The 57,124-nt window shown below is 74.4% G+C and carries 46 protein-coding genes and 2 pseudogenes (1 of these 48 running past the window's edge); 26 read left to right on the plus strand and 22 right to left on the minus strand.

Going from position 1 to position 57,124, the window contains the following annotated elements; genetic code table 11:
* Positions 1-117: 117 nt before the first annotated feature.
* Positions 118-879, minus strand: a complete 762-nt coding sequence (locus AC07FV_RS11545) for a CDP-alcohol phosphatidyltransferase family protein (protein ID WP_479086481.1) — start codon at positions 877-879, stop codon at positions 118-120.
* A gap of 109 nt (positions 880-988) precedes the next feature.
* Here AC07FV_RS11545 and AC07FV_RS11550 point away from each other — a divergent pair, with 109 nt between their 5' ends.
* The 5 genes from AC07FV_RS11550 to AC07FV_RS11570 all read left to right on the plus strand — a co-directional run bounded on the left by AC07FV_RS11550 (position 989) and on the right by AC07FV_RS11570 (position 6,030).
* Entirely contained in the window at positions 989-1,975 is a 987-nt protein-coding gene (locus AC07FV_RS11550; protein WP_479086483.1) for a zinc-dependent alcohol dehydrogenase, read from the plus strand.
* A gap of 137 nt (positions 1,976-2,112) precedes the next feature.
* Positions 2,113-2,511, plus strand: coding sequence for a 6-pyruvoyl trahydropterin synthase family protein (locus AC07FV_RS11555; RefSeq protein WP_479086485.1), 399 nt, complete (start codon positions 2,113-2,115; stop codon positions 2,509-2,511).
* Positions 2,508-3,716 (plus strand): glycosyltransferase family 4 protein, encoded by a 1,209-nt coding sequence (locus AC07FV_RS11560; RefSeq protein ID WP_479086487.1) that lies wholly within the window; start codon positions 2,508-2,510, stop codon positions 3,714-3,716. The genes AC07FV_RS11555 and AC07FV_RS11560 overlap by 4 nt, the downstream gene beginning before the upstream one ends.
* Positions 3,713-4,783 (plus strand): trans-aconitate methyltransferase, encoded by a 1,071-nt coding sequence (locus tag AC07FV_RS11565; RefSeq protein WP_479086489.1) that lies wholly within the window; start codon positions 3,713-3,715, stop codon positions 4,781-4,783. Before AC07FV_RS11560 ends, AC07FV_RS11565 begins: the two co-directional genes overlap by 4 nt.
* The gene (locus AC07FV_RS11570; RefSeq protein ID WP_479086491.1) at positions 4,780-6,030 is read left to right on the plus strand and encodes a lysylphosphatidylglycerol synthase transmembrane domain-containing protein; all 1,251 of its coding nucleotides are present in this window, start codon (positions 4,780-4,782) and stop codon (positions 6,028-6,030) included. Before AC07FV_RS11565 ends, AC07FV_RS11570 begins: the two co-directional genes overlap by 4 nt.
* On the opposite strand, the pseudogene AC07FV_RS11575 reads toward AC07FV_RS11570, so the two are convergent.
* Positions 6,003-6,638 (minus strand): annotated as a pseudogene (locus tag AC07FV_RS11575) (creatininase family protein); the annotation flags it as partial. The gene AC07FV_RS11570 and the pseudogene AC07FV_RS11575 sit on opposite strands and share 28 nt — an antisense overlap.
* 65 nt (positions 6,639-6,703) lie before the next feature.
* On the opposite strand from AC07FV_RS11575, the gene ribA reads away from it, so the two are divergent.
* Complete coding sequence (gene ribA, locus AC07FV_RS11580) at positions 6,704-7,363, plus strand: GTP cyclohydrolase II (RefSeq protein WP_479086493.1); 660 nt, start codon at positions 6,704-6,706, stop codon at positions 7,361-7,363.
* Between the two features lie 31 nt (positions 7,364-7,394).
* Here ribA and AC07FV_RS11585 read toward each other — a convergent pair whose 3' ends face one another.
* The 3 genes from AC07FV_RS11585 to AC07FV_RS11595 form a co-directional block, all read right to left on the minus strand.
* Entirely contained in the window at positions 7,395-8,624 is a 1,230-nt protein-coding gene (locus AC07FV_RS11585; RefSeq protein WP_479086495.1) for a serine hydrolase domain-containing protein, read from the minus strand.
* 249 nt (positions 8,625-8,873) lie between these two features.
* Positions 8,874-10,232 (minus strand): MFS transporter, encoded by a 1,359-nt coding sequence (locus AC07FV_RS11590; protein ID WP_479086497.1) that lies wholly within the window; start codon positions 10,230-10,232, stop codon positions 8,874-8,876.
* A 163-nt stretch (positions 10,233-10,395) separates the two neighbouring features.
* On the minus strand, positions 10,396-11,061 hold the full coding sequence (locus AC07FV_RS11595; protein WP_391972445.1) for a TetR/AcrR family transcriptional regulator: 666 nt from the start codon (positions 11,059-11,061) through the stop codon (positions 10,396-10,398).
* Positions 11,062-11,218: 157 nt separating this feature from the next.
* Between AC07FV_RS11595 and AC07FV_RS11600 the strand changes: the two genes are divergently transcribed.
* Positions 11,219-12,097 carry a shikimate dehydrogenase gene (locus AC07FV_RS11600; protein WP_479086499.1) on the plus strand — a complete coding sequence of 293 codons (879 nt, stop codon included), beginning with the start codon at positions 11,219-11,221 and terminating at the stop codon, positions 12,095-12,097.
* A gap of 26 nt (positions 12,098-12,123) precedes the next feature.
* Positions 12,124-13,965 carry a TIM barrel protein gene (locus AC07FV_RS11605; protein WP_479086501.1) on the plus strand — a complete coding sequence of 614 codons (1,842 nt, stop codon included), beginning with the start codon at positions 12,124-12,126 and terminating at the stop codon, positions 13,963-13,965.
* On the opposite strand, the gene AC07FV_RS11610 is transcribed toward AC07FV_RS11605, so the two are convergent.
* The 7 genes from AC07FV_RS11610 to tkt all read right to left on the minus strand — a co-directional run bounded on the left by AC07FV_RS11610 (position 13,952) and on the right by tkt (position 24,025).
* Positions 13,952-15,412, minus strand: coding sequence for a membrane-associated oxidoreductase (locus AC07FV_RS11610; RefSeq protein ID WP_479086503.1), 1,461 nt, complete (start codon positions 15,410-15,412; stop codon positions 13,952-13,954). The genes AC07FV_RS11605 and AC07FV_RS11610 overlap by 14 nt on opposite strands.
* 56 nt (positions 15,413-15,468) lie before the next feature.
* A complete protein-coding gene (gene gnd, locus AC07FV_RS11615; RefSeq protein WP_479086505.1) occupies positions 15,469-16,350 on the minus strand; it encodes a phosphogluconate dehydrogenase (NAD(+)-dependent, decarboxylating) in 882 nt (293 codons plus the stop codon).
* 1 nt (position 16,351) lies between these two features.
* Positions 16,352-18,004: a glucose-6-phosphate isomerase gene (pgi, locus tag AC07FV_RS11620; protein WP_479086507.1), complete on the minus strand. Its 1,653-nt coding sequence runs from the start codon at positions 18,002-18,004 to the stop codon at positions 16,352-16,354.
* Positions 17,997-18,932 (minus strand): glucose-6-phosphate dehydrogenase assembly protein OpcA, encoded by a 936-nt coding sequence (opcA, locus tag AC07FV_RS11625; protein ID WP_356610911.1) that lies wholly within the window; start codon positions 18,930-18,932, stop codon positions 17,997-17,999. Before opcA ends, pgi begins: the two co-directional genes overlap by 8 nt.
* Positions 18,929-20,707, minus strand: a complete 1,779-nt coding sequence (gene zwf / locus AC07FV_RS11630; protein WP_479086509.1) for a glucose-6-phosphate dehydrogenase — start codon at positions 20,705-20,707, stop codon at positions 18,929-18,931. The genes opcA and zwf overlap by 4 nt, the downstream gene beginning before the upstream one ends.
* Positions 20,704-21,849, minus strand: a complete 1,146-nt coding sequence (gene tal, locus AC07FV_RS11635) for a transaldolase (RefSeq protein WP_479086511.1) — start codon at positions 21,847-21,849, stop codon at positions 20,704-20,706. The genes zwf and tal overlap by 4 nt, the downstream gene beginning before the upstream one ends.
* A 91-nt stretch (positions 21,850-21,940) precedes the next feature.
* A complete protein-coding gene (gene tkt / locus AC07FV_RS11640; RefSeq protein ID WP_479086513.1) occupies positions 21,941-24,025 on the minus strand; it encodes a transketolase in 2,085 nt (694 codons plus the stop codon).
* 157 nt (positions 24,026-24,182) lie between these two features.
* Between tkt and AC07FV_RS11645 the strand changes: the two genes are divergently transcribed.
* Entirely contained in the window at positions 24,183-25,118 is a 936-nt protein-coding gene (locus AC07FV_RS11645) for a helix-turn-helix transcriptional regulator (RefSeq protein WP_479086515.1), read from the plus strand.
* Between the two features lie 111 nt (positions 25,119-25,229).
* Positions 25,230-26,567 carry a 6-phospho-beta-glucosidase gene (locus AC07FV_RS11650; RefSeq protein ID WP_479086517.1) on the plus strand — a complete coding sequence of 446 codons (1,338 nt, stop codon included), beginning with the start codon at positions 25,230-25,232 and terminating at the stop codon, positions 26,565-26,567.
* Between the two features lie 63 nt (positions 26,568-26,630).
* On the opposite strand, the gene AC07FV_RS11655 is transcribed toward AC07FV_RS11650, so the two are convergent.
* Complete coding sequence (locus AC07FV_RS11655) at positions 26,631-27,881, minus strand: ATP-grasp domain-containing protein (protein WP_479086519.1); 1,251 nt, start codon at positions 27,879-27,881, stop codon at positions 26,631-26,633.
* Positions 27,882-28,173: 292 nt separating this feature from the next.
* On the opposite strand from AC07FV_RS11655, the gene AC07FV_RS11660 reads away from it, so the two are divergent.
* Together AC07FV_RS11660 and AC07FV_RS11665 are read left to right on the plus strand one after the other, a co-directional pair.
* Positions 28,174-29,043 carry a metallophosphoesterase family protein gene (locus tag AC07FV_RS11660; protein WP_479086521.1) on the plus strand — a complete coding sequence of 290 codons (870 nt, stop codon included), beginning with the start codon at positions 28,174-28,176 and terminating at the stop codon, positions 29,041-29,043.
* Positions 29,040-29,720, plus strand: a complete 681-nt coding sequence (locus AC07FV_RS11665) for a 4'-phosphopantetheinyl transferase family protein (RefSeq protein WP_479086523.1) — start codon at positions 29,040-29,042, stop codon at positions 29,718-29,720. The genes AC07FV_RS11660 and AC07FV_RS11665 overlap by 4 nt, the downstream gene beginning before the upstream one ends.
* Positions 29,721-29,769: 49 nt before the next feature.
* Here the strand turns inward: AC07FV_RS11665 and AC07FV_RS11670 are convergent, their stop codons facing one another.
* Positions 29,770-30,006 carry a hypothetical protein gene (locus tag AC07FV_RS11670; protein WP_479086525.1) on the minus strand — a complete coding sequence of 79 codons (237 nt, stop codon included), beginning with the start codon at positions 30,004-30,006 and terminating at the stop codon, positions 29,770-29,772.
* Between the two features lie 93 nt (positions 30,007-30,099).
* A complete protein-coding gene (locus AC07FV_RS11675) occupies positions 30,100-30,756 on the minus strand; it encodes a helix-turn-helix domain-containing protein (protein WP_479086527.1) in 657 nt (218 codons plus the stop codon).
* Positions 30,757-30,987: 231 nt separating this feature from the next.
* Between AC07FV_RS11675 and AC07FV_RS11680 the strand changes: the two genes are divergently transcribed.
* The 11 genes and pseudogenes from AC07FV_RS11680 (at position 30,988) to AC07FV_RS11730 (ending at position 44,109) form a co-directional block, all read left to right on the plus strand.
* Entirely contained in the window at positions 30,988-31,647 is a 660-nt protein-coding gene (locus AC07FV_RS11680) for an MmyB family transcriptional regulator (RefSeq protein ID WP_479086529.1), read from the plus strand.
* Positions 31,648-31,717: 70 nt separating this feature from the next.
* Positions 31,718-32,870: pseudogene (locus tag AC07FV_RS11685) on the plus strand (NAD(P)/FAD-dependent oxidoreductase).
* Positions 32,867-33,166, plus strand: a complete 300-nt coding sequence (locus AC07FV_RS11690; RefSeq protein ID WP_479086531.1) for a (2Fe-2S)-binding protein — start codon at positions 32,867-32,869, stop codon at positions 33,164-33,166. Before AC07FV_RS11685 ends, AC07FV_RS11690 begins: the two are co-directional and overlap by 4 nt.
* Positions 33,156-34,679 carry an FAD/NAD(P)-dependent oxidoreductase gene (locus AC07FV_RS11695; protein WP_479086533.1) on the plus strand — a complete coding sequence of 508 codons (1,524 nt, stop codon included), beginning with the start codon at positions 33,156-33,158 and terminating at the stop codon, positions 34,677-34,679. The genes AC07FV_RS11690 and AC07FV_RS11695 overlap by 11 nt, the downstream gene beginning before the upstream one ends.
* A gap of 18 nt (positions 34,680-34,697) precedes the next feature.
* Entirely contained in the window at positions 34,698-35,588 is an 891-nt protein-coding gene (locus tag AC07FV_RS11700; RefSeq protein ID WP_479086535.1) for a dihydrodipicolinate synthase family protein, read from the plus strand.
* A gap of 10 nt (positions 35,589-35,598) precedes the next feature.
* Entirely contained in the window at positions 35,599-36,600 is a 1,002-nt protein-coding gene (locus AC07FV_RS11705) for a proline racemase family protein (protein WP_479086537.1), read from the plus strand.
* Positions 36,597-37,292, plus strand: a complete 696-nt coding sequence (locus AC07FV_RS11710) for a GntR family transcriptional regulator (RefSeq protein ID WP_479086538.1) — start codon at positions 36,597-36,599, stop codon at positions 37,290-37,292. Before AC07FV_RS11705 ends, AC07FV_RS11710 begins: the two co-directional genes overlap by 4 nt.
* Positions 37,293-37,478: 186 nt before the next feature.
* Positions 37,479-40,088, plus strand: coding sequence for a class III lanthionine synthetase LanKC (lanKC, locus tag AC07FV_RS11715; protein ID WP_479086540.1), 2,610 nt, complete (start codon positions 37,479-37,481; stop codon positions 40,086-40,088).
* Between the two features lie 37 nt (positions 40,089-40,125).
* Positions 40,126-40,254, plus strand: a complete 129-nt coding sequence (ramS, locus tag AC07FV_RS11720; protein ID WP_003972313.1) for a mycelium formation morphogenetic lantipeptide SapB — start codon at positions 40,126-40,128, stop codon at positions 40,252-40,254.
* A gap of 160 nt (positions 40,255-40,414) precedes the next feature.
* On the plus strand, positions 40,415-42,187 hold the full coding sequence (locus AC07FV_RS11725; RefSeq protein ID WP_479086542.1) for an ABC transporter ATP-binding protein: 1,773 nt from the start codon (positions 40,415-40,417) through the stop codon (positions 42,185-42,187).
* Positions 42,184-44,109, plus strand: a complete 1,926-nt coding sequence (locus AC07FV_RS11730) for an ABC transporter ATP-binding protein (RefSeq protein WP_479086543.1) — start codon at positions 42,184-42,186, stop codon at positions 44,107-44,109. Before AC07FV_RS11725 ends, AC07FV_RS11730 begins: the two co-directional genes overlap by 4 nt.
* 40 nt (positions 44,110-44,149) lie before the next feature.
* Here the strand turns inward: AC07FV_RS11730 and AC07FV_RS11735 are convergent, their stop codons facing one another.
* Positions 44,150-44,746, minus strand: coding sequence for a LuxR C-terminal-related transcriptional regulator (locus tag AC07FV_RS11735; protein ID WP_479086544.1), 597 nt, complete (start codon positions 44,744-44,746; stop codon positions 44,150-44,152).
* 606 nt (positions 44,747-45,352) lie between these two features.
* Between AC07FV_RS11735 and AC07FV_RS11740 the strand changes: the two genes are divergently transcribed.
* Entirely contained in the window at positions 45,353-47,407 is a 2,055-nt protein-coding gene (locus tag AC07FV_RS11740) for a phosphocholine-specific phospholipase C (RefSeq protein ID WP_479086546.1), read from the plus strand.
* Between the two features lie 17 nt (positions 47,408-47,424).
* On the opposite strand, the gene AC07FV_RS11745 is transcribed toward AC07FV_RS11740, so the two are convergent.
* A complete protein-coding gene (locus tag AC07FV_RS11745) occupies positions 47,425-48,462 on the minus strand; it encodes a DMT family protein (RefSeq protein ID WP_479086547.1) in 1,038 nt (345 codons plus the stop codon).
* Entirely contained in the window at positions 48,459-49,271 is an 813-nt protein-coding gene (locus AC07FV_RS11750) for a phosphatase PAP2 family protein (RefSeq protein ID WP_479086548.1), read from the minus strand. The genes AC07FV_RS11745 and AC07FV_RS11750 overlap by 4 nt, the downstream gene beginning before the upstream one ends.
* 249 nt (positions 49,272-49,520) lie before the next feature.
* Between AC07FV_RS11750 and AC07FV_RS11755 the strand changes: the two genes are divergently transcribed.
* Positions 49,521-50,135 (plus strand): TetR/AcrR family transcriptional regulator, encoded by a 615-nt coding sequence (locus AC07FV_RS11755; RefSeq protein ID WP_383643540.1) that lies wholly within the window; start codon positions 49,521-49,523, stop codon positions 50,133-50,135.
* A 144-nt stretch (positions 50,136-50,279) separates the two neighbouring features.
* Here AC07FV_RS11755 and AC07FV_RS11760 read toward each other — a convergent pair whose 3' ends face one another.
* A complete protein-coding gene (locus tag AC07FV_RS11760; RefSeq protein WP_479086550.1) occupies positions 50,280-51,380 on the minus strand; it encodes a DUF2510 domain-containing protein in 1,101 nt (366 codons plus the stop codon).
* A 254-nt stretch (positions 51,381-51,634) separates the two neighbouring features.
* On the opposite strand from AC07FV_RS11760, the gene AC07FV_RS11765 reads away from it, so the two are divergent.
* Positions 51,635-54,313: an ATP-binding protein gene (locus AC07FV_RS11765; protein WP_479086552.1), complete on the plus strand. Its 2,679-nt coding sequence runs from the start codon at positions 51,635-51,637 to the stop codon at positions 54,311-54,313.
* Between the two features lie 34 nt (positions 54,314-54,347).
* Here the strand turns inward: AC07FV_RS11765 and pcaDC are convergent, their stop codons facing one another.
* The 3 genes in view from pcaDC to pcaG are tightly spaced (each overlapping or abutting the next) and all read right to left on the minus strand, a layout consistent with a single transcriptional unit that may run on beyond the window.
* The gene (pcaDC, locus tag AC07FV_RS11770; protein WP_479086553.1) at positions 54,348-55,469 is read right to left on the minus strand and encodes a bifunctional 3-oxoadipate enol-lactonase/4-carboxymuconolactone decarboxylase PcaDC; all 1,122 of its coding nucleotides are present in this window, start codon (positions 55,467-55,469) and stop codon (positions 54,348-54,350) included.
* Complete coding sequence (gene pcaB / locus AC07FV_RS11775; RefSeq protein WP_479086554.1) at positions 55,466-56,803, minus strand: 3-carboxy-cis,cis-muconate cycloisomerase; 1,338 nt, start codon at positions 56,801-56,803, stop codon at positions 55,466-55,468. Before pcaB ends, pcaDC begins: the two co-directional genes overlap by 4 nt.
* Positions 56,800-57,124, minus strand: the 3' portion of a protein-coding gene (pcaG, locus tag AC07FV_RS11780; protein WP_479086555.1) for a protocatechuate 3,4-dioxygenase subunit alpha. Its footprint extends 281 nt past the window's final position; only the last 325 of its 606 coding nucleotides appear in the window; its start codon lies off the right edge, out of view — the gene reads right to left on this strand; the stop codon is at positions 56,800-56,802. Before pcaG ends, pcaB begins: the two co-directional genes overlap by 4 nt.

The raw sequence follows: 57,124 nt of genomic DNA on the forward strand, positions 1-57,124 counted from the left end.
AGGGAAGGTAGGGGTGTGGCGGGGGGGGAGAGGGGAAAGGTCGCCCCCCCCACCCCCCCCCCCCCCCCCCCCCCCCCCCCCCCCCCCCCCCCCGCTCCGCCGGACGGCCGGAGGACCTCACCGCGCGACGAGTTCGCGCAGCACCTCGGCCCGGGGCCCGCCCCGCACCCGCGAGGTCCGCCACAGCCACCGCACGTCCCGCCCGAACGACCACACCAGCAGACCCAGCGCCAGCAGCACCACCCCGGCGTTCACCGGTTCCGGCAGCAGGCCGGCGCCCGCGAGCAGCAGCAGCACGCCCTGCAACGCGGCCACCGTCTTGCGGGCCGCGCTGGGCGGCAGCGGGGCGGTCAGCCACGGCCACACGCGGGCCGCGGCGACGAACACGTACCGCATGCCGCCGATCAGCAGCACCCAGGGACCCAGGTCCAGCGCGACGTGCACGCTGAGCACCAGGATCAGGAACGCGTCGACCTCCATGTCGAAGCGGGCGCCCAGCGGGGAGCAGGTGCCCGTACGGCGGGCGACCTTGCCGTCGACACCGTCCAGGACCAGGGCCACGGCGGTCAGGCCGACGAGGAGCGAGACGGGCGGTGCGCCGCTGAAGGAGTCGGCGACCAGGGCCGTCACCCCGCCGACCAGGGTGGCCCGGCCGAGGGTCACCCGGTTGGCCGGGCCGAACGAGGCGAGCCGGGAGCGGTGCAGGGCCCGGGAGAGCACCGCCCAGGTCGCGAACGCGAAGGCGAGGCCGGTCAGCCAGCCCGCCGTGCCCATGCCGATCGCGGTACCGAGCAGCGCCAGGAGAAGGACCTGCGCCCCCGCCCCCACCGCCGTCTCCTGCTGTGCGGGCCTCGCGTCGTACGTGTCGTTCAGGGCCACCGAACACCCTCCGGCCGAGTGACAGAGTCGATCAACGCCGCTACCTTGTGCGCGGCCTGTGCATCCCTCGGTACGTGGGCGGCTTCCCGATCGTTCAGGAGGACATCCGATGACCAGCACCGCACGTGCGTTCTGGCTGGACTCGCCCGGCCGGGGCGCCGTCCACGACGTGGAGCTGCCTGTCCGGGGCGCGGACGAGGTCCTCGTGCGCACACTCTTCAGCGGTGTCAGCCGGGGCACGGAGACGCTCGTCTTCGACGGCCGGGTGCCGGAGAACCAGTACGCGGCGATGCGCGCCCCGTTCCAGGACGGCGACTTCCCCGGGCCGGTGAAGTACGGGTACCTCAATGTGGGCGAGGTGGAGGAGGGGCCGCGGGACCTCGTCGGCCGCACCGTCTTCTGCCTGTACCCGCACCAGACCCGGTACGTCGTCCCGGCCGCCGCCGTCACCCCGGTGCCCGCGGCCGTCCCCGCCGGGCGGGCCGTGCTCGCCGGCACCGTGGAGACCGCCGTCAACGCCCTGTGGGACGCGGCGCCCCTGGTCGGCGACCGGATCGCCGTCGTCGGCGGCGGCATGATCGGTTGCTCGGTGGCCGCGCTGCTGGCCCGTTTCCCGGGCGTCCGCGTCCAGTTGGTCGACGCCGACCCGGGCCGGGCCGAGGTCGCCGAGGCGCTCGGTGTCGGCTTCGCCCGTCCCGCCGACGCCCGCGGGGGCCTCGACCTCGTCGTCCACGCCAGCGCGACGGAAGCGGGCCTGAGCCGGTCACTGGAACTGCTGCGGCCCGAGGGCACCGTCCTCGAACTGAGCTGGTACGGCGACCGGCGCGTCGCCCTTCCGCTCGGCGAGGCCTTCCACTCCCGGCGCCTGACCCTGCGCAGCAGCCAGGTCGGCACCGTCTCCCCGGCGCGCGGCGCCACCCGCTCCTACGCCGACCGGCTCGCCCTCGCCCTCGACCTGCTCGCCGACCCGGCGCTGGACGCGCTCGTCACCGGTGAGTCCGCCTTCGCCGAACTGCCCGACGTCATGCCCCGGTTGGCCGCCGGCGACCTACCCGCCCTGTGCCACCGCATCCGGTACGGCGGCGACGACGGCTGAGGCGGGCCGGGCCATCGGCGCCTGACCTTGAGAAAGAGGGACGGGCCGCTGAACAGGGGAGGGCACCGGGCCGTAATGGACGGTACCCGCGCAGCGACCGGCGGGGACCAGACGTGCCACACCTGGAGGGTCGTCCGTTGTTCAGCATCACCGTCCGCGATCACATCATGGTCGCCCACAGCTTCCGCGGCGAGGTCTTCGGGCCGGCGCAGCGCCTGCACGGTGCGACGTTCCTGGTGGACGCCACCTTCCGGCGCGAGCAGCTGGACGACGACAACATCGTCGTCGACATCGGGCTGGCCACCCAGGAGCTGGGCGCCGTCGTCAGCGAGCTCAACTACCGCAACCTCGACAACGAACCGGACTTCGCCGGCGTCAACACCTCGACGGAGTTCCTGGCGAAGGTCATCGCCGACCGGCTCGCCGAACGGGTGCACAAGGGCGCGCTCGGGCAGGGCGCCCAGGGCCTGGCCGGCCTCAGCGTGACGCTGCACGAGTCGCACGTCGCCTGGGCGAGTTACGAGCGTGCGCTGTGACCGACACGTCCACCGAACCGGTGGTCGCCGCGACGACGGGGCGCGCCCGTCTCGGCTACGTGCCGGCGCAGGCCCCGGCCGCCCCGGGAAAGGGCGGGATCATCCCGATGTCCCTGCGCTCCGTGCACTTCGTCGTGCCCGGCGGAGTCGACGACCCGGCCGCACCGAGCGGCGGCAACGCCTACGACCGGCGCATACGGCTCGACCTGCCCGGCTTCGGGTGGCGCGTGCGCGGGCTGCCGGTCGACGGGGCCTGGCCCCGGCCGGACGAGTCCGCCCGTACGGAACTCGCGCGTGTCCTGCGCCGGTTGCCGGACGGTGCCGTGGTGCTGCTCGACGGGCTGGTCGCCTGCGGTGTCCCGGAGATCGTCGTCCCGGAGGCGCGGCGGCTGCGCATGGCCGTCCTGGTCCACCTCCCGCTCGGTGACGAGACGGGCCTCGCCCCCGCCGTCGCCGCGGCACTCGACGCCCGCGAACGGGCGGTGCTGCGCGCCGTCTCCGCGGTCGTCGCCACCAGCGACTGGGCGGTGCGCCGCCTCGTCTCCCATCACGGACTGGACCCGGCCCGGGTCCATGTCGCCGCCCCCGGCGCCGACATCGCGCCCCTGGCACCCGGCACCGACGGCGTCTCCCGGCTGGTGTGCGTCGCCGCCGTCACCCCGCGCAAGGGCCAGCACCGGCTGGTGGAGGCGCTGGCCGCGGTCGCCGACCTGCCGTGGAGCTGCGTGTGCGTCGGCGGGCTCGGACACGACCCGCGGTACGTCGGCCGGCTGCGGGCGCTGATCGCGCGGCACGGTCTGGAGGAGCGGCTGGTACTCGCAGGACCGCGGTCCGGCGCGGAGCTGGACGCCACGTACGCCACCGCCGACCTCATGGTCCTCACCTCGTACGCCGAGACCTACGGCATGGCGGTGACGGAGGCCCTCGCGCGCGGCATCCCCGTACTCGCCACGGACGTGGGCGGCGTCCCGGAGGCGGTGGGGCGCGCGCCCGACGGCGGCGTGCCCGGCATCCTCGTGCCGCCGGAGGACTCCGCCGCACTCGCCGCCGAACTGCGCGGCTGGTTCGGCGAGGCGGACGTACGGCGCCGGCTCAAGGCCGCGGCGCGCGGCCGCCGCGCCGCCCTCGACGGCTGGGCGACCACGGCCAGGAGCCTCGCCGCGGTCCTGCACCGGCTGCCGAGCACCCCCGGGAGGGCGGCATGAGGAGGACCACGTCACCGGCCGCGGGGGCGGTCCCGGCTCGGCCCGGCCCTCCGGAGGCCACCGTGTCCGGGGAGGACCTCGTCCCCGCAGACCCGGCCGGGGGCCCTTCCGGACGGCCCGCGGCCCGGGCCGCCCGAGGCACGGCCGCGCCGTCCGCCGACGGGCGCGCCACCCTGCGCCTCCGGGAAACGGACGGGCCGGGAGGGCCGGGCGAGGAGCCGCCCCACCCTGACGACCCCCCGCGCTTCGCCCCCGAGTGGCTGCGGCTCCGCGAACCCGCCGACGCCGCCGCGCGGGCGCGTGAACTGCTGGACCCGCTCCGCAGCCGCCTCGCCGGCCTGCCGGGCCGGGCGAACGGACTGGTCGTGCACGACCTGGGCTGCGGCACCGGCTCGATGGGGCGGTGGCTCGCCCCGCTGCTCGACGGTGCCCAGCACTGGGTGCTGCACGACCGCGACCCCTACCTCCTGCACTTCGCCGCCGCCGGTGCCCCGCGCTCGGCCGCCGACGGCAGCCGCGTCACGGTCGAGACCCGGCGGGGCGACCTGGCCCGCCTCACCCCGGACGCGCTCGCCGGCGCCGGGCTGGTGACGGCCTCCGCGCTGCTGGACGTGCTCACCGCCGAGGAGGTCGGCGCTCTCGCCGCCGCCTGCGCCGCGGCCGGCTGCCCCGCGCTGCTCACCCTCTCCGTCGCCGGGCGGGTCGAACCGACCCCCGCCCACCCGCTGGACGCCGAGATCACCGAGGCCTTCAACGACCACCAGCGGCGGACCGGCCTGCTCGGGCCGGACGCGGTCACCGTGGCGGCGGAAGCCTTCGCGGCGCACGGTGCCACCGTGCGGACGCACCCCAGCCACTGGCGTCTGGGGCCCGGCGAGTCCGCGCTCACCGCCCAGTGGCTGCGGGGCTGGGTGGGCGCGGCCGTCGAGCAGCGCCCCCGGCTGGGGGAGCGGGCCGGCGGGTACCTGGCGGAGCGTCTGGCCGCCTGCGCCGCCGGGGAGCTGTCCGTCGTCGTGCACCACACCGACCTCCTGGCGCTGTGCCGGCCGACGGGCGGAGCCTCGTGAGCGCATCGGCGGTCCGGGCGGAGACGGACGCCGGCCGCCGTCCCGCGCCCGCCACCCGTCCCCGCACCCGCCCGACCACCCGTCTGCGCACCCACGTGGGCACCCTCGCGGGCGTCGCCCTCCTCGCCGTACTGCTGTGGCGGACCGGGACCGGCGTCCTGTGGGACGGGCTGCGCCGGTTGGACGGGACCGCGCTGTCCGCGGCGCTCGGCATCGGACTGGTCACCACCGTGCTCAGCGCCTGGCGCTGGGCCGTGGTGGCCCGGGGACTGGGCATCCGGCTGTCCCTCGGCCCCGCCGTCGCCGACTACTACCGGGCGTTGTTCCTCAACGCCGCGCTGCCCGGCGGCGTCCTCGGCGACGTGCACCGCGCGGTACGGCACGGGCGGAGCGCCGGCGACCTCGGGCGGGGCGTACGGGCCGTCGTCCTCGAACGGGCCGCCGGACAGCTCGCGTTGATCGGCGTCGGGGCCGCGGTGCTGCTCGTCATGCCGTCCCCGGTCCGCGACGAGGCCCGGCAGCTCGCTCCCTTCCTCGGGCCGGCCCTGCTCGGCGCGCTCGCCGTCGGCCTCGCCCTCCGCATGAACCGGGCACCCACCCGCCGGGGGCGGGCCCTGCGGGCGACGCTCGGCGAGGCGCGTACGGCGCTGCTGTCCCGGCGCGCGCTCCCGGGGATCGCTGTGTCGTCCCTGCTCGTCCTGGCCGGGCACCTCGCGCTGTTCGTGCTCGCCGCCCGGGTGGCCGGCAGCGGTGCCTCCGTCGCCGTCCTCACACCGCTGGCCGTGCTGGCCCTGCTTGCCATGGGCCTGCCCCTGAACGTCGCCGGCTGGGGCCCCCGGGAGGGCGTCACCGCCTGGGCGTTCGGAGCGGCCGGGCTGGGCGCGGGCACCGGGCTGGGTGTGGCCGTGGTGTACGGGGTGCTGAGCTTCGTGGCCGCCCTGCCCGGCATCGCCGTGCTCGTCGTCCGCCGGCACGCGGGGCTGCGCACCGGCCCCGGCCCCGGCAGCGCGGGCGAGGCTCCGGTGAACGCCCCGGAGCGCGCCCGCGTACCGGGCGCGCAGCCGCAGCCGCAGCCGCAGCCGCAGCAGGGCGGGCCCTACCCGCGCTCGCCCACCGGCCCGGGCGCGTCCGCCGCGGTCAGGATCGAGAAGTACGCCCCGAAGGAATCGGCGAGGCTCGCCAGCAGTTCCTTCCCCTTTTCCGCCGAACCGAGTGAAGGACGCCCGATGACACCGGAATCGGTATAGGCGGACATTCCGAGGGAGAGCAGATGACGCCGGTCGTCCGCGACGAAATCGGCGGCCTCGAAACCAGGCCGGACCAATTCGGGATGCGTGTGCAGAAGAATGGAGGTCTCGATTTCCCCCGCGTGCATGTCGGTGAGCAGCGAGGTGGCCACACCCGCCCGCTCCCGCGCCGCCTCCCAGTCCTCCGCGGCCGGGAACAGCGCCATCCGCTCGCCGCGGGCGGACGACTCCTGGACGGCGTTGCCGAGGACGTAGTTCCCGCCGTGCCCGTTGACCACCACCAGGGCGTCGACGCCCGAGCGGCGCAGCGAGTCCGCTATGTCGCGTATCACCGCGTGCAGGGTCACCGAGGAGACGCTGACGGTCCCCGGCCAGTCCGCATGCTCGTGCGAGCAGCCGATCGTCACCGGCGGGAGCGGGTGCACCGGGTACGCGGCGGCGATCTCCCGGGCGATGGCGCAGGCGATCAGCGTGTCGGTGGCCAGCGGCAGGTGCGGCCCGTGCTGTTCGTAGCTCCCGACCGGCAGGACCGCGACCTGCCGGGCCACTGTGCGGCCCCGCCCGCGCACGTCCTCGGTCGTGTCCGCCGGCACCAGTGAAACATCCATTCCCGCACGGCCTTTCGTCTCGGTCGACAAAACTGTTGAGCCATCTGTTGAGGAACGCGAGAATCATGACAGAAAAAATTGGTGTACTCGGCAAGAATGTATCGCAGCGCACGGACGTGGAACGGGTGGTGGTGACTCCGCTGCCCACCGTGTACGGGGAATTCCGGGCGTTCGGGTATCTCGACCACGAGCGCGGGGACGAGCAAGTGGCCCTGGTCCACGGCGATCCGGGGGCGGAGGGCGTGCTCACCCGGCTGCACTCGGAGTGCCTGACCGGCGACGCCTTCGGGTCCCGGCACTGCGAGTGCGGCGACCAACTCGCCTCCGCGCTGGCCGCGGTGGCCGCCGCCGGCAGCGGGGTCGTCGTCTACCTGCGCGGCCACGAGGGGCGCGGCATCGGACTGCTCGCCAAGCTGCGCGCGATGGCGTTGCAGGCGGAGGGCCTGGACACGGTGGAGGCGAACCTCGCCCTGGGGCTGCCGGTGGACGCCCGCGACTACGGGGTGGCCGCCCGCATCCTGGAGGACCTCGGGGTGCGTTCGGTGCGGCTGATGTCCAACAACCCGCGCAAGCGCGAGGCGTTGGTGCGGCACGGCATCCAGGTCGCCGAGCAGGTCCCGCTGCTGATACCGCCCTGCGAGAGCAACATCACCTACCTGCGCACCAAGCGGGAGCGCATGGACCACGTCCTGCCCCACCTGGACGCGGTGGCGCACCTGTCCTGAACGGGGCCGGGCGGAACCGGCCCGGCCCGGGTCAGTCCGTCACGGCCTCGTGGACGAGCCGCTTGAGGTCCCGGAAGACCGTGTGCGAGGACCTGGGCCGCACCTGCGTCATGAACTGCACCGTCAGATCACGCCCCGGGTCGACCCAGAAGGTGGTGGTCGCCACCCCGCTCCAGCCGTACGTGCCCAGCCCGGAGGGCTCCTGGGTGCGGCTCGGGTCGATCACCACCGAGACGCCGAGGCCGAAGCCGACCCCGTCGTTGCCCGGTTCGTCGTGCGCGGGGCGGCTCCCGACGGCGCGCAGGTCGGCGCCGCCGGGCAGGTGGTTGCGGGTCATGAGGTCCACCGTGGCGGGGGCGAGCAGGCGTACGCCGTCGAGTTCGCCCCGGCGCCGCAGCAGTTCCGTGAAGCGGTGCACGTCGTGCGCGGAGGAGACCAGGCCGCCGCTGCCCGACAGGAACCGCGGCCTGCCCCGCACCGGTAGCCCGGGGACCGGGGCGATGCCGCCGCCGTCCGTCTCCCCGTACAGCTCGGCCAGCCGGCCGGCCTGCTCGTCGGTGACGTGGAAGCCGGTGTCCGTCATGCCGAGCGGTCCGAGGACCCGTTCGGCGAGGAACACGTCGAGCGGCTGCCCCGACACCACCTCCACGAGCCGCCCCAGCACGTTGCTGGCCACCGAGTAGTTCCACTGGGTGCCCGGCTCGAACTGCAGCGGCAGACTCGCGTACAGGTCGACGGTCCCGGCCAGGTCCGCGCCCGGCCGCACCGACGACTCCAGACCCGCCGCGCGGTACAGCGCGTCGACCGGGTGGGAGTGGTAGAAGCCGAAGGTCAGCCCGGCGGTGTGGGTCATCAGATGCCGGACCAGGACCGGTCCGGCGGCCGGCCGGGTGACCACCTCGTCCGCGGTCCCCTCCACGTACACGCGGGGCTCGGCGAAGGACGGAAGGTACCGGGCCACCGGGTCGTCGAGCGTCAGCCGGCCCTCCTCCACCAGCATCAGCGCGGCCACGGACGTCACCGGCTTGGTCATGGAGTAGATCCGCCACAGGGTGTCGGCGGTCACGGGCAGCCCGGCCGCGAGGTCACGCCGGCCGTGCACGGTCAGATGGGCCACGCGTCCGCCGCGGGCGAGGGCCACCAGGAACCCGGGCAGCCGCCCCTCGTCGACCTCCCGGGCGAAGTGCCCGTCGAGCCGGTCCAGCGCCCCGGTGTCCAGCCCGGCCGCGCCGGGATCGACCTCCTGCCGCAGCGGTGCCATCCCCATCGCCCTCCTTGGTCGTACGTCGAGGTGCGTGCGGCCTACCCCGCCCGGGCGCCTTCAGACCTCGGACCGGCTGTTTCGCCGGGGCACGGTGCGATCGGCACGCGCCGGGACGCCCCGACGGCACGGGGCACGACCGCGAGGCCTCGCCGCCGTGCCCGGGTGGCCCGTATCCCCCCGGCCGGTGGGCGGTGGGCGGTGGGCGGTGGGCGGTGGGCGGTGGGCGGTGGCCGGAGTGCGGCCGGGTCAGGCCGTCACCGTCTCCGGCCGGGCCGGATCCCGTCGGGCGCGCTCGCCCAGCTCCTCCGTCGGCACCGTGTGCGTCTCGCGGGCCGAGAGCGCGGCGATCACCGGCGGGACGCACAGCGCCGCCGTGAACAGGGCCACCGCGAGCCAGTCGTCACCGTCCGGCCCCGCGATCTGCGCGGCGAAGGTCACCGCGAAGCCGGCCACCGCGAAGCCGATCTGCGTGCCGATCGCCACCCCGGAGAGCCGGACCCGGGTGGAGAACATCTCGCCGTAGAACGCGGGCCACACGCCGTTCGCCGCGCTGTAGACGACGCCGAAGGCGAGGATGCCGGTCAGGAACGTCAGCGGGTAGGACCCGGACGAGATCGCCCACAGGTACAGGAACATCGTGCCCGCGCTGCCGACCGCGCCGACCAGGAACACCGGGCGCCTGCCGATCCGGTCGGACAGCGTCGCCCACAGCGGGATCGCGGCGAGCGCGACGACGTTGGCGAGGGCACCCACCCACAGCATGGCGGTACGGGACATGCCGACCGAGTCGCTGGTGGCGTACGCCAGCGCCCAGACCGTGAAGATGGTGCTGACCGAGGCGATGAGCGCGCCCCCGACCACCCGCAGCACGTCCGCCCAGTGGTCGCGTGCCAGCACCACCAGCGGCATCTTCTCGACCCCCTCCGTGGCGGCCTGCTGGGCGAAGGCCGGCGTCTCGTCGAGCTTGCGGCGGATGACGAAGCCGACGACGGCCACCAGGACGCTCAGCCAGAACGGCACGCGCCAGCCCCAGGACAGCAACTGCTCCTCGGGGAGCGCGGCCACGGGGAGGAACACCAGGGTGGCGAGCAGCTGCCCGCCCTGGGTGCCGCTGAGGGTGAAGCTGGTGAAGAAGCCCCGGCGGCGCGGTGGCGCGTGCTCCAGGGTCATCGAGTTGGCGCTGGCCTGTTCGCCCGCCGCCGATATGCCCTGCAGCACGCGGCAGACCACCAGCAGGACCGGAGCCAGGGTGCCGACCTGGTCGCGGGTGGGCAGACAGCCGATGAGGAACGTCGAGACGCCCATCAGGATCAGCGTGAACACCATGATCTTCTTGCGGCCCAGGCGGTCGCCGACGTGACCGAGGAAGAACGCGCCGACCGGGCGGGCCGCGTAGGCGACCCCGAAGGTGGCCAGCGACAGCAGGGTCGCGGTGGCCGGGTCGGACTCGTCGAAGAAGATCTCGGGGAAGATCAGCGCGGCGGCACTGCCGTAGATGAAGAAGTCGTAGTACTCCAGGGCGCTGCCGATCCAGGCGGCGGTCGCGGCCTTCTTCGGCTGGCCGGGCGGGGCGGCGCCCTGGGACGCGGGGGCGGGGACGGACACGGCGTTGCTCCTTCGGGGGACTCCACGACGGGCGGAGTGAGCGGAGGGGAGAAGTGCCGATCGGCTAATTAACCCACTGGGTAGTTAGTCGCGGTTGGGAAGGGATGTTGCGCGCACGTTTCCCGCCTGTCAAGGGGTGCCGCCGTCCCGCGGTCCCGCCCGGTCAGTGCGCGGCGCGCTCCGCCGTGAGGTAGGCGATCACCATGTCGCCCAGCATGGCCCGGTAGTGCTCGCGCTGCGCCGGGTCCACCAGGTCGCGGCCGAACAGGGCGCCGAAGGTGTGCCGGTTGGCGACCCGGAAGAAGCAGAAGGAGCTGATCATGGCGTGCAGGTCGACGGCGTCCACGTCGGCCGTGAACAGGCCGGAGCGCCGCCCCTCCTCCAGGATGCGGCGGATCACGTCGAGCGCCGGGGAGCCGATGCTGGCGAGCATCTCCGAGGAGGCGATGTGCTCGGCGTCGTGGATGTTCTCGATGCTGACCAGGCGGATGAAGTCGGGATGCCGCTCGTGGTGGTCGAAGGTGACCTCCGCGAGGCGCCGGATGGCCGCCACCGGGTCCAGGTGCTCGACGTCGAGCCGCTGCTCGGCCTCCCGGATCACGCTGTACGCGCGCTCCAGCACGGCCGTGAAGAGCTGTTCCTTGCCGCCGAAGTAGTAGTAGATCATCCGCTTCGTGGTGCGGGTGCGGGCGGCGATCTCGTCCACGCGGGCGCCGTCGTAGCCGGCCCGGGCGAACTCCCGCGTGGCCACGTCGAGGATCTCGGCCTGGGTGCGGGCGGCGTCGCGGGTGCGCGCGCCGGATCGTGCCGGTTCGTCGACGCTGGTCATCGGGATCCTTCGGCTGCGGGGCGACAGGTGCGGGTGGGGTGTGCCGGTGATTGTAGAAGCCTCCCGCTTCCCAGACGCCCCGCCCTCCTGCTATGACTAACGTACTGGTTCGTACATTGCGCTCGGGTGGAGATCCGAGCCGCTCAGGAGGTCCCCGGTGTCCAAGGACTCGTATCTCGTCGGGCTGATCGGCTCCGGCATCGGTCCCTCGCTCAGCCCGGCCCTGCACGAGCGGGAGGCCGACCGGCAGGGCCTGCGCTATCTGTACCGGCTGATCGACATCGACGCCCTCGGTGTCCCGCCGGAGGCGGTGGGCGACCTGCTGCGCGCGGCCCGCGACCTGGGCTTCGACGGTCTGAACATCACCCACCCCTGCAAGCAGCTGGTCATCGAGCACCTGGACGCCCTCGCCCCCCAGGCGGAGGCGCTCGGCGCGGTCAACACCGTCATCTTCGACGACACCGGCCTGGCCACCGGCCACAACACCGACGTCACCGGTTTCGCCGCGTCCTTCGCCCGGGGACTGCCCGACGCGCCGCTGGAGCGGATCGTGCAGCTCGGGGCGGGCGGCGCGGGGGCCGCCGTCGCCCACGCCACGCTCACCCTGGGCGCGGCACGGGTCACCGTCGTCGACGCGGTGCCCGAACGGGCCGCCGCCCTCGCCGCCTCGCTGGACCGGCACTTCGGGGACGGCCGCGCCGCCCACGCCGCGCCGGACGCGCTCCCGGGGCTGCTGACCACCGCCGACGGCATCGTGCACGCCACCCCCACCGGCATGGCCGCCCACCCGGGGCTGCCCCTGCCCGCCGAGCTGCTGCACCCCGCGCTGTGGGTCGCCGAGGTCGTCTACCGCCCGCTGGAGACCGAGCTGCTGCGCACCGCCCGCGCGCTGGGCTGCGCCACCCTCGACGGCGGCGGCATGGCCGTCTTCCAGGCGGCCGACGCGTTCCGGCTGTTCACCGGGCGGGAACCCGACGCGGTGCGGATGCTCGCCGACATCACCGACCTGGCGGGCGCCCTCGGGGCCCCGCAGTAGGCAAACAGGAGAAGAGAGGCAGCCACGTGCGGACGTCCATCGCCACCGTCTCCCTCAGCGGGTCCCTCACCGAGAAGCTCACCGCCGCCTCCCTGGCCGGCTTCGACGGCGTGGAGATCTTCGAGAACGACCTGCTGGCCAGCCCGCTCACCCCCGAGGAGATCCGCGCCCGCTGCGCCGACCTCGGGCTCACCATCGACCTCTACCAGCCCGTGCGGGACATCGAGGCGCTGCCCGAGGAGGAGTTCGCCCGCGCCCTGCGCCGCGCCCGGCACAAGTTCGAGCTGACGCGCAGGCTCGGTGCGGACACCGTCCTGGTCTGCTCCAGCGTGTCCCCGCACGCGCTCGACGACGACGCCCTCGCCGCCGAGCAGCTGAGCCGGCTGGCCGGCCTGGCCGAGGAGCACGGCGTCCGCGTCGCCTACGAGGCGCTCGCCTGGGGCCGGCACATCAGCACCTACGACCACGCCTGGCGTGTCGTCGAGGCGGCCGGGCACCCGGCGCTCGGCACCTGCCTGGACAGCTTCCACATCCTCGCGCGCGGCAGCGACCCGAAGGGCATCGAGGACATTCCCGGGGAGAAGATCTTCTTCCTCCAGCTCGCCGACGCCCCGCTGCTCGCGATGGACGTCCTCCAGTGGAGCCGCCACTACCGCTGCTTCCCGGGCCAGGGCGGCTTCGACGTCGCGGGGCTGGTGCGGCACGTCCTGCGCGCCGGATACGAGGGTTCGCTGTCCCTGGAGGTCTTCAACGACGTCTTCCGGCAGTCCGAGGCCGGCCCCACGGCCGTGGACGCCCGGCGCTCGCTGCTGACGCTCCAGGAGACCGTCGGCCTCGCCGCGCCGCCCGCGTCCCGCCCGCCCACGGGGATCGCCTTCGCCGAGCTGGTCACCCCGGACGCCGCACCGGTCACGGCCGTGCTCGGCGCGCTGGGCTTCGCCCGGACCGCCCGGCACCGCGGGAAACCCGTGGACCTGTGGCAGCGGGGCGAGGCCCGTGTCCTGGTCAACACCGGGCCGGCCGAACGCCGTGACGGCACCCGGCTCGCCGCCGTCGGCCTCCAGTCGCCCGACCCCGCCGGGGCCGCCCGCCGCGCCGAGGCCCTGCTGGCTCCGGTCCTGCCCCGCCGCCGCGCCCCCGGGGACGCCCCGCTGGAGGCGGTCGCCGCGCCCGACGGCACGGAGCTGTTCTTCTGCGCCACCGAGCGCTCCGGACCGCCCGACCGGCAGGCCGCCCGGCAGCCCGACGGCCGGCCCGACTGGCGGTCCGACTTCGAGGACACCGCCGAGAACGCCGAGAACGCCGGGCAGGGCGCGGACTGGCGCGTCGACCACCTCTCCCTCGCCCAGCCCTGGCACCAGTTCGACGAGGCGACCCTGTTCCACCGCGGCGTGCTCGGGCTGCGCCCGCAGGAGAGCGTGGACGTCGCCGACCCCTACGGACTGCTGCGCTCCCGCGCCGTCACCACCGACGACGGCGCCGTCCGCATCGTGCTGACCGTCGGCGCGGCCCCCACCGACGACACGGCGCACGCCCAGCACATCGCCCTGGCCACCGACGACGTGGTCGCCGCCGCCCGCCGCTTCCGCGCCGCCGGAGGGCAGCTGCTGCCGATCCCGGCGAACTACCACGACGATCTCGCTGCCCGCTTCGAGTTCGCCGACGGCGAGCTGGAGACCTACCGGGAACTGGGCATCCTCTACGACCGCGACGCGCACGGCACTTTCCGGCACTGCTACACGCACACCGTCGGACGGGTCTTCTTCGAACTCGTCCAGCGGGACGGCGGCTACCGCGGCTACGGGGCGGCGGGCGCGCCGGTCCGGCTGGCCGCGCAGCACGCGGTGCGCGGCTTCACTGGCGGCTGACGGTGCGGGTCAGACCGGTGATCACCGTCGTGGCCAGGATCCAGCCCGTGATGATCAGGAGGTACGCCAGCGTCTGGTGCCCGCCCTCGGGGGCGAACGCGCTCTCCTGGCCGAAGGAGATCACCGGCAGCAGCAGGTCCAGTGTGTAGAAGACCGGGTCGAAGTCGGGTGCCTCGGCCGGCTTCAGCGGCGCCGGATGGTCCAGCCCGTACGCCACCGAGCCGACCGCGAGCAGCGACAGCAGCCAGCCGCCCGCCCGCAGCGGCCGGAAGCCGTACCCGACGGTCACGTCCTGGAGATGTCCCCACAGGCGGCCGTACCAGGGCAGTGTGCGCCGGCGCCGCCGCTGCTTGGCCAGCTGCACCCGCCGGGCCGCGTCGTCGTCGCCGATCCGGCGGTACGCGGCGGTCAGCTGCTCGTAGGTGAAGGGCAGGTAGCTCTCGCCCAGCTCCAGCATGGGCAGCCGCCGTTCGGCGGGCTCGTGCGGGATGAGCGAGGTGTAGACGAGGTCGTTCAGCTGCACCCAGTCCGGTACCGCCTCCGGCTCCACGAACAGCACGTCCACCTGGGCGCGGCGCAGGTTGAGGGTGCCCTCCACCTTCGGGCACTGGCGCAGCCACAGCTCGCCGATCACGGTACTGCTCGCGCGCAGCGCGGTCCCCCCGGGATGCGACAGGCGCGCCATCGACAGGTCCAGCCGGCCGGGTATCCGAGCGCCCCGGAACTCCAGCCGGCCCCGGACCTCGGCCTGCCGCAGCAGCACGTCGGCCTCGGCGGCGAGCGTCTCGGCGTGCAGGGCGGTGCCGTCGGGCCGGTGGAGGACCGCGTCGGCGAGGTTGACCGTCCCGGCCACCCGAGCGCCGGTCAGCCGCACCTCGCCCCGGGCGCGCAGTCCCGGCGCCCACAGGTCGGCCCCCAGCACCGCCTGGTTCAGCTGGAGCACTGGCCCCTCGGTGTCCGGCGCGTGGACGTCCGCGCTCTCCAGGTACAGGCTGCCGGTGACCTCCGCGCCGCCGAGCCGCACCGTCCCGGAGAACCGGGCGCGGGTCAGGCGCAGCACGCCCTCCACCCGGACCGCGTGGGCGGTCAGACCGGGCATCGCCGACTCGCTCAGGTTCACCTCGCGCAGCCGCGCCGCGTACAGCCGGGGCGTCTCGTCGAAGTGGCAGTGGCGCAGCCGCACGGGGTGCTCGACCGTCGCGTACTGGAGTTCCAGGGCACCGGTGACGCGCGCCCCGGCCAGGCTGAGGGCGGCCACCTCGCCCTCCTGCCGGGGACCGTCCAGGAGCAGCGCCCTCAGCACGCCCGCGCGCACGGTCCGCTCCGGCCCCCAGGAGCCGCCGCCCGCCGGGTCCTCGTCGTCCGCCGTGCGGAAGTCCACGTGGGTGCCGGTGGCGAACGCCCGCCAGACGCGCGCCTCGGCCGGTGTCAGGTCGTTGATCTCCATCAGGGAGGGACTCTGACCCGAACCGGCCGATCACGTCAACGCGCTTTCCGGGCGGCCTACTTCTTGGCGGCCTCCACGGCGTGCCCGCCGAACTGGTTGCGCAGCGCGGCGATCATCTTCATCTGCGGCGAGTCGTCCTGCCGGGACGCGAACCGCGCGAAGAGCGAGGCGGTGATGGCCGGGAGCGGCACCGCGTTGTCGATCGCGGCCTCCACCGTCCAGCGTCCCTCGCCGGAGTCCTCCGCGTAGCCGCGCAGCCCCTCCAGGTGGTGGTCCTCGTCGAGGGCGTTGACGGCCAGGTCCAGCAGCCAGGAGCGGATGACCGTGCCCTCCTGCCAGGAGCGGAAGACCTCGCGGACGTTGTCCACGGAGTCGACCTTCTCCAGCAGCTCCCAGCCCTCGGCGTAGGCCTGCATCATGGCGTACTCGATGCCGTTGTGGACCATCTTGGAGAAGTGGCCCGCGCCGACCTTGCCGGCGTGGACGTACCCGTAGGGGCCGTCGGGCTTGAGCGCGTCGAAGATCGGCTTGAGGTCGTCGACGACCTCCTTCTCACCGCCGACCATCAGGGCGTAGCCGTTCTTCAGGCCCCACACACCGCCCGAGACGCCGGCGTCGACGAAGTTGATGCCGCGCTTGGCCAGCTCCTCGGCGTGCTTCTCGTCGTCCGTCCAGCGGGAGTTGCCGCCGTCGATGACGGTGTCGCCGTGCCGGAGCAGGTTCGCCAGCTGGTCGATGACGCCCTGGGTGGCGGCGCCGGCCGGCACCATCACCCAGACCGCGCGCGGCCGCTCCAACTGCTCGACCAGGTCGACCAGGCTGGTGACGTCGGCCTTCTCCGGATTGGTGTCGTACCCGACGACGGTGTGGCCGGCGTTGCGCAGGCGCTCGCGCATGTTGCCGCCCATCTTGCCGAGACCAACAAGACCGATCTGCATGTCAGTGCCCTTCCTTCAGTTCACGGTAGGCGGCCACCAGCGCGGCCGTGGAGGGGTCGAGGCCGGGCACGTCCGCGCCCTCGGTGAGGGCCGGCTCGACGCGCTTGGCCAGCACCTTGCCCAGTTCGACGCCCCACTGGTCGAAGGAGTCGATGTTCCAGACGGCGCCCTGCACGAACACCTTGTGCTCGTACAGCGCGATCAGCTGGCCGAGGACGGACGGGGTCAGCTCGGCGGCCAGGATCGTGGTCGTGGGGTGGTTGCCCCGGAAGGTGCGGTGCGGCACCTGCTCCTCGGACACCCCCTCGGCGCGGACCTCCTCGGCGGTCTTGCCGAAGGCCAGCGCCTGCCCCTGGGCGAACAGGTTGGCCATCAGCAGGTCGTGCTGGGCCTTCAGCTCGTCGCTCAGCTCGGCCACGGGCCGGGCGAAGCCGATCAGGTCGGCCGGGATGAGCTTGGTGCCCTGGTGGATCAGCTGGTAGTAGGCGTGCTGGCCGTTGGTGCCGGGCGTGCCCCACACCACCGGGCCGGTCTGCCACTCGACGGGGCGTCCCTCGCGGTCCACCGACTTGCCGTTGGACTCCATGTCCAGCTGCTGGAGGTAGGCGGTGAACTTCGACAGGTAGTGGCTGTACGGCAGCACCGCGTGCGACTGGGCGTCCATGAAGTTGCCGTACCAGACGCCCAGCAGACCCAGGATCAGCGGCGCGTTGTCCGGTGCCTCGGCGTTGCGGAAGTGCTCGTCGACGATGCGGAAGCCGTCGAGCATCTCCCGGAAGCGGTCCGGACCGATGGCGATCATGAGGGAGAGCCCGATCGCCGAGTCGTACGAGTAGCGGCCGCCGACCCAGTCCCAGAACTCGAACATGTTGGCCGTGTCGATGCCGAAGTCGGCGACCTTCTCCTCGTTGGTCGACAGGGCCACGAAGTGCCGGGCGACCGCCTTGTCGTCGCCGTCCAGCCCCGCCAGCAGCCAGGAGCGCGCCGAGGTCGCGTTCGTGATCGTCTCGATCGTGGTGAAGGTCTTGGACGCCACGATGAACAGCGTCTCGGCCGGGTCCAGGTCCCGGACCGCCTCGTGCAGGTCGGCGCCGTCCACGTTGGACACGAACCGGAAGGTGAGCGAGCGGTCGGTGAAGGCCCGCAGCGCCTCGTACGCCATCGCCGGGCCGAGGTCCGAGCCGCCGATGCCGATGTTGACGACGTTGCGGATGCGCTTGCCGGTGTGGCCGGTCCACTCGCCGGAGCGGACCCGGTCCGCGAAGGCGGCCATCCTGTCCAGCACGGCGTGCACCTTCGGCACGACGTTCTCGCCGTCGACCTCGATCACCGCGTCCCGGGGCGCCCGCAGCGCGGTGTGCAGCACCGCCCGGTCCTCGGTGATGTTGATCCGCTCACCGCGGAACATGGCGTCCCGCAGCTCGGCCACGCCCGTCGCCTCGGCGAGTTCCCGCAGCAGGGCCAGCGTGTCGTCGGTGACCAGGTTCTTGGAGTAGTCGATGCGCAGGTCGCCGACGCGCACGACGTACCGCTCGGCGCGTCCGGGGTCGTCGGCGAACAGCTCGCGCAGGTCCGGCCGCGGCAGCGCGTCCTTGCGGTGGTCCGCCAGCGCGGTCCACTCGGGGCGCCGGTCGAGCTTCGGGGTGTCAGACATGGACAGGGGTCTCCTTGCCGGCCGCGCCGCGCAGGGCGATGGCGTACATCTCGTCGGCGTCGAGGCGCCTGAGCTCCTCGGCGATGAGTTCGGAGGTGGAGCGGACCTTCAGCGCGAGGGACCGCGGGGGCTGGTCGGGCAGGGTCATCGTGGCGAGCGGGCCCTCCGGCCGGTCGATGAGGATCTCGCCGTTCGCGGTGCCCAGGCGGACGGCCGTGACGACCGGACCGTCGGTGACCACCCGGTCGACCCGTACGTCCAGCCGGGCCTCCAGCCAGCGGGCCAGCAGCTCGGCCGCCGGGTTGTCGGCCTCGGCCTCCACGGTCGCCGAGGTCACCGGTACCCGGGCCTGGTCGAGCGCGGCGGCCAGCATGGAGCGCCACAGCGTCAGCCGGGTCCAGGCGAGGTCGGTGTCACCGGGCGCGTAGGTGCGGACCCGGCGCTCCAGGACCTCCATCGGCCGCTCGACCGCGTAGAGGTCGGTGATCCGGCGCTGGGCCAGCGCCCCCAGCGGGTCCTTCGCGGGGTCGTCCGGTGCCTCCACCGGCCACCACACGACGACCGGGGCGTCCGGCAGCAGCAGCGGCAGCACGACCGAGTCGGCGTGCTCGGACACCTCGCCGTACATGCGCAGCACCACCGTCTCGCCGGTGCCGGCCTCGGAGCCCACCCGGACCTCGGCGTCCAGGTGCGAGCGGGTGCGGTCGCGCAGGTTGCGGGCGTGCCGCTTGATGACGACCAGGGTGCGCGAGGGGTGCTCGTGCGAGGCCTCCTCGGCCGCCTTGATGGCGTCGTAGGCGTTCTCCTCGTCCGTGACGATCACCATCGTCAGGACCATGCCCACGGCCGGCGTGCCGATGGCCCGGCGGCCCTGCACCAGCGCCTTGTTGATCTTGCTTGCCGTGGTGTCGGTCAGGTCGATCCTCATGGCCTGCGCCAGCTCCGTCCGTCTCGTGCGAGCATCTCGTCGGCTTCCCGCGGTCCCCAGCCGCCGGAGGCGTACTGTGCGGGCCGCTCGTGCGTGGCCCAGTACTCCTCGATCGGGTCCAGGATGCGCCAGGACTCCTCCACCTCCTGGTGGCGGGGGAAGAGGTTGGCGTCGCCCAGGAGGACGTCCAGGATCAGCCGTTCGTACGCCTCCGGGCTGGACTCCGTGAACGACTCGCCGTACGCGAAGTCCATCGACACGTCCCGGATCTCCATCGAGGTGCCGGGCACCTTGGAGCCGAACCGCACCGTCATGCCCTCGTCCGGCTGGACGCGGATGACGATGGCGTTCTCGCCCAGCTCCTCCGTGGCGGTGGAGTCGAAGGGGGAGTGCGGGGCCCGCTGGAAGACCACCGCGATCTCGGTGACCCGGCGGCCCAGCCGCTTGCCGGTGCGCAGGTAGAAGGGGACGCCCGCCCAGCGGCGGTTGTCGATGCCCAGCTTGATCGCGGCGTAGGTGTCGGTCGTGGAGGCCGGGTCGATGCCCTCCTCCTCCAGGTAGCCGGGCACCTGCGCGCCGCCCTGCCAGCCGCCCGCGTACTGCCCGCGCACGGTGTGCTCGCCGAGGTCGTCCGGCAGCCGCACGGCCTTCAGCACCTTCAGCTTCTCGGTGAGCAGCGAGGGGGCGTCGAAGGAGGCGGGCTCCTCCATGGCGGTGAGGGCCATCAGCTGGAGCAGGTGGTTCTGGATGACGTCGCGGGCGGCGCCGATGCCGTCGTAGTAGCCGGCCCGGCCGCCGATGCCGATGTCCTCGGCCATGGTGATCTGCACGTGGTCCACGTAGGACCGGTTCCAGATCGGCTCGTACATCTGGTTGGCGAAGCGCAGCGCCAGGATGTTCTGGACGGTCTCCTTGCCCAGGTAGTGGTCGATCCGGAACACCTGCTCCGGGTCGAACACCTCGTGCACCAGGGCGTTCAGGTCGCGGGCGCTGTCCAGGTCGTGCCCGAAGGGCTTCTCGATGACCGCGCGGCGCCAGGAACCCTCGGGGGCGTCGGTCAGCCCGTGCTTCTTGAGCTGCTGGACGACCTTGGGGAAGAACTTCGGCGGCACCGAGAGGTAGAAGGCGTAGTTGCCGCTGGTCCCGCGGGAGGCGTCCAGCTCCTCCACGGCATCGCGCAGCTGTTCGAACGCGTCGTCGTCGTCGAAGTCGCCCGGGATGAAGCGCATGCCCTCGGCCAGCTGCTGCCAGACCTCCTCGCGGAACGGCGTGCGCGCGTGCTCCTTGACGGCGTCGTGCACGACCTGCGCGAAGTCCTGGTCCTCCCAGTCCCGACGCGCGAAGCCGACCAGGGAGAAGCCCGGCGGCAGCAGGCCGCGGTTGGCCAGGTCGTACACGGCCGGCATCAGCTTGCGCCGCGACAGGTCGCCGGTGACGCCGAAGATGACCAGCCCGGACGGGCCGGCGATACGGGGGAGGCGGCGGTCCTGGGGATCGCGCAGCGGGTTGCTCCAGTCGAGCGGTGCGGCGGGCGCCGTGCTCCGCCCGGCCGCGCTCTCCTTCTTCGCGTCCCTGGCGGCGCGGGCCGTCCCGGCCTTCTTGGCGGCCCGGGCGGGCCTGCCCTTCCTGGCCGCCTTCGGTGCCCCGGCGGCCGCGGCCCGTTCGGCCTCCTCGGCGTGCAGCGGCCCCGCGGCCTCCTGCGCGGCCTCGGCCTCCTTGGCCTCCTTCGTCGCCTTGGTCTCGTGGACCGTCGTAGCGGGAAGGTCCTCGCTCATTCCCCGTCAACTCCCTTGCTGTCGAGGGACTTCGTCACGGCGTCGAGCAGGTCCTGCCAGGCCGCCTCGAACTTGGCCACGCCTTCCTGCTCCAGCTGCTGCACCACCTCGTCGTACGCGATGCCGAGCCGCTCCACGGCCTCCAGGTCCGCCCGGGCCTGGGCGTAACCACCGGTGACCGTGTCGCCCCGGACGTCGCCGTGATCCGCGGCGGCGGCCAGGGTGGCCTCCGGCATCGTGTTCACGGTGCCGGGAGCGACCAGCTCCTCCACGTACAGGGTGTCCCGGAATGCCGGGTCCTTCACCCCGGTCGACGCCCACAGGGGGCGCTGGGGGTGGGCGCCGGCGCCGGCGAGGGCGGCGAAGCGGTCGCCGGCGACGACACCCTCGTACGCCTCGTAGGCCAGCCGTGCGTTGGCCAGGGCCGCCCTGCCGCGCAGGGCGAGGGCCTCGTCCGTGCCCAGCAGGGACAGCCGCTTGTCGATCTCGCTGTCGACGCGGGAGACGAAGAAGGAGGCGACGGAGTGGATGTCCGCCAGGTCGAGCCCGGCCGCCCGCGCCTTCTCCAGGCCGGCGAGGTAGGCGTCCATGACCTCGCGGTAGCGCTCCAGGGAGAAGATCAGCGTGACGTTGACGCTGATGCCGGCGCCGATGACCTCGGTGATCGCCGGGAGACCGGCCTTCGTCGCCGGGATCTTGATCATCACGTTGGGGCGGTCCACCAGCCACGCCAGCTGGCGGGCCTCGGCGATCGTGGCCCGCGTGTCGTGGGCGAGCCGCGGGTCGACCTCGATGGAGACCCGGCCGTCCCGGCCGCCGGTGGCGTCGTACACCTCGCGCAGCACGTCGGCGGCGGCGCGGACGTCGGCGGTGGTCATCATGCGGACCGCCTCGTCGACGGTCACGCCCCGGGTCGCGAGGTCGGCGAGCTGCTCCTCGTAGCCCTCCCCGGAGCCGATCGCGGCCTGGAAGATCGAGGGGTTGGTGGTGACGCCGACGACGTTCCTCGTCGCGATCAGCTCGGCGAGGTTGCCGGACTCGATCCGCCGCCGCGACAGGTCGTCCAGCCATACGGAGACGCCCGCCTCGGACAGGCGTCGCAGTGCTCCCGCGGTCGCGGTTGCTTCGGTCACAGTGATCATCTTCTCTTTCTGCGGTTCCTCGTGGTTTCTTCCCGCTGCCGGACCGGCCCGACCGGTGCGGTCGGACGCGGTCCGGTGCGATCCGACCGGGTCAGCCGCGCACGGCGGCCAGGGACTCCCGGGCGGCGGCGGCGACGTGCCCGGCGGTGAAGCCGAACTCGGTGAACAGGGTCTCGGCGTCGGCGGAGGCGCCGAAGTGCTCCAGGGAGACGATGCGCCCCGCGTCCCCGACGAACCGGTGCCAGGTCAGGCCGATACCGGCCTCCACGGCCACCCGGGCCCGCACGGACGGCGGCAGCACGCTCTCGCGGTACGCGCGCGGCTGCTCCTCGAACCACTCCACGGACGGCATCGACACCACCCGGGTGGCGGTCCCCTCGGCCTCCAGCGCCTCCCGCGCGGCCACGGCCAGCCGCACCTCGGAGCCGGTGGCGATCAGGACGACGTCCGGGGTGCCGGTGGAGGCGTCCGCCAGGACGTACCCGCCCCTGGCCGCGTCGGGGTTCGGCTCGTAGGTCGGCACGCCCTGGCGGGTGAGGACGAGGCCGTGCGGGGCCGGTCGGGTCGAGTGGCGCCGGAGGATCTCGGCCCAGGCGGTGGCGGTCTCGTTGGCGTCGGCCGGGCGGACCACGTTGAGGCCCGGGACGGCGCGCAGCGCGGCGAGGTGTTCGACGGGCTGGTGGGTCGGGCCGTCCTCGCCGAGGCCGATGGAGTCGTGCGTCCACACGTAGGTCACCGGCAGCTGCATCAGCGCGGACATCCGCACGGCGTTGCGCATGTAGTCGGAGAAGACCAGGAAGGTGCCGCCGTAGATGCGGGTGTTGCCGTGCAGCGCGATGCCGTTCATCTCGGCCGCCATGGAGAACTCGCGGATGCCGAAGTGGACGGTGCGGCCGTAGGGGTCGGCCGTGGGCAGCGGGTTGCCCTCGGGGAGGAAGGAGCCGGCGCCGTCGATCGTGGTGTTGTTCGAACCGGCCAGGTCGGCCGAGCCGCCCCACAGCTCGGGCAGTACCGGACCGAGTGCCTGGAGGACCTTGCCGGAGGCGGCGCGGGTGGCGAGCGCCTTGCCCGTCTCGAACACCGGCAGCGCGTCGGCCCAGCCCTCGGGCAGCCGGCCGGCCACCACCCGGTCGAAGAGTTCGGCGCGCCGCGGCTGGGCGCCCCGCCACTTGTCGATCCGCTTGTCCCAGGCGGCGTGCGCCTCGGCACCCCGGTCCAGGGCCCGGCGGGTGTGGGCGAGGACCTCGGCCGGGACCTCGAAGCTGCGGTCCGGGTCGAAGCCGAGGACGCGCTTGGTGGCGGCGACCTCTGCCTCGCCGAGGGCGGAGCCGTGGGAGGCCTCGGTGTTCCGCGCGTTCGGGGCGGGCCAGGCGATGATCGTGCGCATGGCGATGATGGAGGGCCGGCCGGTCTCCGCCCTGGCCGCGGTCAGCGCCGCGTACAGGGCGTGCGGGTCGACGTCGCCGTTCCCGGCGGGCTCGATGCGCCGCACGTGCCAGCCGTAGGCCTCGTACCGCTTCAGCACGTCCTCGGAGAAGGCGGTCGCGGTGTCGCCCTCGATGGAGATGTGGTTGTCGTCGTAGAGGAGGACGAGGTTGCCGAGCCGCTGGTGGCCGGCGAGCGACGACGCCTCCGCGGAGACGCCCTCCTGGAGGTCGCCGTCGGAGACGATCGCCCAGACGGTGTGGTCGAAGGGGGACTCGCCCGCGGGGGCCTCCGGGTCGAACAGGCCCCGCTCGTACCGGGCGGCCATCGCCATGCCCACCGCGTTGGCGACGCCCTGGCCCAGCGGCCCGGTGGTGGTCTCCACGCCCGCGGTGTGCCCGTACTCGGGGTGGCCGGGCGTCTTGGAGCCGTGCGTACGGAAGGCCTTCAGGTCGCCCAGTTCCAGCTCGTAGCCGGCGAGGTGGAGCTGGGAGTACAGGGTCAGGGAGGTGTGCCCGGGGGAGAGGACGAAGCGGTCACGGCCGGTCCACTCGGGATCGGCCGGATCGTGTCGCATCACCTTCTGAAAGAGCGTGTACGCGGCCGGGGCCAGGGCCATCGCCGTACCCGGGTGCCCGTTGCCGACCTTCTGCACCGCGTCGGCCGCGAGGAGGCGGGCGGTGTCGACGGCACGCCGGTCGAGTTCGGTCCATTCGAAGCGGTCCGCGCTGTCCACTGTGTGCGTGCTCATCTTCAAGAAATCCTCGATCGGAGCGAAGTTGCCGGTCTGACGTGTTCAAACTTAAAAGTCTGACTTTTGTGAGTGAAGGTCGTCGTGTGCCAGCCTGTGGTGAAAGTGGGACACGCCCGCGGAGTCGGGCGCACGGGTGGGACGGCACGAGAAGGACATGGCGGACGAAAACATCCAATACGGCGACGACGGCGACGGCGGCAGCATCGGCGGAGGCGACGGGATCGATACCTTCCCCTTCCCGGTCGATCTCAGCCTCCTCGGCGTCGGTGTGCAGGTCGGTCCCATGGGCGCCGGCCGCACCTGGCACGCACACGCCCCGCTGCACCGCGTGCACCGCATCGACTTCCACGTCGTCATGCTCTTCACCGGCGGCCCGGTCCGACACATGATCGACTTCGCCGAGTACGAGGCGACGGCCGGCGATCTGCTGTGGATCCGGCCCGGACAGGTCCACCGCTTCTCGCCCGACAGCGAGTACCGCGGAACGGTGCTGACCATGCAGCCCGGCTTCCTGCCGCGCGCCACGGTGCAGGCCACCGGCCTCTACCGCTACGACCTGCCGCCCCTGCTCCACCCCGACGAGGCGCGGCTCGCCGGGCTGACGGCCGCGCTGGACCAGCTGCACCGGGAGTACGAGGACGCCACCACCCTGCCCCTCAGCCTGCACACCGCCGTACTGCGCCACACGCTCTCCGCGTTCCTGCTGCGCCTCGCCCATCTCGCGGTCAGCTCCGCGCAGGCGGCGCGCGAAGGCCTCGGGGACGTGCCGAACGACACCGCCTTCACCCTCTTCCGGGACGCGGTCGAGCGGGGCTTCGCCACCAACCACAGCGTCAGCGCCTACGCCGACGCGCTCGGTTACTCCCGCCGCACCCTCGTCCGCGCGGTACGCGCCGCCACCGGAGAGACGCCCAAGGGGTTCATCGACAAGCGGGTCGTCCTGGAGGCCAAGCGCCTCCTCGCCCACACCGACATGCCGATCGGCCGGATCGGCGCGGCGGTCGGCTTCCCGGACGCGGCGAACTTCTCCAAGTTCTTCCACCAGCACACGGACCAGACACCGGCGGGATTCCGGGCCGAGCTTCGCTGAAGCGCCGTCACCCGCCGGGGTACGGGCGCCGGCGGTCGGTGTGACGCGCCGCCCGGCGTGCCATGATCGGCGCCAGGCGGAAGTGCGGCCGGGTGAGGGAAGGGTGCGGGCGTGAGGCTGACGATTCTGGGCGGCGGCGGTTTCCGGGTGCCGCTCGTGTACGGCGCCCTCCTCGGGGACCGTGCCGAGGGACGGGTGACGCACGTCGTGCTGCACGACCTCGACGCGGCACGCCTGTCGGCGGTCAGCAGGGTGCTGGCCGAACAGGCGGCCGGGGTGGCCGACGCGCCCGAGGTGACCGCCACGACGGATCTGGACGAGGCGCTGCGCGGCGCCGACTTCGTGTTCTCGGCGATCCGCGTCGGCGGCCTCGAAGGCCGGGCCGAGGACGAGCGGGTGGCGCTCGCCGAGGGCGTGCTCGGGCAGGAGACGGTCGGCGCGGGCGGCATCGCCTACGGGCTGCGGACCGTTCCCGTCGCCGTCGACATCGCCCGCCGGGTGGCCCGGCTGGCGCCGGACGCCTGGGTCATCAACTTCACCAACCCGGCCGGTCTGGTCACCGAGGCCATGGCCCGTCACCTCGGCGACCGCGTCATCGGCATCTGCGACTCACCGGTCGGCCTCGGCCGGCGCGTCGCCCGCGCGCTGGGCGCCGACCCGCGGCGGGCCCACGTCGACTACGTCGGCCTCAACCACCTCGGCTGGGTGCGGGGTCTGCGCGTCGGCGGCCGCGACGAACTGCCGCGGCTGCTCGCCGACCCGGCGCTGCTCGGATCGTTCGAGGAGGGCCGGCTCTTCGGCGCCGAGTGGCTGCGCTCCCTCGGCGCGATCCCCAACGAGTACCTGCACTACTACTACTTCAACCGGGAGACCGTCCGCGCCTATCGGGAGGCCGACCGCACCCGGGGCGCCTTCCTGCGCGACCAGCAGGCCGCCTTCTACGACGCGATGCGCCGGGCCGACGCCCCGGCGCTCGCCACCTGGGACCGCACCCGCGCCGAACGCGAGGCCACCTACATGGCCGAGAACCGGGAGACTGCGGGCGCGGGCGAGCGCGAGGCGGACGACCTGTCCGGCGGCTACGAGAAGGTGGCGCTGGCGCTGATGCGGGCGGTGGCCCGCGACGAGCGCACCACGCTCATCCTCAACGTCCGCAACCGCGGCACCCTGTCGGTGCTCGACGCCGACGCCGTGATCGAGGTCCCGTGCCTGGTCGACGCGAACGGCGCGCACCCGGTGGCCGTCGACCCGCTGCCCGCTCACGCCACCGGGCTGGTCTGCTCGGTCAAGGCGGTCGAGCGCGAGGTCATGACGGCCGCGGAGACCGGCTCCCGCACGGCGGCGGTACGCGCCTTCGCCCTGCATCCCCTGGTCGACTCGGTCGACGTCGCCCGCCGCCTCGTCGACGGCTACACGGCGGTCCATCCCGGCCTGGCGTACCTCGGGTAGGAGCGGCCCCGCGCGACCCGTCCGTCCCACGGGGGCGGCCCGGTGCGCCCGCCGCGCGGCTCGCTACGCGGGGGCGCCCGCGGCCGGGTGGTCCGGTGCCGGGGCGCCCACCGGGCCGACGGCCGGCGCCCCGGCCGACGGGCGACCGGTGGAAGCCTGAACCGACGCACTCGCGCACGGCGACACGGACGGGGGCGCGGAGGGGGACGGCGACGCGGATGCGGACGCCGATACCGCCCCGGCGGTCGGGGCCGGTCCGCCGGGCGGTTCCGTGCGCTGGTGGGGGAGGGGAACGGGTCGCAGCGAGCGCGGTCCGGACACCACCGCGTAGTCCTGGCCCAGGAAGGGCGGGGTCAGTTCGCCCGGGTCGTCGCCGAGGGCCAGCCGGACCGCCGCCCAGGGCGCGTTGACGCCGCACAGCGCCAGCTGGTGCAGCCCGCCGGCCGGGCGGGTGTTGACGTCCATCAGGACGGGCCGGTCGCCGAACATCCGGAACTGCACGTTGGACAGGTGGTGCAGCCCGAACGTCTCGGCGATCAGCCGGGCCGGTGCCAGCCACTGCTCATGGAGCGTGAACCCCCGGCGGCGGCCGTGCTTCGTGCGGCCCACGGCCAGCCGTACCCGGTCGTCGGGCCCGGTGAGGCAGTCCACGGAGACCTCCGGCTGCTCCAGCCGCGGCATCACCAGCCAGTCCACCGGCTCCTCGGCCGCCCGCAGCGCCTCGACGACCAGCGGCAGCGGCACCTCCGGGCTCGGGAAGCCGTTCAGGTGGGTGAGGGAGAACGGGGCGCGGGTGACCATGCGGAAGCCCACGCCGCCCGCACCGGACGCCGGTTTGAAACACGCCCGATGACCGTGCGCCTCCAACTCCTCGACGGCAGCGACGAGTTCGTCGGCGGTGCGGACCCGCCACCAGGGCGGGACCGGCACGCCGACCGCCCGCACGGCCTCGTAGGCGACCACCTTGTCCTCGAAGACGGCCACCGCCTCCGGGGGCGGCGCCAGCAACGCCGTACCTGCCGCCTCGAACTCGGCGCGGTGGGCCACGACCGCCGCCTGGTGCAGTCGGGGCACGAACACGTGGATGCCCCGGCGCGCGCACTGGTCCAGGGCGTACTCGACGTACCCGGCCGGGGACAGGCCCTCGGGCTCCAGCTCGGCCGTGTCGGCGGCGGCCAGGACGGGGGAGTCCGGGTCGCCGTGCGTGGCGTGGATCTCGACGGCCCGGTCGGCGGGATTTCTCCGCAGCTGATCCATGAAGAAGACGTTCTCCGCGTACGTGCGGTTGAGCCAGACGCGTACGGGAGAAACCATGCAGGCCGCCTTTCGCGGGTCGCGGGCAGGGCGAAGCCGGCCGTGCCCGGCCAAGGGGGATGGAGGGACACCAAGCCGCCCTGCGCGGAGGGAGATTCGTGGCGGTGGTGTCGGGGCGATCATAGGGGGTCCCGTGCCCCACGGCGCAAAGCGCGTCACACGCACGCGTCCGTTCTCCTTGGAGTGGGCGGGAGCACCCGCTGGTCCGATGGGGCGAGCCGCCCTTGTGAGCGGGTCCGGGATGTGATCTCGTGCTCTCGTGACCTCGAACGCGCGTCCGGAAGGGGTGGGGATGGCGGCGACGGACGGTGGTCCGGGGCAGCTGTGGGCCATCAGCGACCTGCACATCGGCTACGAGGAGAACCGCGCACTGGTCGAGAAGATGCGCCCGGAATCCGACGACGACTGGCTCCTGGTGGCCGGCGACGTGGCGGAGACCGTGGCCGACGTCCGCTGGGCCCTCGGCACCCTCGCGGACCGCTTCCGCCGGGTGGTCTGGGTCCCCGGGAACCACGAACTGTGGACCCACCCCAAGGACTCGGTCACCCTCCGCGGCACCGCCCGCTACGAGCACCTCGTCGAGATGTGCCGCGAGCTGGGCGTGACGACGCCCGAGGACCCGTACCCGGTGTGGGACGGCGTCGGCGGGCCGGCGGTCGTGGTACCGCTGTTCCTGCTCTACGACTACTCGTTCCTGCCCACCGGGTGCGCCACCAAGGACGAGGGGCTGGCGTACGCCCACGGCACCGGCGTCGTGTGCAACGACGAGTACCTGCTCCACCCCGACCCGTACCCGAGCCGCGAGGCATGGTGCCGGGCGCGGGTCGCGGAGACCGAGCGCAGACTGGCCGCGCTCCCGGACGGGCTGCCGACGATCCTCGTCAACCACTACCCGCTGGACCGCCACCCCACCGACGTCCTGTGGTACCCGGAGTTCGCCATGTGGTGCGGCACCCGCCTGACCGCCGACTGGCACCGCAGGTTCCGGGTCGACACCATGGTCTACGGACATCTGCACATCCCGCGGACCACCTGGCACGAGGGCGTCCGCTTCGAGGAGGTGTCGGTGGGCTACCCCCGCGAGTGGCGCAAGCGGACCGGGCAGCCCGGACAGCTGCGCCGCATCCTGCCGTCGCCGCCGCGAGAGGAGACCGCCCGGTGATAGAGGAGCTGCTGCCCGCCACGGTGGTCACCGTGGAGGCCCACGGGCGGGACGACGCCGGGCACCTGCCCCTCTACCCGGAGGAGGCGGCGCTCGTGGCCCGGGCGGTCGACAAGCGCCGCCGGGAGTTCACCGCGGTGCGGTCCTGCGCACGCCGGGCCATGGAGAAGCTCGGCGTGCCCGCCCAGCCCGTGCTCCACGGCGAACGCGGCGCGCCGCGGTGGCCGTCCGGGCTGGTCGGCAGCATGACCCACTGCGACGGCTACTGCGCCGCCGCCCTGGTCCGCGCCACCGACCTCGCCTCCGTCGGTATCGACGCCGAGCCCGACGGGCCGCTGCCGGACGGCGTCCTGCCCGGTGTCTCCCTGCCCGTCGAGGCGGAGCGGCTGCGCCGACTGGCCCGGGAGCGGCCCGGCGTCCACTGGGACCGGCTCCTCTTCAGCGCCAAGGAGTCGGTCTACAAGGCGTGGTTCCCCCTGACCGGGCAGTGGCTGGACTTCATGGAGGCAGACATCGAGATCTCCGTCGACCCGGTGGACCCGCACCGCGGCACCCTGCGCGCCGCTCTCCTGGTGCCCGGCCCTCTCGTGGGCGGACGGCGTCTCGGCCACTTCGACGGCCGCTGGACCGCCCGGCACGGCCTGGTCGCCACGGCGGTCACGGTCCCCCACGCCTGAACCCCGCCACCTGCCACCCGTCACCCGGCCCCGGGCCGCGGCCCCCGGGTCACGGCCGCGGGCACCAGTCGCGCAGGAGCCGGAAGAACGCCTCCTCGTTCCCCGTCAGTCCGGCGGCCTCCAGCGCCCGTTCCGCCTCGGCCAGCACGGAGGGCGGGACGACGGGTGGGCGTCGGGCGTCCGCCGGGCCCGCCGCGGTGTCGAAGCCGGCCCGCACGGTGTGCAGGAGCCGCAGGTAGGCCTGAACGGCCGTGCGCTCGTGGTCGGTCAGTACGGCGGTGGTCATCGGTCGGCTCTCCCCACAACGACGTCAGCGGTCACGCGCCCCCGCACGGCGGTGGCACACGTCCAGCTTGCCGCCCACCACTGACAATCCCGTTCAGGACTCCGGTCGCTTGACGCTCTCCAGGAGCATGTCCAGCCACTCGGCGACCTTGTCGCGGTGCTGGTCGGTGGGGAGTTGCGCGGCCCGCCAGGCGATCCCGCGCACCCCGTGGTCCTGCAGCAGCCGCTCCAGGGGGTCGTCGTCGACCGCGGCCGCCTGCCGCTCCCGGTCGGCGAGCTGCTGCAACAGCTCCTGCTCGGTGCGCTGCAAGGCGCTCGCGAGCGCCTCGGGGTCCTCGGCGGTGAGGAACCCGGCGTGCACCCGGAAGAAGCGCTGGATGGCGTCGCAGTGCTCCATGGTGGGCCGCCGGTCGCCGTTGATGAGGGCGCCCGCCTGCTGCCGGGACATGCCGGCCCCGTCGGCGATCTCCTGCTGGGTGTACTTGCGGCCGTTCGGCTTCAGCCGGGTACGGCGCAGCAGGTCCAGGCGCTGCACGAACCGGGCCTGCACGTCGGGTTCGCCGGCCGGGCGCCCGCCGAGCAGCGCGCCCGCCACGGACTCGGGGACGCCGGAGGCGGCGGACAGCCGGCCGACGTCGAAGACCTCGGCGTGCGGCACGCCGAGCCGGTCCGCGAGGTCGGCGACGCGGGCGACGACGGCGGACAGCACCGCCGTCGGCATGGCGCCCGGACCCTCGAAGCCACCCGTCACCGACAGCTCTCCTACGTCTCTCACAGGCCTCACAGGCTTTGCACAAGCGGTTGCCGTGAACTCCCGGAGAGTAGCCTGCCGCTCGAACTCACATCCAGGTCTCGCCACAACTGTGGCCTATTTCAGCCGTCAACAGGCACGAAATGCCACGATAGTTGACACGGCTTGCACCGGGGCACCAGGATCGGGACGCCGCGAGAAGGCCGCATAGGCAAGAGGGGTGACCTCCCGATGGCATTTCAGGCAGGAGGGCAGCGGCCGGCGCCGCGGCCCGGTCCCGCGACCCCCGACGCCCAGGCGTACCTCCAGGACTACACCGCGCTCCTGGAGGCCGTCGCCTTCCCGTCCCTCGTCGTCGACCATCGCTGGGACGTGGTCCTGACCAACAGCGCCTTCCGGACACTCTTCCGGGGGGCCGGCCCGCACCCGACGGCCATGCCGGGTGACAACTTCCTCAGGTTCGTCCTCTTCCACCCGGACGCGTCCGGCGTCCTCGGGGAGCACGAGTCGAGCTGGTGCCTGCCCATGCTCGCGCACTTCGCCGCCACGCTGGAGCGGTACGGCCACGACCCCGGGTTGCAGGCCGTCCGCCGCGACATCGCCCAGGACCCGATCATGGAGGCCGCCTACCGCCAGGGCCTCCCCCACTGGATGCGCGCCGTCGGCGCCGAGGCCGTCGAACACGACGGCGCGGTAAGGCCGTTGCACCACCCCGACCCGCGCTGGGGCGCCACCGAGTGCCGGGTCGTGGTGGAGACCCCGAGGGTGCTGGAGGAGCTGGGCCACACCCGCCTGACGCTGGTCCTGCGCGAGCCGCGCCGCACGCCGCCCCGGCCCGCGCGACCCCGTCGCGGCACCGCCCGGCTGAGGGTGGTCCCCGCCTCCGAGTGACCCCGGGTGACCCCCGCGGGAGGGTCGCGGCCCTGTTCCCAGGCAGTGTGATGTGTGACATAGTACTGCCGTGATCGAGTCGCTGACCTGCGATGTCGTGGTGGTCGGGGCCGGAATGGTGGGCGCGGCCTGTGCGTGGTACGCCGCCCGATCGGGGCTCGACGTGATCGTCGTGGACCGCGGCCCGGTTGCCGGCGGCACCACCGGAGCGGGGGAGGGCAACCTCCTCGTCTCCGACAAGGCACCGGGTCCCGAGCTGGACCTCGCCCTGCTGTCCGCCCGCCTGTGGACCGAACTGTCCGGGGAGCTGGGCCGCCCCGCCGTCGAGTACGAGGCCAAGGGCGGTGTGGTCGTCGCCGAGACCCCGGGAGCACTCGCCGGCCTGGAGACCTTCGCCGCCGGGCAGCGGGCGGCCGGGGTGGTGGCGGAGGCCGTCGCGGCGGACCGGATCCACGACCTGGAACCCCGTCTGGCCCCCGGTCTCGCGGGCGCCGTGCACTACCCCGGGGACGCCCAGGTGATGCCCGCCCTGGCCGCCGCCCACCTGCTGCGGGCCTCGGGGGCCCGGCTGCGCACCGGCCGCACGGTGACCGGCATCCGGCGCGGGCGACGGCGCCGTGCGCGGAGTACGTACCGACCGCGGCGACCTGCACGCACCGGCGGTCGTCAACGCGGCCGGACCCTGGGCCGGTGAGGTGGCCGCTCTCGCCGGTGTCCGGCTGCCGGTCCTGCCCCGGCGCGGCCACGTCCTCGTCACCGAACCGCTGCCGCCCCGCGTGCGGCACAAGGTGTACGCCGCCGACTACGTCCACGACGTCGCCAGCGACACGGCCGGCCTGCGGACCTCCCCGGTCGTGGAGGGAACGGCGGCGGGGCCGGTCCTCATCGGCGCCAGCCGCGAACGGGTCGGCTTCGACCGGTCGGTGTCCGTGCCGGCGCTCCGGGCGCTGGCCGCCGGGGCGACGCGGCTGTTCCCCTTCCTCGCGGAGGTGCGGGCCGTGCGGACCTACGCCGGCTTCCGGCCGTACCTGCCCGACCACCTCCCGGCGATCGGCCCCGACCCGAGGGCACCCGGCCTCCTCCACGCCTGCGGACACGAGGGAGCCGGCATCGGGCTGTCCACCGGCACCGGGCACCTGATCGCCCGACTGCTGACCGGTGAGCGGGCCGCCCTCGACCTCGACGCCTTCCGCCCCGACCGCTTCTCCGAGGAGGCCCCGTGAATCCCCTCCGGCTGGTCCGGGCGCGGCCCGCGCCCGCCCTCACCGTCACCGTCGACGGCCGGCCGGTCCGGGTGCTGCCCGGCCGGACCGTCGCCGCCGCGCTCTGGGCGGCCGGCATCACCTCCTGGCGCACCACCCGCGGCTCGGGCGTCCCGCGCGGGGTGTTCTGCGGGATCGGTGTGTGCTTCGACTGCCTGGTCACCGTCAACGACCGCCCCAACCAGCGCGCCTGCCTGGTCCCCGTACGCCCCGGCGACAGCATCCGCACCCAGGCCGGGACCGGCCATGAGGACTGAGCTGGCGGTGGTCGGAGCGGGCCCGGCCGGGCTCGCGGCGGCCCTCGCGGCGGCGGCGGGAGGGCTGCGGGTGACGGTCCTCGACGCCGGGGACCAGCCCGGCGGCCAGTACTTCCGGCAGCCCGCCGCCGAGCTGGGCGCCCGGCGCCCGCAGGCCCTGCACCACCAGTGGCGCACCTGGGCGAGGCTGCGGGACGGGCTCGCCGACCGCGGCGTCCGCGTCCTGACGGAACACCACGTGTGGTTCGTCGAGGAGCGGTCCGGCGCCTTCACGGTGCGTGCCCTGCTCGGCCCCGGGCAGGACGAGCCGTCCGACGTGCACGCGGACGCGGTGCTGCTCGCCACCGGCGGCTACGAGCACGTCCTGCCCTTCCCCGGCTGGACCCTGCCCGGCGTCGTCACCGCCGGGGGCGCCCAGGCCATGCTCAAGGGCGGACTGGTCGTGCCCGGGAGGACCGCCGTCGTGGCCGGCACCGGACCCCTGCTGCTCCCGGTGGCGGCCGGGCTCGCGGCGGCCGGCGTGCGGGTGGCGGCCCTCGTCGAGGCGGCCGACCCGAAGCGGATCGCCGGCCACGCCCGCGCTCTGGCCGGCAAGCTCCCCGAGGGCGCCGGCCACGCCGCCCGGCTGCTGCGTCACCGCGTCCGCCCGCTCACCCGGCACGCCGTCGTCCGCGCCCACGGCGAGGACCGCCTGACCGGCGTGACCGTCGCCGCCCTCGACGCCGGCGGACGGGTCCGGCGCGGCACCGGACGCCACCTCGCCTGCGACACCCTGGCCGTCGGCCACGGCATGCTCCCGCACACCGATCTCGCCGACGGTCTCGGCTGCCGCCTGGACGGTCCGGCGGTGGCCGTCGACGCCGAGCAGCGCACGAGCGTCCCCGGCGTCTGGGCGGCCGGCGAGGCCACCGGCATCGGCGGGGCCGCCCTGGCCCTCGCCGAGGGGCACCTCGCCGGCCGCTCGATCGCCGCCCGGCTGCGGGGCCTCGCACCCGAACCGGCCGGATGGGCGCGGGCCGCGAGAGCGCGCGAGCCCCTGCGGACGGCCGCCGACGCCCTCGCCGCCGCCTTCCCCCCGCCCGCCGGGTGGACCGGACAGGTCACCGACGACACCGTGGTCTGCCGCTGCGAGGAGGTGACCGCCGACGCCGTGAGGGAGGCCGTGGAGTCGCTCGGTGCGGGGGACGTCCGCACCGTCAAGCTGCTGACCCGCGCCGGGATGGGCTGGTGCCAGGGCCGGATGTGCGCCCCCGCGGTCGCCGGTCTCACCGGCTGCGAACCCGGCCCGGCCAGGCGGCCGTTCGCCCGCCCGGTGCCCCTCGGCGTGCTCGCCCGGACGCGGTCCGAGGAACCCGGCGAGCCGCGGGAACCGGAAGAGCCGCAGGGACCCGAAGAGTCGCGCGAACCGGAAGAGCCGCAGGAACCCGAAGAGCCGCGGAAACCGGAAGAGCCGCAGGAACCCGAAGAGCCGCGCGAACCGGAAGAGCCGCAGGAACCCGAAGAGCCGCAGTGAAACCGAGAGGGGACCCTCATGACCGACCACCTTCCCTGGCGCGGCGTCCTCGTCGCCACCGCGCTGCCGCTGCGCGAGGACCTCTCCGTCGACCACGACGCCTACGCAGAGCACTGCGCCTGGCTGGTGGCGAACGGCTGTGACGGCGTCGTCCCCAACGGCTCCCTCGGCGAGTACCAGGTGCTCACCCCCGAGGAGCGCGCCCGGGTCGTCGAGACCGCCGTCGCCGCGGTCGGCGGGGCACGGGTCGTGCCCGGCGTCGCGGCCTACGGCTCCGCCGAGGCCCGCCGCTGGGCCGAGCGGGCACGCGAGGCGGGCTGCGCCGCGGTGATGCTGCTGCCGCCCAACGCCTACCGTGCCGACGAGCGTTCCGTCCTCGCCCACTACGCGGAGGTGGCGCGGGCGGGCCTGCCGGTCGTCGCCTACAACAACCCCGTCGACACCAAGGTGGACCTGGTGCCGGAACTGCTCGCCCGGCTGCACGGCGAGGGCCACATCCGGGCCGTCAAGGAGTTCTCCGGAGACGTCCGCCGTGCCTACCGCATCGCGGAACTGGTTCCGGAACTCGACCTGCTGGCAGGCGCCGACGACGTCCTGCTGGAGCTGGCGGTCGCGGGCGCCAAGGGCTGGATCGCCGGGTACCCCAACGCGCTGCCCGCCGCCTGCGTCGAGCTGTACCGCGCCGCCGTCGCCGGTGACCTGGCCACGGCCGAGCGGCTGTACCGGCTGCTGCACCCGCTGCTGCGCTGGGACTCGAAGGTCGAGTTCGTCCAGGCCATCAAGTGCTCCATGGACCTCGCCGGGCGGCACGGCGGCCCCTGCCGCCCACCGCGCGTCCCGCTGCTGCCCGACCAGGAGGCCGCCGTCCGCGCCGCCACCGAGAAGGCCCTCGCGGCCGGACTCGCCTAGGGAGCCCCGTATGCGCAGCACACTCGTCCTGCACGCCGTCGACTCGCACACCGAGGGCATGCCCACCCGGGTGGTCACCGGCGGCCTCGGCACCCTCCCCGGCGCAACCATGAACGAGCGGCGGCTGTACTTCCGCGAACACCGCGACGACGTCAAGCGGCTGCTGATGAACGAGCCGCGCGGCCACGCCGCCATGAGCGGCGCCGTCCTCCAGCCGCCCACCCGGACCGACTGCGACTGGGGCGTCGTCTACATCGAGGTCTCCGGCTACCTGCCCATGTGCGGCCACGGCACCATCGGCGTGGCGACCGTCCTCGTCGAGACCGGCATGGTCGAGGTCGTCGAACCCGTCACCACCATCCGCCTCGACACCCCCGCCGGCGTCGTCGTCGCCGAGGTGGCCGTGGAGGGCGGCGCGGCCCGGGCGGTGACCCTGCGCAACGTCCCGTCCTTCGCCGTCGGCCTGGACCGCGAGGTCACCCTGCCCGACGGCCGGACCGTGCGGTACGACCTCGCCTACGGCGGCAACTTCTACGCGATCCTGCCCCTGGAGCGGCTCGGGCTGCCCTTCGAGCGGTCCCGCAAGGACGACATCCTGGCCGCCGGGCTCGCCCTGATGGCGGCCGTCGACGAGGCGGAGGCACCGGTCCACCCCGAGGACCCGACCATCCGCGGCTGCCACCACGTGCAGGTGACCGCGTCCGACGCCACCGCCCGCCACTCCCGGCACGCCATGGTGATCCACCCCGGCTGGTTCGACCGCTCGCCCTGCGGCACCGGCACCAGCGCCCGCATGGCCCAGCTGCACGCCCGCGGACACCTCCCGCTGCACACCGAGTTCGTGAACGAGTCCTTCATCGGCACCCGGTTCACCGGACGGCTGCTCGGCACCACCGAGGTCGGGGGCCGGCCCGCCGTGCTGCCCAGCTTCACCGGCCGGGCCTGGATCACCGGCACCGCCCAGTACCTCCTGGACCCCGACGACCCCTTCCCCGCCGGGTTCGTGCTGTGAACGCCGACGGTCCCGCCCTGCCCGTCCTCGGAGGCAGGAGGACCAGTCACCGCGAGCGGGTCGCCGAGGCACTGCGCGCCGCCCTCGTCGCGGGCGAACTGCGCCCCGGCGAGGTCCACTCGGCGCCCCGGCTCGCCGCCCGCTTCGGCGTCTCCGCCACCCCCGTGCGCGAGGCGATGCTCGACCTCGCCAAGGAGGGCCTGGTCGACACCGTGCCCAACAAGGGATTCCGGGTCACCGCCGTCTCCGACCGGCAGCTCGACGAGTACACGCACCTGCGGTCACTCATCGAGATCCCCACCACGGCCGCACTCGCGGGCACCGCCGACCCCGCGGCCCTGGCGGCCCTGCGCCCGGTCGCCGAGGAGACCGTCGCCTCCGCCGTGGCCGGCGACCTCATCGCGTACGTCGACGCCGACCTGCGCTTCCACCTGGGGCTGCTGGGCCTGGCGGGCAACGCCCATCTGGTGGACGTCGTCCGGGACCTGCGCCGGCGCTCCCGGCTGTACGGGCTGACGGCCCTGGCCGAGCAGGGGCGGCTCCGGGCCTCGGCCGAGGAGCACCTGGAGATCCTCGACGCGCTGCTCGCCCGCGACGAGGAGGCCGTGCGCGCGGCGACGACACGGCACCTGGGACACGTGCGGGGCCTGTGGGCGGCCCGCCCCGACGAGCCGGCGGCACCCCCGGCCTGAGCGGGCGGCGCCGCACGTACCGGCCGGGACCACCGTTCTGACGGATCGTCACCTCTTCTCCGGGCAGCGCGCCCGCGAAGTTACCCGTGCGTTCCGCACGTCGGAGAGGTGACAGCGGCAACTGTGCGGGGCGGTCGGCGGCATGACACCGTCATCTCCGTCAGCGACCGGTGGAAGGGAGTAGGCGTGAACAAGGGCTACGCCGTGTACTGCGACGCGGACCCGCACTTCTACGACGCTCCCCACCGCACGTCCCCGCGGACCGGCGCCGGGCGCTCCCGGTACGCCGCGGCCTCCCGGCCCGTGCCGGAGGGATGGCAGCGCAACGAGAGCGGCGACTGGCTCGCCCTGCGCCCGGTCGAGGCCACCCTGCCCGACCAGGGCTGGAAGATCCACGTCGCGGCCTGTCTCGACAACGCCGAGAGCGTGCTGGACCGCGTGTGGCTGCACTGCGTCGAGCGCGGCACGGCCTTCAAGTTCGTGCCCAGCCGCTACCTGCTCCACCAGCGCAACGCCAAGTACGCCGACCGGGCCGGCAGCGGCAAGTTCATCACCGTGTACCCCGCGGACGAGGCGGACTTCGAGCGACTCGTGGACGAGCTGTCCGGCCTGCTGGCCGGCGAACCCGGCCCGCACATCCTGAGCGACCTGCGGATCGGCGAGGGCCCGGTGCACGTCCGGTACGGCGGCTTCACCCGCCGCAACTGCTACGACGCCAACGGCGAGCTGCGGCCGGCCGTCACCGGCCCCGACGGTGTGCTCGTGCCCGATCTGCGCGGACCGGCCTTCCGGATACCCGACTGGGTGCGCCCGCCCGCCTTCCTGCGCCCGCACCTGGACGCCCGAGCCGCGGTGACCGTCACCGGCCTGCCCTACGCCATCGAATCGGCGCTGCACTTCTCCAACGGCGGCGGCGTCTACCTCGCCCGGGACACCCGCACCGGCGAGCAGGTCGTCCTCAAGGAGGCCCGCCCGCACGCCGGTCTCGCGGCCGACGGCGCCGACGCGGTGGCCCGCCTGCACCGCGAACGCCGGGCGCTGGAACTGCTGTCGGGGCTCGACTGCACGCCCGAGGTGCTGGACCACCTCACGGTCGGGGAGCACCACTTCCTCGTACTGGAGCACATCGACGGCAAGCCGCTCAACACCTTCTTCGCCCGTCGGCACCCGCTCATCGAGGCCGACCCGGACGAGCGGAGACTCGCCGAGTACACCGCCTGGGCCCTCGACGTCCACGCACGGGTGGAGCGTGCCGTCGCCGACGTCCACGCCCGGGGCGTGGTCTTCAACGACCTGCACCTGTTCAACATCATGATCCGCGAGGACGACAGCGTCTCGCTGCTGGACTTCGAGGCCGCGCACCACGTCGACGAACCCGGACGGCAGACCGTCGCCAACCCCGGCTTCGTGGCGCCGGCCGACCGGCGGGGCGTCGCGGTCGACCGGTACGCGCTGGCGTGTCTGCGGCTCGCGCTGTTCCTCCCGCTCACCAGCCTGCTGGCGCTCGACCGCCGCAAGGCCGCCCACCTCGCGGACGTGATCGCGGAGCGGTTCCCCGTGGACCGGTCCTTCCTGGACGCGGCGGTAGACGAGATCACGGCCGGTGCCGACGGCGCCCGCCCCCAGCGGCGGCCGTCCGGTCCGGTGGCGCCGGTCCGGCCGAACGACTGGCCCCGCAGCCGGGACTCGATGGCCGAGGCCGTCCGCGGCTCCGCGACGCCGTCCCGCACGGACCGGCTCTTCCCCGGCGACATCGCGCAGTTCGCCACGGCGGGCGGCGGGCTGGCCTTCGGCCACGGGGCGGCCGGAGTGCTGTACGCCCTGGCCGAGAGCGGGGCGGGACGGGACGAGGACGGCGAGCAGTGGCTGCTGGAGCGGACCAAGCAACCGCCCTCGGGCATGCCGCACGGCTTCCACGACGGCCTCGCGGGCCTGGCCTGGACCCTGGAGCGTCTCGGCCACCGCGACCGCGCCCTCGACCTGGTCGAACTCCTTGTCGACCAGCCCTTCGGCCACCTGGGTCCCGACCTGCACAGCGGCACCGCCGGACTGGGCCTGGCCCTCGACTCGCTGGCCGCCACCACCGGGGAGAGCGCACTGCACGCGGCGGCCCTGCGCTGCGCCGAGCTGACGGCCGACGGCGCCCGTGCCGGGAGCGAGGGCTCCGGCCGGCCCCGCGCGGGACTGCTGTACGGCGCCGCGGGACGCGCGCTGCTCTTCGTACGGCTCTTCGAACGCACCGGCGATGCGTCCCACCTCGACCTGGCCCGTGACGCCCTGCGCGAGGACCTCGCCCGTTGCGTCCGCGGCGCGGGCGGCGCGTTGCAGGTGGACGAGGGCTGGCGCACCATGCCCTACCTGGGCGCGGGCAGCGTGGGCATCGGCATGGTGCTGGACGACTACCTGGCCCACCGGGACGACGAGGAGTTCGCCCGGGCGCGGGGCGAGATCGTGGCGGCGGCGCAGGCCATGTTCTACGCCCAGCCCGGGCTCTACCGGGGCGTCGCCGGCATGGTGCTGTACCTCGGCCGGACCACCGCCGAGGTGCCCGGCACCGGCCCGGCGGCCGTCGGGCGCCAGCTCGAGGCCCTGGCCTGGCACGCCATGTCCTACCGCGACCGGCTCGCCTTCCCCGGCGAGCAGATGATGCGCCTGTCCATGGACCTCTCCACGGGTACGGCCGGATGCCTGCTGGCCGTCGCCTCCGTACTCGGCGACGAGCCCGCCGCCCTGCCGTTCCTGCCGCCGCTGCCGAAGGGCAGCGGCCCCCAGACTCGGCCCCATCCGGGGTCGTGACCGAAGCACACCCGTTGCCGTACGAAGGGAAGATGTCATGAACCTGTTTGACCTGCAGTCGATGGAGACCCCCAAGGAAGAGGCCATGGGGGACGTCGAGACCGGAAGCCGCGCCAGCCTGCTGCTCTGCGGCGACAGCAGCCTGAGCATCACCACCTGTAACTGACGCGGGAACGACCGCCGCGGTGACGTGGTGAGCCACGCCGCCCGGTAACGGCGCCCCGGGGACTCCCGGGGCGCCGACGCATGCGCTCGGACGGCCCGGCCGGAATGCCGGAATGCCGGAGTGACGGAACGGACGGAACGGACGGAAGGGGCTGGGGCCGGTGGCGGAGACGAGGCCCCGTGAACGGCGGCCGTCCTCGGCGAAGGACGCGGCCGGCCGCGCGGAAGGGGGGCGCGGGCTCGAAGCGCTGGTGCTGTCGTGCTCGGTCGCGGCGGCCGTCGCGGCGGTGGCCCAGCCCGTCGTCCTCGGCCGGACACTGGACCTGCTGCTGCGCGACGGCGACGCCGGACACTGGCTGGCCCTGAGTGCCGCGCTGCTCCTGGGCGAGCTGCTGTTCGACAGTCTGACCTCGCTGTTCACCGGCCGCTGCAACGCCGCTCGGACGGCGTCGGTCCGCCGCGGCGCCCTCGCCGGACTGCTGCGCGCCGCCCCCGAGCGCGCACGCCCCTGGACGCCCGGGGACGTCGGCACCCGCCTGACCCTGAACGCCGCCGACGCGGGAGGCGCCCCCGCGGCCCGCGCGTCCCTGGCGGCCTCGCTCGTCACCCCGCTCGGCGCGCTCGTGGCCCTGGCCTTCGTCGACCTGTGGGTGACGGCCTGCGTGCTGGCCGGACTGCCCGCCCTGGCGCTGGTGCTGCGGGCCTTCGCCCGGGACACCGGCGCGTCGGTCGCCGCCTACCAGCGCACCCAGGCCCGGATCGCGTCGCGGCTCCTGGAGACCCTGGACGGCACGGCGACCATCGTCGCCGCGGGGACCACCGCCCGGGAACGCGCGCGGGTACTGGCGCCGCTCGCCGAACTCGCCGATCAGGGACGGCACATGTGGGCCCTGCACGGCCGGGCCCTCGCCAGGAGCGGCGTCCTGGTCCCGTTGCTGACCCTGGCCGCGACGGCCGTCGGCGGGCTGCGCCTGGCGTCCGGCGACCTGAGCGTGGGGGACATGCTCGCCGCCTGCCGGTACGCGCAGTTGGCCGCCGGCGTCGGGGGGACCGCCTCCCTGCTGGGCGCGGTCGTGCGCGGCCGCGAGGCCCGGCGCCGGACCCTGGAGCTGGAGGAGACGGCCCCGCTGGCCCACGGGCCGCTGCGCCTGCCCCCGGACGGCCCGGGCGCACTCGAACTGCGGGGCGTGCGCGTGGTGCGCGACGGCAGGGAGGTCCTGCGCGCCGACGGAGTGCGGGTGCCGGGCGGCGCCACGGTCGCCGTGGTCGGCCGCAGCGGATCGGGGAAGTCCGTGCTGGCCGCCGTGGCGGGGCGGCTCGTCGACCCCGACGCGGGGCAGGTGCTGCTGGACGGTGTCCGTCTCGACCGGCTGACCCGTCGGGAGCTGCGTACCGAGGTCGCCTTCGCCTTCGAACGCCCGGCGCTGGGGGAGGGCACGGTCGCCGAGGTGATCGCCGCCGGGGCGTGGCGGCCGTCGGCCGAGGAGGTGCGGCAGGCCGCCCGGGCCGCGGGCGCCGACGGCTTCGTCCGCCGGCTCCCGCACGGGTACGACACCCCCTTGGAGGCGGCGCCGCTCTCGGGCGGGGAGCGCCAACGTATCGGGCTGGCGCGGGCGTTCGCGCACGCCGGACGTCTGCTGGTCATGGACGACGCCACGTCCAGCCTGGACACCGCCACGGAGCACGAGGTCGACCGCGCCCTGCGCCGCTCGGTGCGGCCCGGCACCCGGCTGGTCGTCGCGCACCGCCAGTCGGTCGCGGCCCGCGCGGATCTGGTGCTCTGGCTGGAGGACGGGTGCGTGCGGGCCACCGGCACACACCGGGAGCTGTGGGAGCTGCCCGGGTACCGCGCGGTCTTCCGCACCGGCGGCGCCGATCCCGCACCCCCGCGCGAGACCCCCGCCGCCCCGCGGCCCGAGGAGGTACGGCCATGACACCGGCCCGGTACCGGCGGACCGAGACCCCGGAGCGTACGGAGGGTCCGGAGCGTCCGGAGGCCGACGGTCGCGGTGGGCCCCGGGACGACGGGGCCGGGACGCTGCGCCGGGTCGCGCCGCCGGCCCGCCGCTTCCTCGGCCGCCGCAAGGGGGTCCTGGTACGGCTCACCCTGTGGTCGCTGGCCGAGTCGGGGCAGGCGTTCCTGGTCGGCTACGGGGTGGCCCACGCCGTCGACGGGTTCCTCGCCGGGGACACCCGCCGCGGGCTGCTCTGGCTCGGGGTGGCCCTGCTCGCCGTACTGTCCGGGGCTCCGGTCGTGCGGGGGGTGTTCGCGCAGCTCGCCGGGTTGACGGAGCCGTTGCGCGACGGCCTGGTGCGCCACGCGGTGGACCGCTCCCTGGCCCGGGCGGCGGCGGGCGGGGCCGCCGGGACGGACCGCGCGGCCGTCTCCCGGCTGACGAACCAGGTCGAGATCGCCCGGGACAGCTTCGCCGGACTCGTCCTGACCCTGCGCTCCTTCGTCTTCACCGCGGCCGGAGCGCTGCTCGGCCTGCTGTCCCTGGACCCGGCCCTGCTCGTGGTCGTGCTGCCGCCGCTGGCGGGCGGTCTGGCGCTGTTCCTGTTCACGCTGCGGCCCATGGCGGCGGCGCAGCGGCGTGCTCTGGCGGCCGACGAGGCGCTCGGCGACCACGCGGCGCGGTCCCGGTCGGCGCTGCGGGACCTCACGGCCACCGGGACCGCACCGGAAGCGGAACGACGCGGCGGGGAACTGGTCGACGACGCCGCCGCGGCGGCCCGGCTCCTGGCGGGCTGGGCGGCCGTGCGCACGACGGCGCTCGGTGTCGCCGGTCACCTGCCCGTACTGGCGCTGCTGGCGGCGGTGCCGTGGCTGCGCGGGCGCGGGGTGTCGGCGGGTGCGCTACTGGGTGCGTTCACCTATCTCGCGCAGTCCCTGCTGCCCGCCCTGCACACGCTGATGACCGCCCTGGGGACGGCGGGGGCCCGGCTGCTCGTCGTCCTGGACCGGATCCTCGGCCCGAGTCCGGTGCCGGTGCCGGTGCCGGCGGCCAGGCACGGCTCTCGGCCGACACCCGGCGGACCGGCCGCGACCGGCACGGCCCGCGCCGACCTCACGGCTCCCGCGGACCTCACGGCCCCCGCGGACCTCACGGCTCCCGCGACCGGCGAAGCCCCCGCGGTGGAACTGCGCTCCGTCACCTTGGCCTACGGCGTCCGGGCGGAGCCGGTTCTCGACTCCCTCGACCTGAGGGTCGCCCCCGGTGAACACCTCGCCGTCGTGGGCCCGAGCGGGATCGGCAAGTCCACGCTCACCCGCCTGATCGCGGGCACGCTCGCGCCCACCGCCGGCGAGGTACGGGTGGCCGGACGCGCCGTCACCGGCCGGCCCACCGGTGAACTGGCCGCCGAGCGGGTGCTCGTCCCGCAGGAGGCCTACGTCTTCTCCGGCACCGTCGCGGAGAACATCGCGTACCTGCGCCCGGACGCGTGCCGCGCCGAACTCGACGCCGCAGCCCGGGCGCTCGGCCTGCGACCGCTGATCGAGCGCCTCGGCGGGCTCGACGCGGCGGTGCGCCCCGCCGACCTGACCGACGGGGAGCGGCAGCTCGTGGCGCTGGCCCGCGCGTACCTGTCGCCCGCGCCCCTGCTCCTGCTCGACGAGGCCACCTGCCACCTCGACCCGGCGTCCGAGGCGCGGGCGGAGGAGGCCCTGGCACGGCGGCCGGGAACCGTGCTGGTGGTGGCGCACCGCCTGTCGTCGGCGGTCCGGGCCGACCGGGTGCTCGTCCTGGACGGTGTGGACGCCGTCTGCGGCACGCACGACGAGCTGCTGGACCGTTCACCCCTCTACCGCGACCTCACGGGGCACTGGCACGCGGGACCGCCCGGACGGCCGTGACCGCCGCGCGGGGGGCGGCCGCGGCACCGCGCCGGCTCCGTCAGGCCCACCCGGCGCTCTGGACGATCCGGATCGCGTCCACCCGGTTGCGGGCCCCCACCTTCCGGATCGCGGTGGCCATGTAGTTGCGGACCGTTCCCCTGGACAGGTGCAGCCGCGCCGCTATCTCGGCGATCGGCGCCCCCTGCGAGGCCAGGGAGAGCACACTCAGCTCGCGGGTCGTCAGGGGCATCTCCGCGCCCTGCAGCAGCGCCACGGTGAGCGTCTCGTCCAGGAACCGCTCCCCCTTGGCGACCGTGTGCACCGCCGTGAGCAGCCGGTGCACCGGGGCGTTCTTGTCGACCAGTCCCAGCGCGCCCCCGTCGAACGCCCGGCGGAGCACCCCCGGCCGCCGGGCGGTCGCCAGCACGACGAACCGGTCCCCGAAGGCGTCCCGCAGAAGCGGACCGCGCACGTCCCCCGGCGCGTGCAGGTACTCGCCGTCCACGACGCACACGTCCGCCGGCAACTCCTCACCGTCCGGCTCCCGTGAGCCGGGACACAAGGACGTGACCTCCAGCGTGTCGTCGGATCTGAGCAGTTGCACCAGTGCCGACCGCAGCAGCTCCTCGTCGTGCACCACAACCGTACGAACCATCTCCCCCACCCTTGTCAGCGGCCACCTCGTCCGGACGGCCGGCCAGGCACCCCCGCGCCACGGGCCGTCTGCCCTGATCCGACCCGGCGGAACACAGAGCGCACGCGTGTGCGAGCCCCACCGCAGTCAATTGGCCGTCACAGAGCCCCTCCAGAACAGGTGCGGGGGCGTCCGCACGCGACGAACAAGGCGGATAACCCACCGGTCCGCGGTCGGCCCGGGGGCGCCGGGGCCCGCCGCGCGGCCGACGCCGCCGGGTCCGCCCGGTCCGGTGCCCTGGTGACGGCGGCACGGCCCCCGCGCGACGCCCGGAGCCGACCCGCCGGAACGAAAACTCGAACAAACCGGAAGAGGCCGGAAACAGTCGCCGCCCAATTCGGCGTGAAATACGCCTGTAACAAAAGCGGTTGTTCGCGTCCCGTCTCGAACAGGGCCTCCGGGTGCCCGGGGCCGCCACACCTCACGTACCGGCGACCTTCACACCGGCGCCACCGCACCCTTCCCTGACGTTTGCTGCTCCTGGAACACTCCTTTCGCGCGCATGACGTCATCACCCGGCACCGTCCCGCCGGTTGTTTCCCCCCGAGGCGAGAGGCCCTACACCCCATGCCCGAAGTCAACCGGCGCCGATTCCTCCAGGTCGCGGGCGCCACCACGGCGTTCAGCGCACTGTCGGCCAGCATCGAGCGGGCCGCCGCGCTCCCGGCCGACCACCGCTCGGGGACGATCGAGGACGTCGAGCACATCGTCGTCCTGATGCAGGAGAACCGTTCCTTCGACCACTACTTCGGCCGGCTCAAGGGCGTCCGCGGCTTCGGCGACCCGCACCCGGTCCGGCTCGACAGCGGCAGGTCGGTCTGGCACCAGCCCAAGGGGGACGGCACCGAGGTGCTGCCCTTCCACCCGGAGGCGGACGACCTCGGCATGCAGTTCCTGGAAGGGCTGCCGCACGGCTGGTCCGACGGCCAGGACGCCTACCACAACGGCAAGTACGACCGGTGGCTGCCCGCCAAGGGCACCACGACCATGGCGTACCTGACCCGGGAGGACATCCCCTTCCACTACGCCCTCGCCGACACCTTCACCGTCTGCGACGCCTACCACTGCTCCTTCATCGGCTCCACCGACCCCAACCGCTACTACCTGTGGTCGGGGCACACGGGCAACGACGGCACGGGCGGCGGCCCGGTCCTCGGCAACGACGAACTCGGCTACGACTGGACGACGTACCCCGAGCGCCTGGAGGAGGCCGGGATCTCCTGGAAGATCTACCAGGACATCGGCGACGGCCTGGACGCGGCCGGCTCCTGGGGCTGGATCGACGACGCCTACCGCGGGAACTACGGCGACAACTCCCTGCTGTACTTCAACAAGTACCGCAACGCGAAGCCCGGCGACCCCTGGTACGACAAGGCCCGCACCGGCACCGACGCGAAGAGCGGCGAGGGCTACTTCGACCGGCTCCGCGCCGACGTCAAGGCCGGCCGGCTGCCGAAGGTCTCCTGGATCGCCGCCCCGGAGGCGTTCTCCGAGCACTCCAACTGGCCCTCGAACTACGGCGCCTGGTACATCTCCCAGGTCCTGGACGCGCTCACCTCCAACCCGGCGGTGTGGGCCAGGACCGCGCTCTTCATCACGTACGACGAGAACGACGGCTTCTTCGACCACCTGGTGCCGCCGCTGCCGCCGAAGTCCGCCGCGCAGGGCCTGTCCACCGTCGACGTCTCCCTGGACGTCTTCAAGGGCAGCGCGAAGCACCGTGAGGGCTTCTACGGGCTCGGCCCGCGCGTGCCCATGCTGGTCGTCTCCCCGTGGTCGAAGGGCGGCTTCGTCTGTTCCGAGACCTTCGACCACACCTCGGTCGTCCGGTTCATGGAGCGCCGCTTCGGCGTCCGGGAGCCGAACATCTCGCCGTGGCGCCGCGCCGTCTGCGGCGACCTGACCTCCGCCTTCGACTTCTCGCGGCACGACAGCCGCCCGGCCGGCCTGCCGGACACCGACGCCTACGAGCCGCCGGACCGCGGACGCCACCCCGACTACCGTCCCACCCCGCCCGCGGACCCGGACATGCCCCGGCAGGAACGCGGCCTGCGCCCCGCCCGCCCGCTGCGCTACGCCCCGCACGTGGACGGCACCGTGGACGCGGCGGCCGGGAAGTTCACGCTGGCGTTCGCCTCCGGTGCCGGAGCCGGGGCCGCCTTCCTCGTCACCTCCGGCAACCGCACCGACGGCCCCTGGACCTACACCACGGAGGCCGGCAAGAGCATCGCGGACACCTGGAACTCCGCGTACTCCGCCGGCTCCTACGACCTGACGGTGCACGGCCCCAACGGCTTCCTGCGCGTCTTCCGGGGCCGCAACAAGGTCTCCGGGCCCGAGGTCACCGCCCGGCACACCGGTGACGACGTCCGGCTGACCGTGACCAACACCGGTAGCGGCACGGTCCGGCTGCGGGTCGCGAACGCCTACGGCGGCCGGCCCGCGACCGTCACCGTGCGGGCCGGGGCGACCGTGCACCACACCGTCGACCTCGCGCGCAGCCGCCGCTGGTACGACGTGACGGTCACCTCCGAGGCCGACCCCGCCTTCCTGCGGCGCTTCGCCGGCCATGTCGAGAACGGACGGCCGGGGGTGAGCGACCCGGCGATCGTCACCGACTGACGGGTGGCGGACGGCGGCTACAGCCGCGTGAGGTGCCCCGGCCCGGGCTGGCGGGGCACCAGCGCCGGCCCGGCCTGCAGCGGTGTGGCATGCGCCGGTCCGGCCTGCAGCGGTGTGGCATGCGCCGGTCCGGCCTGCGCCGGTCCCGGCGGCTCGGCCGGGCCCCGTGCCCGCCGTCCGGTCGGCGTCGCCGCCGCCGGCTGCGCGGTGGCCGGTGCACCGGCGGGTTCGGGCCGCCCGGGCGTCGCCCGGCTGAGCTGCACGACGCCCCAGGCGGCCAGCGCCGCACCGGTCAGCGCGAGCAGCACACCGCCGGCGCCGCCCCGCAGCCGTTCACCGAGCAGCGACAGCCCGATCACCGCGGCGGCCACCGGATTGGCCAGCGTCACCACCGCCAGCGGAGCACCCAGACCGCCCCTGTAGGCCGTCTGCGACAGCAGCAGTCCGCCCACCGCGAAGGCGGCCACCAGCACGGCCACCTCGATCACCCGGGCGTCCAGCAGCGGACCCGAACCGTCCGTGGCGGCGACCGTGACGGTCTGGGTGAGCGCCGAGGCGACCCCGGAGGCGATGCCGGACGCCGTCGCGTGCCGGAGCCCCGGCCGGGCGCCGGGCCAGGCGAGCATGCCGATCAGGGCGGCCGTCACGCCGGAGACCGCCACCGCCTCGGGCACGCTCAGCACGTCGTCGGGCGCGGGCCCGGACGCGGTCAGCAGCAGCGCGCCCAGCCCGAGCAGGGTCAGTCCGGTGCCCCGCCACTCGACCGCGCTCACCCGCCGGCCCGCCAGCCGCGCTCCCAGCGGCACCGCCGCCACCAGGGTCAGCGCACCGAGGGGCTGGACCACCGTGAGCGGGCCGTACCGCAGGGCCACGACGTGCAGCAGCGCCGCCGACGCGTTGAGCGCGACCGCCCACCACCAGGCACCGGACGCCAGCAGACGGAGCGCGCCGGCACCCGCGCTGCGGGCGGCCAGCCGTTCCTGGGCGACGGCCGCGGCGGCGTAGGCGCACGCGGAGACCAGGGACAGCAGGACGGCGACCAGCGCGGCGTTCACCGGCCCGCCCCGACCAGCTCGGGCCGGCGACGCTGGGCCGCCCGGCGCCGGTACTCCGGTCCGCGCACCGCGGCGCACCGAGGCCGGCTCCCGTGGCGCGGCCGGACCACCGCCAGCGCGAGACCGAGCAGGGCCGCGGCCACGACGACGTCGAGCCAGTAGTGGTTGGCCGTGCCCACGATCACCAGCAGCGTCACCAGCGGATGCAGCAGCCACAGCCACCGCAGGCGCGACCGGGTCGCGACGATCAGGGCGACCGCCAGCATCAGGGCCCAGCCGAAGTGCAGGGAGGGCATCGCCGCGAACTGGTTCGACACCTGGTCGGTGCGCGGCGGACCGTAGACCGAGGGACCGAACACCCGGGCAGTGTCGATCAGGCCGGTGGCGCCCAGCATGCGCGGCGGGGCGAGCGGGAAGAGCAGGTGCAGCGCCAGCGCGGCCCCGGTCACCGCGGCCAGCACCCGCCGGGCCCAGACGTAATGGGCCGGCCGCCGCAGGTAGAGCCAGACCAGCAGTGCCGCGGTGGCCGGGAAGTGGACGACGGCGTAGTAGGTGTTCGCCGTGTGGATCAGGGCGTCGCCGTGCAGGAGCAGGGACTGCACCGTGCCTTCGTCGGGCAGCCGGAGCGCGCGTTCCCAGTCCCACACGCGGTGGGCGTTGCGGAAGGCCTCCGGGGTGTGGCCGGCCACCAGTTGCCGGCCGAGCTTGTACACGAGGAAGAGCCCGGCCACGAGCAGGAGCTCACGGACGAGCGGCGGTCGCGCGGGCGCGTCGGGCCCGGCTTGTACAGGCTCGGTACGGGCATTCATCCCCCGGCCCCTTCGCTGACGGTGGTGCGTGCGGTCCACAGGTGTATGACGCACAGGAACGGAGGTGTGTGACAGTGATCATCGATACGAACCCGTTCCGATACGGAAGTGTACCGATACGGAAGTGTACCGATACGCTTGGGTACCGGTACACTGACGTGTCGATGGTCATGGCATCCACTGGAGCACCGGCTCCTGGAGTGCCTCTGTACCGCAGCTGTACCGCCGCTTGAGTGAGGAGCAGAGCCGATGACGTCGCAGGCCGAGGACCGACCGGACACGGTCGGCGCGTCGCGCCGCTCCAAGCTCACGCCCGAGCGCGAGCAGGAGTTCTTCGACGCCGTGCTCGAACAGATCCGGACCTGTGGCTACGACGCCGTCACCATGGAGGGCATCGCCGCCAGCACCCGGTGCAGCAAGTCCACGCTCTACCGGCAGTGGAGGACCAAGCCCCAGTTCGTCGCCGCGGCCCTGCGCTCGCAGCGCCGGGTGCGCTTCACCGGCATCGACACCGGGTCGCTCGCCGAGGACCTGCGCCAGGCGGCCCGGGCGGCGGGGGAGGGCGCCGGAAAGGACACCGGGCTGCTCCAGGCGCTCGGCCACTCGGTCATGCAGGACCCGGAACTCCAGTGCGCGCTGCGCGAGGCGCTCGTGGAGCCGGAGATCGCCGCGCTCCGGGAGATCCTCCGGCGCGGGGTCGACCGGGGAGAGGTCGAGGCCGGCCACCCGGCGCTGGAGTACGTGCCGGCCCAGATGTTCGGCATGCTGCGGATGCGGCCGGTCGTCGAGGGCGAGCAGGCCGACGCCGCGTACCTCGTGCGCTTCGTGGAGGCCGTCGTGCTGCCGGCGCTGGGCCTCCCCTGAGACTCAGGCCGCCGTCCACGGGATGACTGGACGGCGGCCTGCTCGCGCCGCACCGTGGGGACGGGGGCGGCGCGCACCCCGGCCGGGTGGGACGCCTTCTGAGCGGAAGGGCGCCCCACCCGGCCGACTGCCGTACCGGTCCGGTCAGACGTCCTGACCGTCGCCGCCGCCCCCGGAGGAGTCCACCTCGATCCCCCCGGTGATCTCGTCGATGACCGACTGCCCCTCCTCGGTGTCGACACCGAAGCGGACCACGACGATGCGCTCGGGGTCGGCGGGCGAGGGGAAGGCCAGCGACTCGACGTAGCCGTCGGCGCCCTTGCTGGTGACCGCCTTCCAGCGGACCAGCCAGCCCTTCTGCCCGGCGACCGTGACCGCCTTGGAGGCCAGTTCGTCGTGCGAGGTGATCCCGCCGTAGGACTCGCCGCCGTAGGACTCCTCGGCGTTCGCCTCGATGTCGGCCTTGGCGACCTCCTCGGCGGTGCCGCCCTTGGTGCCGAGCACCACGGCGGGGGCCGAGTAGGCGCCGCCCTTGGTGCAGGTGTTGGAGGTGTCGCCGGGGCACTTGTAGCTGTCGTCCGACGTCACCGTCGCACCGACCTGCAGCTGTTGCCCGGACCAGCCGTCCGGGATGGGCAGGCTGATCCCGCTGACCGGGTCCGTGACGGAGCCGCTGTCGATCGTGGGCGGCTCCGATCCGCCCGGCGAGTCCGGTGCGGGCGACTCGCCGCCCCCGCCGCCCCCGCCCGAGCCGCCGAACGGGTTGTCCTGCCCGCCGGGTCCGCGCCGGTCCTGCGGCGAGGACGCGCTGCCGCCGCCCGAACCGCCGTCGGCCAGCACGTACACGCCCACGCCTATGCCGGTCAGCATGACCACGGCCGTCGCGACGGCTATGCCGACCCGCAGCCGGCGCCGCCGCGCGGACGGCGGCTGTACGGGAAACCCCGGATAACCGGGATGCACGGGATACGGCCCGGGCACACCGTCGTGAGCCGGTTGCTGAGCCGGTTGCTGAGCCGGTTGCTGAGCCGGTTGCTGGGCCGGTTGCTGAGCCGGTTGCTGGGCCGGTTGCTGACCGGGCTGCTCGGCCGGCCGCTGGGCGGGCGGCGGCCCCCATGCGGCGGCCTGTCCCGCGGGGCGGACCTGGTCCGTCCACACCTTGCCGTCCCACCAGCGCTCGGTGGCGGGGCCGTCGTTCTTCTGCCCGGGGTCCGGGTACCACCCGGGGGGAGTCGCCTGCGTCATGGCCCCACCGTATGAGGCGTCGGTGAAAGCCCGATGAGAGGCCCGGCCCCGGCACGGCGCCGGCCCCCCGCGCCCGCGGCGGGTTGACGGACGCCGCCCCGCTCCTCCGCTGATGACGGACCCGCGGCGTCGTCCGCGCTTTACCGCATGTCACCCCTCACGGCAACTGCTGTCCGGACCGCCCACCACGCGCGCGATCCGACGGATAGGCTCAGGGGCAGTACGTCATTCGGGCGACTCGGGGAGGTAGCGGGATGACGGAGGTACGGCGGAGGGCCGCCCCCTCGGCCTCCCTCTGGGAGCGCGACGAGGAAGTCGCCACCATCACACGGGCGGTGGAGACCCTGCGGGCGGACCGCTCCTCCTCCGGCATCCTGCTGGTGGCCCGGGGCGAGGCCGGACTGGGCAAGACCGCGCTGCTCACCGAGACCCGCCGCATCGCCGAGGCCCAGGGCTGCACCGTCTGGTCGGCGCGCGGCGGCGAGACCCTCAGGTCCGTCCCCTTCAACGTGGTGCGTCAACTGCTCCAGCCCGCACTGGTGTCGATGCTCCCGGAGGAGGCGCGGGAGTACCTCGGCGACTGGTACGACATCGCGGGCCCCGCCCTCGGCATTGCCGACCCCGGCGAGCGGCAGGCCGACCCGCAGGGTGTGTGCGACGGTCTGGTCGCCGCCGTGCGCCGCCTCGCCCGCCGGGAGTGGCCCCTGGTCCTGCTGATCGACGACGCCCACTGGGCCGACCAGGAGACCCTGCGCTGGCTCGCCGCGCTCGCCGAACGGCTCGACGAGACCTCGATCCTGATCGTCGTCGCCCGCCGCCCCGGCGAGGTCGTCGGGGACAGCGCCCGCCACCTGGACGCCGTCGCCGCCGCGGGCCGGCCGCTGGCCCCGCTGAACGCCCTCACCCCGGCGGCCGCGGCCGGTCTCACCCGCGCCACGCTGGGCGCCCACGCCGACGCCGCGTTCTGCCGCGAGGTGTGGGCCGTCACCGGCGGCAATCCCTACGAGACCGTCGAACTCCTCGCCAAGGTCCAGGACAGCGAGATGGAACCGGTGGAGGCCCAGGCCGACGAGCTGCGCGCGCTGAACCGCGCCGCGCGCGGCGGTGGCCTCGTCGCCCGCCTGGAGCAACTCGGCGTCGACTCCACCCGCTTCGCCTGGGCCGCCGCCATCCTCGGCGGCGGCATCACCGTCGGCATGGTGGCCCGGCTCGCCACCCTCGACCGCGACGACGCCGCCCGCTGCGCCGAACTGCTGTGCAACGCACGCATCCTGACCGAGCCCGACCCCGGCGCCCCGCAGCCGGACGCGGGCGACCTGGAGTTCGTCCATCCGCTGATCGCCAGCGCCGTGTACAACTCCATCCCCGACGCGCTGCGCACGGCGATGCACGGCATAGCGGCCCAGCTGGTCACCGACTCCGGTCTCGGCGCCGCGGCGGCCTCCCGCCATCTGCTCCAGGTGCACCCCGACGACGACCCGGAGGTGGTGGATCAACTGCGCGAGGCGGCCCGCGAGCACCTCGCCGTCGGCGCCCCCGACGCGGCCCGCCGCTGCCTCGAACGCGCCCTGGACGAACCGCCGTTGCCCGAGATGCACGCACGGGTCCTCTACGAACTGGGCTGCGCCACCCTGCTCACCGCGCCCGCCACCACCATCGGCCACCTGCGCACCGCCCTCGCCCTGCCGGGCCTGGACGGCGAGCAGCGCGTCAACGCCCTCTTCCGGCTCTCCGAGGCACTCCTCCACAACGACCAGCTGGAGGAGGCCGTGCGCACCGTCCAGGCGGAGGCGGCCCGCAACCCGGACCCGTCCGTGCGGCTGCGGCTCCAGGCCGTCCAGTACATGTGGGAGGGCATCCACCCCGGCGAGCCCTCCTCGCCCGGACGGTCCGAGCGCCTCGCCGAACTCGCCGCCACCTGCACCGGCCGCGACAACGCGGAGCGCGCCCTGCTCATCCTGCGCGGCTTCGACGCCATGACCCGCGGTGAGAACGCCGAGGAGGTCGCCGAGCTGTGCGACCGTGCCCTCGTCAACGGCCGCCTCGCCGCCGGACTCGGCTGGACCGACACCGAGTGGGGTCTGGAACTGCCGATGATGCTGGCCAACTGCTACGCGTACACCGACCGGCTCGACCGCGCCGAGGCCCTGTTCACCGAAGCCCTCAGCTCCTACGAGACCGCGGGCTGGAGCGGCGGCCACCTCGCTCTCGCGCACGCCTACGTCGGCCTCGGCCACCGCAGGCGGGGCCGGCTCCGGGAGGCCGAGAAGTCCCTGCGGGAATCGCTGCGCCTCGCCGAACGGGTCGGCCGCGGCCTCCCGCTGTACTGGTCCGCGACCTGCAACCTGATCGACACCCTGCTCGCCCGCGGCCATGTCGAGGAGGCCCGTTCCGTCGCCGACCGGTACGGCTTCGACCCGCCGTACCCGTCCACGATCGTGTTGCCCGACCCGCGGCCCGTGCGGGCGCGGCTGCTGCTCGCGACCGGCCGCACCAAGGAGGGCGTCAACGAGCTGGAGACCGCCGAGAAGGCGGCGGCCGCCCGCGGCCGGCACAACCCCGTCGTGCACCCCTGGGCGACCGAGCTGGCCCGGGCCCTCGCCACGGAGGACCCCGGCCGCGCCGCCCGGCTCGTCACCGACGCCCGCCGCCAGGCCGAGCGGTTCGGCACCGACACCGCGATAGGAGAGGCCCTGCGCTGCGCCGCCGCCCTGGAGACCGGCCAGCGCGCGGTACGCCTCGCCGCACAGGCCGTCGCCTACCTGGAAGCCTCGCCCTGCCAGTACGAGCACGCCGCCGCCCGCGTCGAGTACGGCATCGCCGCCCGCTCGGAGGAGGAGCTGCGCCGCGGCCTCGCCCTGGCCGAGTCGTGCGGCGCCGACGGACTGGCGGCCCGGGCCGGCGAGGCCCTGGCGGCGGGACACGTGGGCTAGGACCGGCCCGCCCGCAGGCCCCACCCGCGCGAGGTCAGCCGGCTGAGTCGTCGTCCTCGGCCAGGACCCGCTGGGCCGCCGCGAACGCCGAGTTCGCCGCCGGGACCCCGCAGTACACCGCCGTCTGGAGGAGGACCGCGCCGATCTCGTCCGGCGTCAGCCCGTTGCGCCGCGCCGCCCGTACGTGCATGGCCAGCTCCTCGTAGTGGCCGTGCGCCACCAGCGCCGTCAGCGTGATCATGCTGCGCTCGCGCCGCGAGAGCGTCTCGTCGGTCCAGATCTCACCCCAGGCGTAACGCGAGATGAAGTCCTGGAAGCGGGCGGTGAAGGGGGTCTGCCGCCCCTGCGCCCGGTCCACGTGCGCGTCGCCCAGCACCTCGCGCCGTACCGCCATGCCGCGCCGGGCGTCACCGCCGAAGTGGGCCCGCAGCGCGGTCAGTACCGCCTCGGGGCGCTCGGCGGGCGCCAGGTGCGAGGCCCCCGGCAGCTCGGTCAGCGTGGCGCCCGGTACGGCGTCGGCGATCTCCCGCAGGTGGGCGGGGGGTGTGGCCGGGTCCTCCCGGCCCGCGATCAGCAGGGTCGGCGCCCCGATCGCGCCGAGCCGGTCCCGCAGGTCGAAGGCGGCCAGGGCGTCGCAGCAGGCGGCGTACGCCCCGGGGTCGGCTTCCCGGTGGTCGCGGACCAGCCGCGGCACGGTGAACCCCGGGGTGAACCAGCGGTCGGCGGCGCCGTCCGCGAGCCGCGCCAGCCCCTCGGCCCGCACCGCCGCGGCCCGTTCCTCCCACGCCCGGGCGCCGTTGAAGTGCGCCGAGGAGCAGAGAACGGCCAGCGAGGACACCCGGTCCGGATGGTGCACGGCCAGGTGCAGCCCCACCGCACCGCCCAGCGACACCCCGGCGTAGGCGAAGCGCTCCACCCCGAGCGAGTCGGCGAGCGCGAGCACCAGCCCGGCGAGGTCCCCGACCGTGGCGCCCGGCCCGATCAGGCCGGCGGCCGAACCTCCGTGACCCGGCAGGTCCCAGCGGATCACCCGGTGCCCGACGGACAGCTCGGGCGCCACCTCGTCCCACAATGCGTACGAGGTGCCCAGCGAGGGCCCCAGCAGCAGCGGGGGAGCGGTGGCGGGGCCTTCGGACAGGTGGTTGAGCAGGGTCAAGGTCGCTCCAGTGCACGGTCGGTCAGGGCTCCGGCGGAGCCGGTGTAGCGGGCGGGGTCGGTCAGGGAGACGAGATCGAGGCCGGACAACTCCGGAACCTCCGCGAGCAGTCCGGCCAGATCGCGCCGCTCGGTGTACGTCCGTCGGGCCAGCTCCGTGAGCAACTGCCTGGCGCGGGCCCGGCCGAGCACCGGAGCCAGTTCGGCGGAGAGCCGCTCGGTCACGATCAGGCCGTGCGTGAGACCGAGGTGTGCGCGCATCGCCTCCGGGTGCACCCGCAGCCCCTCGGCCAGCTCGGCGGCGTCCCGGGCCGCGCCCGCGGTCAGCCGCAGCAGGTCCCGCAGCGGCTCCCACTCGGCGTGCCAGGCGCCGGCCGGCCGCTCGTCCTCGGCCGCCAGCGAGCCGTACAGCGTGGCCGCGAGCTGCGGCGCCCGCCGGGCGGCCGCGGCGATCAGCGTGGCCCGTACGGGGTTCGCCTTGTGCGGCATCGCGGACGAGCCGCCGCCGCTGCCCTCGACGACCTCGCCCAGCTCGGTGCGGGACAGGGTCAGTACGTCCGCCGCGATCTTCCCGAGCGCCCCGGCGGTGAAGGCCAGGCAGCCGGCCAGGTCGGCGACGGGGGTGCGCAGGGCGTGCCAGGGCAACGGCGGTTCTTTCAGGCCGAGTTCACGGGCGTACGCGGCGGGCAGCGCGGTCGGGTCCGGGGCGCCGTACGCCCCGAAGGCGGCCAGCGTGCCGGCCGCGCCGCCGAGCTGGGCGGGCAGTGCCTCGCGCACGGACGTGACGCGGTCGCGCGCGTCGAGCACCAGCGCGCGCCAGCCCGCCGCCTTCAGCCCGAAGGTCGTCGGCACGGCGTGCTGGGTCAGTGTCCGGCCCGGCATCGCCGTGTCCCGGTGCTCGGCGGCCAGCCGGGCCAGCGCCCGTGCGGTGCGTGCGAGGTCGGGCAGCAGCAGGTCCAGGGTGCGGGCGGCGACCAGCATCGCCGCCGAGTCCAGGATGTCCTGGCTGGTCGCGCCCCGGTGCACGTACGGCCCGTACTCCTCGCCGACCGCCTTCGTCAGGTCGGCCACCAGCGGGATCACCGGATTCCCGCCGCCGCGGGCGCGCTCGGCCAGCGAGCGGGCGTCGAAACCGGCCGGGTCGGCCGCCGCGGTCACCGCGTTCGCCGCCTCGGCGGGAGCGAGCCCCAGGCCGGCCTGGGCCCGGGTCAGGGCCGCCTCCGCGTCGAGCAGGGCCCGCAGCCAGGCGCGGTCGCCGGTCGCCTCGGCGGCCGGGGCGCCCGCCCACCCGGGGGCGAGCAGGCCCGCGTCGTGCGCTTCGGGAGCAGATGTCACTGGAACTCCAGGAAGACCGTCTCGCCTTCGCCCTGAAGGCGGATGTCGAAACGGTACGTCCCGTGGCCCTCGTCGGCGGCGATCAGCGTCCCGCGGCGCTCCGGGTCCACCCGGGACAGCAGCGGGTCCGCGGCGAGCGGCGCCTCGTCGCCCGGCAGGTAGATCCGGGTGAACAGGTGCACGAGCAGGCCGCGTGCGAACACGCACACGCTGACGTAGGGCGCGTTGCGCCCGCGCGCCCCGGGCCGCAGCGTCCGCGCGTACCAGTGGCCGTTCACGTCGGTCTGGATGCGGCCGAAGCCGGTGAACTCCACGCCGTTG

It is taken from the genome of Streptomyces sp. NPDC045956, assembly GCF_056430705.1.

What these genes read in the sequence shown, in the direction of transcription:
- AC07FV_RS11550 (WP_479086483.1), top strand. Translation starts at nt 989, where the DNA reads ATGACCAGCACCGCACGTGCGTTCTGGCTGGACTCGCCCGGCCGGGGC.
- AC07FV_RS11565 (WP_479086489.1), top strand. Translation starts at nt 3,713, where the DNA reads ATGAGGAGGACCACGTCACCGGCCGCGGGGGCGGTCCCGGCTCGGCCC.
- ribA (WP_479086493.1), top strand. Translation starts at nt 6,704, where the DNA reads ATGACAGAAAAAATTGGTGTACTCGGCAAGAATGTATCGCAGCGCACG.
- AC07FV_RS11585 (WP_479086495.1), bottom strand. Translation starts at nt 8,624, where the DNA reads ATGGCACCGCTGCGGCAGGAGGTCGATCCCGGCGCGGCCGGGCTGGAC.
- AC07FV_RS11595 (WP_391972445.1), bottom strand. Translation starts at nt 11,061, where the DNA reads ATGACCAGCGTCGACGAACCGGCACGATCCGGCGCGCGCACCCGCGAC.
- AC07FV_RS11610 (WP_479086503.1), bottom strand. Translation starts at nt 15,412, where the DNA reads ATGGAGATCAACGACCTGACACCGGCCGAGGCGCGCGTCTGGCGGGCG.
- gnd (WP_479086505.1), bottom strand. Translation starts at nt 16,350, where the DNA reads ATGCAGATCGGTCTTGTTGGTCTCGGCAAGATGGGCGGCAACATGCGC.
- pgi (WP_479086507.1), bottom strand. Translation starts at nt 18,004, where the DNA reads ATGTCTGACACCCCGAAGCTCGACCGGCGCCCCGAGTGGACCGCGCTG.
- opcA (WP_356610911.1), bottom strand. Translation starts at nt 18,932, where the DNA reads ATGAGGATCGACCTGACCGACACCACGGCAAGCAAGATCAACAAGGCG.
- zwf (WP_479086509.1), bottom strand. Translation starts at nt 20,707, where the DNA reads ATGAGCGAGGACCTTCCCGCTACGACGGTCCACGAGACCAAGGCGACG.
- tal (WP_479086511.1), bottom strand. Translation starts at nt 21,849, where the DNA reads ATGATCACTGTGACCGAAGCAACCGCGACCGCGGGAGCACTGCGACGC.
- tkt (WP_479086513.1), bottom strand. Translation starts at nt 24,025, where the DNA reads ATGAGCACGCACACAGTGGACAGCGCGGACCGCTTCGAATGGACCGAA.
- AC07FV_RS11645 (WP_479086515.1), top strand. Translation starts at nt 24,183, where the DNA reads ATGGCGGACGAAAACATCCAATACGGCGACGACGGCGACGGCGGCAGC.
- AC07FV_RS11655 (WP_479086519.1), bottom strand. Translation starts at nt 27,881, where the DNA reads ATGGTTTCTCCCGTACGCGTCTGGCTCAACCGCACGTACGCGGAGAAC.
- AC07FV_RS11660 (WP_479086521.1), top strand. Translation starts at nt 28,174, where the DNA reads ATGGCGGCGACGGACGGTGGTCCGGGGCAGCTGTGGGCCATCAGCGAC.
- AC07FV_RS11670 (WP_479086525.1), bottom strand. Translation starts at nt 30,006, where the DNA reads ATGACCACCGCCGTACTGACCGACCACGAGCGCACGGCCGTTCAGGCC.
- AC07FV_RS11680 (WP_479086529.1), top strand. Translation starts at nt 30,988, where the DNA reads ATGGCATTTCAGGCAGGAGGGCAGCGGCCGGCGCCGCGGCCCGGTCCC.
- AC07FV_RS11695 (WP_479086533.1), top strand. Translation starts at nt 33,156, where the DNA reads ATGAGGACTGAGCTGGCGGTGGTCGGAGCGGGCCCGGCCGGGCTCGCG.
- AC07FV_RS11700 (WP_479086535.1), top strand. Translation starts at nt 34,698, where the DNA reads ATGACCGACCACCTTCCCTGGCGCGGCGTCCTCGTCGCCACCGCGCTG.
- AC07FV_RS11705 (WP_479086537.1), top strand. Translation starts at nt 35,599, where the DNA reads ATGCGCAGCACACTCGTCCTGCACGCCGTCGACTCGCACACCGAGGGC.
- ramS (WP_003972313.1), top strand. Translation starts at nt 40,126, where the DNA reads ATGAACCTGTTTGACCTGCAGTCGATGGAGACCCCCAAGGAAGAGGCC.
- AC07FV_RS11730 (WP_479086543.1), top strand. Translation starts at nt 42,184, where the DNA reads ATGACACCGGCCCGGTACCGGCGGACCGAGACCCCGGAGCGTACGGAG.
- AC07FV_RS11735 (WP_479086544.1), bottom strand. Translation starts at nt 44,746, where the DNA reads ATGGTTCGTACGGTTGTGGTGCACGACGAGGAGCTGCTGCGGTCGGCA.
- AC07FV_RS11740 (WP_479086546.1), top strand. Translation starts at nt 45,353, where the DNA reads ATGCCCGAAGTCAACCGGCGCCGATTCCTCCAGGTCGCGGGCGCCACC.
- AC07FV_RS11750 (WP_479086548.1), bottom strand. Translation starts at nt 49,271, where the DNA reads ATGAATGCCCGTACCGAGCCTGTACAAGCCGGGCCCGACGCGCCCGCG.
- AC07FV_RS11755 (WP_383643540.1), top strand. Translation starts at nt 49,521, where the DNA reads ATGACGTCGCAGGCCGAGGACCGACCGGACACGGTCGGCGCGTCGCGC.
- AC07FV_RS11760 (WP_479086550.1), bottom strand. Translation starts at nt 51,380, where the DNA reads ATGACGCAGGCGACTCCCCCCGGGTGGTACCCGGACCCCGGGCAGAAG.
- AC07FV_RS11765 (WP_479086552.1), top strand. Translation starts at nt 51,635, where the DNA reads ATGACGGAGGTACGGCGGAGGGCCGCCCCCTCGGCCTCCCTCTGGGAG.